This window comes from Clostridium sp. CM038 (genome assembly GCF_055081105.1).
Window position 1 is genome coordinate 293358 of sequence record NZ_CM143651.1, and the last position, 57671, is coordinate 351028.

The 57671-nt window shown below is 32.1% G+C and carries 47 protein-coding genes, 1 other RNA gene and 2 riboswitches (1 of these 50 only partly in view); of the genes, 42 read left to right on the forward strand and 6 right to left on the reverse strand.

The window, feature by feature from the left end:
* The 14 genes from ACWJKS_RS01315 to kamE form a co-directional block, all read left to right on the forward strand.
* Positions 1 to 1718, forward strand: partial view of an efflux RND transporter permease subunit gene (locus ACWJKS_RS01315; RefSeq protein ID WP_216302317.1) — the 3' portion only. It extends 394 nt beyond the left edge of the window; only the last 1718 of its 2112 coding nucleotides appear in the window; its start codon lies beyond the left edge, outside the window; the stop codon is at positions 1716 to 1718.
* Between the two features lie 42 nt (positions 1719 to 1760).
* Complete coding sequence (locus tag ACWJKS_RS01320) at positions 1761 to 4088, forward strand: methyl-accepting chemotaxis protein (RefSeq protein WP_462960277.1); 2328 nt, start codon at positions 1761 to 1763, stop codon at positions 4086 to 4088.
* Positions 4089 to 4435: 347 nt separating this feature from the next.
* Complete coding sequence (locus ACWJKS_RS01325) at positions 4436 to 5530, forward strand: hypothetical protein (RefSeq protein WP_220287271.1); 1095 nt, start codon at positions 4436 to 4438, stop codon at positions 5528 to 5530.
* A 38-nt stretch (positions 5531 to 5568) separates the two neighbouring features.
* Positions 5569 to 5826: a cysteine-rich small domain-containing protein gene (locus ACWJKS_RS01330; RefSeq protein ID WP_216302314.1), complete on the forward strand. Its 258-nt coding sequence runs from the start codon at positions 5569 to 5571 to the stop codon at positions 5824 to 5826.
* A 105-nt stretch (positions 5827 to 5931) separates the two neighbouring features.
* A riboswitch (Lysine riboswitch) is annotated at positions 5932 to 6112 on the forward strand.
* A gap of 201 nt (positions 6113 to 6313) precedes the next feature.
* A complete protein-coding gene (gene kal / locus ACWJKS_RS01335) occupies positions 6314 to 6694 on the forward strand; it encodes a 3-aminobutyryl-CoA ammonia lyase (protein ID WP_216302313.1) in 381 nt (126 codons plus the stop codon).
* Positions 6695 to 6852: 158 nt separating this feature from the next.
* Positions 6853 to 7677, forward strand: coding sequence for a 3-keto-5-aminohexanoate cleavage enzyme (kce, locus tag ACWJKS_RS01340; protein WP_216302312.1), 825 nt, complete (start codon positions 6853 to 6855; stop codon positions 7675 to 7677).
* A gap of 48 nt (positions 7678 to 7725) precedes the next feature.
* A complete protein-coding gene (gene atoD, locus ACWJKS_RS01345; RefSeq protein ID WP_220287272.1) occupies positions 7726 to 8379 on the forward strand; it encodes an acetate CoA-transferase subunit alpha in 654 nt (217 codons plus the stop codon).
* A gap of 1 nt (position 8380) precedes the next feature.
* The gene (locus ACWJKS_RS01350; protein WP_165412589.1) at positions 8381 to 9046 is read left to right on the forward strand and encodes a 3-oxoacid CoA-transferase subunit B; all 666 of its coding nucleotides are present in this window, start codon (positions 8381 to 8383) and stop codon (positions 9044 to 9046) included.
* A gap of 12 nt (positions 9047 to 9058) precedes the next feature.
* Positions 9059 to 10096, forward strand: coding sequence for an L-erythro-3,5-diaminohexanoate dehydrogenase (gene kdd, locus ACWJKS_RS01355; protein WP_216302310.1), 1038 nt, complete (start codon positions 9059 to 9061; stop codon positions 10094 to 10096).
* Positions 10097 to 10238: 142 nt separating this feature from the next.
* Entirely contained in the window at positions 10239 to 11492 is a 1254-nt protein-coding gene (gene kamA, locus ACWJKS_RS01360; RefSeq protein ID WP_220287273.1) for a lysine 2,3-aminomutase, read from the forward strand.
* A 37-nt stretch (positions 11493 to 11529) separates the two neighbouring features.
* Entirely contained in the window at positions 11530 to 12537 is a 1008-nt protein-coding gene (gene kamB / locus ACWJKS_RS01365; RefSeq protein ID WP_216302308.1) for a lysine 5,6-aminomutase reactivase subunit KamB, read from the forward strand.
* A 1-nt stretch (position 12538) separates the two neighbouring features.
* Positions 12539 to 13999: a lysine 5,6-aminomutase reactivase ATPase KamC gene (gene kamC / locus ACWJKS_RS01370; RefSeq protein ID WP_216302307.1), complete on the forward strand. Its 1461-nt coding sequence runs from the start codon at positions 12539 to 12541 to the stop codon at positions 13997 to 13999.
* A 10-nt stretch (positions 14000 to 14009) separates the two neighbouring features.
* A complete protein-coding gene (kamD, locus tag ACWJKS_RS01375) occupies positions 14010 to 15566 on the forward strand; it encodes a lysine 5,6-aminomutase subunit alpha (RefSeq protein ID WP_216302306.1) in 1557 nt (518 codons plus the stop codon).
* On the forward strand, positions 15566 to 16354 hold the full coding sequence (gene kamE, locus ACWJKS_RS01380; protein WP_220287274.1) for a lysine 5,6-aminomutase subunit beta: 789 nt from the start codon (positions 15566 to 15568) through the stop codon (positions 16352 to 16354). The genes kamD and kamE overlap by 1 nt, the downstream gene beginning before the upstream one ends.
* Positions 16355 to 16447: 93 nt before the next feature.
* Here the strand turns inward: kamE and ACWJKS_RS01385 are convergent, their stop codons facing one another.
* Both ACWJKS_RS01385 and ACWJKS_RS01390 read right to left on the reverse strand, forming a co-directional pair.
* Positions 16448 to 17794 carry a short-chain fatty acid transporter gene (locus ACWJKS_RS01385; RefSeq protein WP_220287276.1) on the reverse strand — a complete coding sequence of 449 codons (1347 nt, stop codon included), beginning with the start codon at positions 17792 to 17794 and terminating at the stop codon, positions 16448 to 16450.
* A 172-nt stretch (positions 17795 to 17966) separates the two neighbouring features.
* Entirely contained in the window at positions 17967 to 19316 is a 1350-nt protein-coding gene (locus ACWJKS_RS01390; protein ID WP_216302303.1) for a TIGR00366 family protein, read from the reverse strand.
* Positions 19317 to 19585: 269 nt separating this feature from the next.
* Between ACWJKS_RS01390 and ACWJKS_RS01395 the strand changes: the two genes are divergently transcribed.
* On the forward strand, positions 19586 to 20857 hold the full coding sequence (locus tag ACWJKS_RS01395) for a M14 family metallopeptidase (protein ID WP_216302302.1): 1272 nt from the start codon (positions 19586 to 19588) through the stop codon (positions 20855 to 20857).
* A 62-nt stretch (positions 20858 to 20919) separates the two neighbouring features.
* Here ACWJKS_RS01395 and abc-f read toward each other — a convergent pair whose 3' ends face one another.
* Positions 20920 to 22845, reverse strand: a complete 1926-nt coding sequence (gene abc-f / locus ACWJKS_RS01400) for a ribosomal protection-like ABC-F family protein (protein WP_216302301.1) — start codon at positions 22843 to 22845, stop codon at positions 20920 to 20922.
* Positions 22846 to 23126: 281 nt separating this feature from the next.
* Here abc-f and ACWJKS_RS01405 point away from each other — a divergent pair, with 281 nt between their 5' ends.
* The 12 genes from ACWJKS_RS01405 to ACWJKS_RS01460 all read left to right on the forward strand — a co-directional run bounded on the left by ACWJKS_RS01405 (position 23127) and on the right by ACWJKS_RS01460 (position 35003).
* On the forward strand, positions 23127 to 23765 hold the full coding sequence (locus ACWJKS_RS01405) for a redox-sensing transcriptional repressor Rex (protein ID WP_165412578.1): 639 nt from the start codon (positions 23127 to 23129) through the stop codon (positions 23763 to 23765).
* 193 nt (positions 23766 to 23958) lie between these two features.
* The gene (locus ACWJKS_RS01410) at positions 23959 to 24738 is read left to right on the forward strand and encodes a short-chain-enoyl-CoA hydratase (protein ID WP_165412577.1); all 780 of its coding nucleotides are present in this window, start codon (positions 23959 to 23961) and stop codon (positions 24736 to 24738) included.
* A gap of 82 nt (positions 24739 to 24820) precedes the next feature.
* Positions 24821 to 25960 carry an acyl-CoA dehydrogenase gene (locus ACWJKS_RS01415; protein WP_165412576.1) on the forward strand — a complete coding sequence of 380 codons (1140 nt, stop codon included), beginning with the start codon at positions 24821 to 24823 and terminating at the stop codon, positions 25958 to 25960.
* 14 nt (positions 25961 to 25974) lie between these two features.
* Positions 25975 to 26757: an electron transfer flavoprotein subunit beta/FixA family protein gene (locus ACWJKS_RS01420; protein ID WP_216302299.1), complete on the forward strand. Its 783-nt coding sequence runs from the start codon at positions 25975 to 25977 to the stop codon at positions 26755 to 26757.
* A gap of 20 nt (positions 26758 to 26777) precedes the next feature.
* Positions 26778 to 27785 (forward strand): electron transfer flavoprotein subunit alpha/FixB family protein, encoded by a 1008-nt coding sequence (locus tag ACWJKS_RS01425; RefSeq protein WP_216302298.1) that lies wholly within the window; start codon positions 26778 to 26780, stop codon positions 27783 to 27785.
* Positions 27786 to 27903: 118 nt separating this feature from the next.
* Positions 27904 to 28752 (forward strand): 3-hydroxybutyryl-CoA dehydrogenase, encoded by an 849-nt coding sequence (locus tag ACWJKS_RS01430; protein ID WP_165412573.1) that lies wholly within the window; start codon positions 27904 to 27906, stop codon positions 28750 to 28752.
* A 201-nt stretch (positions 28753 to 28953) separates the two neighbouring features.
* Positions 28954 to 30120, forward strand: a complete 1167-nt coding sequence (locus ACWJKS_RS01435) for an iron-containing alcohol dehydrogenase (RefSeq protein ID WP_216302297.1) — start codon at positions 28954 to 28956, stop codon at positions 30118 to 30120.
* Between the two features lie 410 nt (positions 30121 to 30530).
* The gene (locus ACWJKS_RS01440) at positions 30531 to 31400 is read left to right on the forward strand and encodes a sulfide/dihydroorotate dehydrogenase-like FAD/NAD-binding protein (protein WP_462958822.1); all 870 of its coding nucleotides are present in this window, start codon (positions 30531 to 30533) and stop codon (positions 31398 to 31400) included.
* Entirely contained in the window at positions 31400 to 32782 is a 1383-nt protein-coding gene (gene gltA / locus ACWJKS_RS01445; RefSeq protein ID WP_216302295.1) for an NADPH-dependent glutamate synthase, read from the forward strand. Before ACWJKS_RS01440 ends, gltA begins: the two co-directional genes overlap by 1 nt.
* A gap of 112 nt (positions 32783 to 32894) precedes the next feature.
* On the forward strand, positions 32895 to 33317 hold the full coding sequence (locus ACWJKS_RS01450; protein WP_220287509.1) for a C-GCAxxG-C-C family (seleno)protein: 423 nt from the start codon (positions 32895 to 32897) through the stop codon (positions 33315 to 33317).
* An 11-nt stretch (positions 33318 to 33328) separates the two neighbouring features.
* Positions 33329 to 34210: a DNA-3-methyladenine glycosylase family protein gene (locus ACWJKS_RS01455; RefSeq protein WP_216302344.1), complete on the forward strand. Its 882-nt coding sequence runs from the start codon at positions 33329 to 33331 to the stop codon at positions 34208 to 34210.
* Between the two features lie 79 nt (positions 34211 to 34289).
* Positions 34290 to 35003, forward strand: coding sequence for a TVP38/TMEM64 family protein (locus ACWJKS_RS01460; protein WP_216302293.1), 714 nt, complete (start codon positions 34290 to 34292; stop codon positions 35001 to 35003).
* A 31-nt stretch (positions 35004 to 35034) separates the two neighbouring features.
* On the opposite strand, the gene ACWJKS_RS01465 is transcribed toward ACWJKS_RS01460, so the two are convergent.
* The gene (locus ACWJKS_RS01465) at positions 35035 to 35745 is read right to left on the reverse strand and encodes a TIGR01906 family membrane protein (RefSeq protein WP_462960278.1); all 711 of its coding nucleotides are present in this window, start codon (positions 35743 to 35745) and stop codon (positions 35035 to 35037) included.
* A gap of 292 nt (positions 35746 to 36037) precedes the next feature.
* On the opposite strand from ACWJKS_RS01465, the gene ACWJKS_RS01470 reads away from it, so the two are divergent.
* The 7 genes from ACWJKS_RS01470 to ACWJKS_RS01500 all read left to right on the forward strand — a co-directional run bounded on the left by ACWJKS_RS01470 (position 36038) and on the right by ACWJKS_RS01500 (position 44922).
* Positions 36038 to 36325: a co-chaperone GroES gene (locus ACWJKS_RS01470; RefSeq protein ID WP_165412565.1), complete on the forward strand. Its 288-nt coding sequence runs from the start codon at positions 36038 to 36040 to the stop codon at positions 36323 to 36325.
* A 78-nt stretch (positions 36326 to 36403) separates the two neighbouring features.
* On the forward strand, positions 36404 to 38032 hold the full coding sequence (groL, locus tag ACWJKS_RS01475) for a chaperonin GroEL (protein ID WP_165412564.1): 1629 nt from the start codon (positions 36404 to 36406) through the stop codon (positions 38030 to 38032).
* A gap of 200 nt (positions 38033 to 38232) precedes the next feature.
* Positions 38233 to 38330: riboswitch (purine riboswitch) on the forward strand.
* Positions 38331 to 38483: 153 nt separating this feature from the next.
* A complete protein-coding gene (gene guaB, locus ACWJKS_RS01480) occupies positions 38484 to 39938 on the forward strand; it encodes an IMP dehydrogenase (protein ID WP_165412563.1) in 1455 nt (484 codons plus the stop codon).
* A gap of 73 nt (positions 39939 to 40011) precedes the next feature.
* Positions 40012 to 41541 (forward strand): glutamine-hydrolyzing GMP synthase, encoded by a 1530-nt coding sequence (gene guaA, locus ACWJKS_RS01485; protein ID WP_216302343.1) that lies wholly within the window; start codon positions 40012 to 40014, stop codon positions 41539 to 41541.
* A 336-nt stretch (positions 41542 to 41877) separates the two neighbouring features.
* On the forward strand, positions 41878 to 42318 hold the full coding sequence (locus ACWJKS_RS01490; RefSeq protein ID WP_462958821.1) for a hypothetical protein: 441 nt from the start codon (positions 41878 to 41880) through the stop codon (positions 42316 to 42318).
* 290 nt (positions 42319 to 42608) lie between these two features.
* Positions 42609 to 43319 carry an ABC transporter ATP-binding protein gene (locus ACWJKS_RS01495; protein ID WP_165412561.1) on the forward strand — a complete coding sequence of 237 codons (711 nt, stop codon included), beginning with the start codon at positions 42609 to 42611 and terminating at the stop codon, positions 43317 to 43319.
* A complete protein-coding gene (locus ACWJKS_RS01500) occupies positions 43312 to 44922 on the forward strand; it encodes a hypothetical protein (RefSeq protein ID WP_462960279.1) in 1611 nt (536 codons plus the stop codon). Before ACWJKS_RS01495 ends, ACWJKS_RS01500 begins: the two co-directional genes overlap by 8 nt.
* A gap of 172 nt (positions 44923 to 45094) precedes the next feature.
* On the opposite strand, the gene ACWJKS_RS01505 is transcribed toward ACWJKS_RS01500, so the two are convergent.
* Together ACWJKS_RS01505 and ACWJKS_RS01510 are read right to left on the reverse strand one after the other, a co-directional pair.
* The gene (locus ACWJKS_RS01505) at positions 45095 to 45286 is read right to left on the reverse strand and encodes a hypothetical protein (RefSeq protein WP_165412559.1); all 192 of its coding nucleotides are present in this window, start codon (positions 45284 to 45286) and stop codon (positions 45095 to 45097) included.
* A gap of 298 nt (positions 45287 to 45584) precedes the next feature.
* Positions 45585 to 46865 carry a glycoside hydrolase family 18 protein gene (locus ACWJKS_RS01510; protein WP_216302289.1) on the reverse strand — a complete coding sequence of 427 codons (1281 nt, stop codon included), beginning with the start codon at positions 46863 to 46865 and terminating at the stop codon, positions 45585 to 45587.
* Between the two features lie 386 nt (positions 46866 to 47251).
* On the opposite strand from ACWJKS_RS01510, the gene ACWJKS_RS01515 reads away from it, so the two are divergent.
* The 8 genes from ACWJKS_RS01515 to ACWJKS_RS01550 all read left to right on the forward strand — a co-directional run bounded on the left by ACWJKS_RS01515 (position 47252) and on the right by ACWJKS_RS01550 (position 57629).
* Positions 47252 to 48601, forward strand: coding sequence for a glucose-6-phosphate isomerase (locus tag ACWJKS_RS01515; RefSeq protein WP_216302288.1), 1350 nt, complete (start codon positions 47252 to 47254; stop codon positions 48599 to 48601).
* 17 nt (positions 48602 to 48618) lie between these two features.
* Positions 48619 to 49056, forward strand: coding sequence for a YaiI/YqxD family protein (locus ACWJKS_RS01520; protein WP_216302287.1), 438 nt, complete (start codon positions 48619 to 48621; stop codon positions 49054 to 49056).
* A 333-nt stretch (positions 49057 to 49389) separates the two neighbouring features.
* Positions 49390 to 51396 (forward strand): triple tyrosine motif-containing protein, encoded by a 2007-nt coding sequence (locus ACWJKS_RS01525; protein WP_220287495.1) that lies wholly within the window; start codon positions 49390 to 49392, stop codon positions 51394 to 51396.
* A gap of 131 nt (positions 51397 to 51527) precedes the next feature.
* Positions 51528 to 52244, forward strand: a complete 717-nt coding sequence (locus tag ACWJKS_RS01530; protein WP_462953268.1) for a pseudouridine synthase — start codon at positions 51528 to 51530, stop codon at positions 52242 to 52244.
* A 486-nt stretch (positions 52245 to 52730) separates the two neighbouring features.
* Positions 52731 to 54917 carry a ribonuclease R gene (gene rnr, locus ACWJKS_RS01535; protein ID WP_462958816.1) on the forward strand — a complete coding sequence of 729 codons (2187 nt, stop codon included), beginning with the start codon at positions 52731 to 52733 and terminating at the stop codon, positions 54915 to 54917.
* A 178-nt stretch (positions 54918 to 55095) separates the two neighbouring features.
* The gene (gene smpB, locus ACWJKS_RS01540) at positions 55096 to 55596 is read left to right on the forward strand and encodes an SsrA-binding protein SmpB (protein ID WP_216302283.1); all 501 of its coding nucleotides are present in this window, start codon (positions 55096 to 55098) and stop codon (positions 55594 to 55596) included.
* Positions 55597 to 55821: 225 nt separating this feature from the next.
* Positions 55822 to 56175, forward strand: a transfer-messenger RNA (tmRNA) gene (gene ssrA, locus ACWJKS_RS01545).
* 185 nt (positions 56176 to 56360) lie between these two features.
* Positions 56361 to 57629: a hypothetical protein gene (locus tag ACWJKS_RS01550; RefSeq protein ID WP_462960280.1), complete on the forward strand. Its 1269-nt coding sequence runs from the start codon at positions 56361 to 56363 to the stop codon at positions 57627 to 57629.
* The last annotated feature ends 42 nt before the right edge of the window (positions 57630 to 57671 follow it).

Here is a 57671-nt window from a genome sequence, read left to right on the forward strand (position 1 = left end):
AATCAGCATCTTCAGAAGCCACACAAAATGGTATAACCAATATAAGGAAGGTAACAAATAAACAATGTTATTTAAGTGGTATATCGGCAATTGTAAAGGATACTAAAGATTTATCGGATAAAGAAACACCATTTTATGTAATGATTGCAGTAATACTATCAGTCGTAGTTTTATCTTTAACAATGCAATCAGTTATAATTCCATTTATTTTCTTGTTAGGGATAGGGTATGCCATATTATATAATATGGGAACAAATATATTCTTAGGGCAAATTTCTTATGTAACAAAGGCATTAGCAGCAGTACTTCAACTTGGTGTAACTATGGATTATTCAATATTTTTACTTCATAGATACGATGAGGAAAGAGAACTTATGCCAAATGATCGTATAGGGGCAATGGGTGATGCTATAGCAAATACCATGGTCGCTATATCCGGAAGCTCACTCACAACTATAGCAGGTTTCTTAGCATTATGTACCATGCAACTTGCATTAGGTAAGGATATCGGGCTAGTAATGGCAAAGGGCGTTTTGCTTGGGGTTATAACTACGGTAACAGTATTGCCTGCATTGATTTTAGTGTTTGATAAACCTATTCATAGATTTAGTCACAAAACCATATTACCTGAATTTGATAAAACATCAAAACTGGCTACCAAACACTATAAAGTAATAACTATAGTATTTTTACTTGCATTTATACCAGCTATTTACGGAAATAACCACACTAAGGTTTATTATAACTTAGATGAATCGCTACCAAAGAATTTGGATTCTATTGTGGCAACAAATAAACTAAAGAAAGATTACAATATGACTTCGACACACTTTATTGTAATAAATGATAAGCTTGAAACTGATAAAGTTAAGGAAATGGTAAAGAAAATAGAAAAGGTAGATGGAATTGACAAGGTACTTGCTTCAGATAAGTACTTAGGACCACTTATTCCAGAAAGCTTTATCCCAGAAGATATTAAAGCCATTGTTCAAAAGGGCGGATATAAACTAATAATGGCAAATTCTAAATATAAGGCAGCTACAAAAGAAGAAAATGATCAGATAGATGAAGTAATTAAAGTTACAAAACAATATGACCCGAAATCAATGGTTTCAGGAGAAGGACCTCTTACTAAAGATTTGACAGAAATAGCGGATGTTGACTTTAAACATGTTAGCATAGCATCTATTGGCGCAATATTCGCTATAATACTTATAGTGTTTGCATCTGTATCTTTGCCAGTAATTCTGGTCTTAGCTATACAGCTCGCAATATTCATAAATATGGCAATTTCATGTTATATGGGAAATGTGATTCCATTTGTAGCATCTATAGTTATTGGAACTATACAGTTGGGGGCTACAGTTGACTATGCAATATTACTGACAACAAGATTTAGAGAAGAAATGAGAAATGGATACGAGAAAAACAAGGCTATGGAAATCGCAGTTAAGGGCTCTGCTAAATCTATTGTAACCAGTGCATTAACCTTTTTCGCAGCTACTGCAGGGGTAGCGATCATTTCTGACATGGAAATGATAAGTTCACTATGCACAATGATGGCAAGGGGAGCAGTAATAAGTATGGGAATTATCCTTTTTGTTCTTCCATCTATACTATTAGTAAGTGAAAAATTAATAATAATTACGAGTAGAAATTTTAAATCTAAAACACAAGCAAGTAGTGAACTAAAATCAGAATCACAATCAGAAAATTAAGAAGAACTTTTGAAAGCAAAACTATAGGGGAGATGTATTAACGTGAAAAATAAATGTATGTCAAAAAGATTATTAAGTATCGTGTTAATAGGTGCATTAGTTATTCCAAATATGACTTATGCTACTGAGTTAATTCAAAAGGATGAGACTGTTTATGTTACGTTAAATCAGCAAGGGGAGGTTAAAGAAAAAATAGTAAGTGATTGGCTTCACTCTAACGAGAAAAATATTGAAATTCATGATAAATCTATATTAAAGGATATAAAAAATGTAAAGGGTGAAGAAAAACCAAATGGTATTGGTGAGAGTTTAAATTGGAAGATAAGTGGTAATGATGTCTATTATAGAGGTACTACTGATAAAAAACTACCTATTGATGTAAATGTTAAATACTTGCTTGATGGAAAAGAAATTAAACCAGAGGATTTGGCAGGTAAAAGTGGAGAAGTGAAAATAAAAATTGATTATAAGAATAATGAAAGCCGTATGGTTAATATTAAAGGGAAAAACAGAAAAATATATACTCCATTTAGCACTGTAACTGTACTAGATTTGCCAATAGATAATTTTAGAAATGTTAAGATTAGCGGTGGGAAAATGATTAATGATGGGAATAATCAAATAGTCACTTTCATTTCTCTTCCAGGTATGAAGGAAAGCTTGGATTTAGAAAAGACTACTTTAGACTTAAAAGAGAATTTAGAAATTACTGCACAGGTAGAAAACTTTGAAATGGGTCCTATAATGATAACAGGGACGCCAGAACTTCCTGATATGGAAGAGTTTAAAAGTGCCTCATCTTTAGGGGATTTAACTAAAGGCATTAATAACATACAAGATGCTAGTACCAAGCTAGCTGAGGGAACAGGCAAATTAGACCTTGGTCAAAAGGCTTTAGCTGATAATATGACATTATTTAATGGTGGAGTAACTAAGCTAGGCGTTGGGGTTTCAGGATTTAATACTGGTATGATAAAGATTGGCGACGGTACAAGTGCAGCACAAAGTGGTGCTCAGAAGGTGGCAGGTGGATTAAAAGCATTTGAGGCAGGAACTAGAAAACTCGGTAGTGGAGCACAGCAGTTTGGATCAGGTACAGTAGAATTTGCTGCAAATTCAAAGGCATTTGCAGATGGAGCAGGTAAGGTAGCATATGGAACAGATAAATTAGTTGCAGGTTCTAAAGGGCTATCAGATGGAGCTAATAAGTTAGCTGAAGGGACTAATACAGTGTCGGCTAAAATGGAATCACTAAGTGAGGGACTAGATACAATGGTGAATTCTACAGGGGATCTACAGCAAGGTCAAAAAAAAGTAACAGATGGTGCAGAGCAAAGCTTAGAAGGTATAGATAAACTAAAAAAAGGTAAAGAGTCAGAGATAAAAGCTACTGATTCTTTAATATCAGGAATTGAAAAATTACAGGGACTTATTGGGTTCCTTGGGGAAATTCCTGGTACAGGTGAAATAGCAGGAAATTTAAATGGTGGATTAGAAAATGAAAAAGGGGGCCTTGTAGCTTTAAAGGATGGCGGCAATGAATTGTTACAAGGATTAAATGAACTTGAAGAAGGCATAGAAAAAATCAAAACTTGTTCACAGCAGGTAGATACAGGTATGGGCCAGCTTCAAGAAGGACAAAAAAATGCAGTGTCAGGGTCAAAAGAATTAGCTAAGGCCACAAAACAAATATCAGATAAAACTGGTGAATTAGCTAATGGAGCAGGAGGACTTGCGCAAGGCACAGAACAATTAGGAACAGCTGCAGGAAAGCTTAAAACTGGTAGTCGGGGACTCATAGGTGGAGCAAATAAGTTAAATAATGCAGCTGAAGACTTAAGCGCAGGAACAAAAGTTATGGGAGAAAACACTAATAAATTAGTGGTAGGATCTCAAAGCGTGGCAGATGGTTTAACAAAATTAAATAATGATGGGATAAAACCATTAACACAAGGATCAAGTAAACTAAATTCAGCGGTGGGTGAACTTTCTGTAGGGTCAGGAAAATTAAAAGAAGGTGCCAATAAATTAGCAAATGGAAATAAAGAATTAGATAAAAATATGAAAAAATTTGATAAAGAGGGTATTCAAAAGATAAGTGGCGAAATTGACAGCAAAATGGGAGATGTGCGAGATATTATTGATGTGAAAGATGAACTTGTAAAAATATCTAATAATTATGGTACATTTTCAGGTGTAGGTGATAAGATGGATGGTAAAGTTAAATTTGTTATGAAAACTGATGGGATAAAAGTAAAGACTGTGGCAACTAAAGAAGATAAAAAAGTTGTAGAGATAAAAGAAGAAAAGAAGGGCTTTTTAACATGGGTAAAGAACATATTTAGCAGTAATGATCAAATGAAAAAATAATAAATCTAAAAATGAAGGTAGATACCGATTTAAATCGGAATGTAGAATTTATGGAAAGTATCTATAACAAATGCGAAAATAATTTCAAAAGTAATAAAGGGCGTTAGTTTAAATTTAAACTAATGCCCTTTATTACTTTTGAACGGATAAACCAATGTTAATATTTACAAAAAATTCATAATTAAAAGATAAAATAAACATTGTATATTTTTAAATTGTAAACATATAAATAACAGTGTAAAACACAAAAGAATCCAGTTGATACACTAATATAAGTGGAGTATAATAATCTAAGTTTCAATGATTTAAAATAATAATTATTATGAATTTAAATGAGGAGCAAAATTATGACTGGCCATAAAAAAATAACGAAAAAAAAATTAAAGTTACTCATTGTAGCGATGTGTTTATCGCTAAGCATATTGACACTGAGGGCTTATTTAAATAAAATCAATAGAAATTCGAGTAAAAATATAGAGACTATATCTAGTAAAGATGCTGAAATTAAAAGTAAGGATCAAAATGCAAAGCTAACAAAGATAGCATTCGAGAAGAATAATAATGTTTATCTTTATGATGAAATAAATGAACAGATTAAATCTTTAGGGGATAATTCAAATTCAAAAGATCTATTACAACTTTCTCCAGATAAAACAAAAATAGTATTTAGATCTTTTAATGAAGAAAAAGAAATAAATCCCCCACATATAATTGTTTATGATATTAAAACTGAAAAATCAACAGAGATTGATATAAATAATAAAGACGTTCAACAAATTATTGAACTCAAGTGGATAGATAATGAAAACATTTTGATTACGGGTCATATTAATCCGTCAGCTTCAGGTTATGCAATATATAACATAAAAAACAAATTGGAGTTAATATCATGCGTTGGTACCATAAGAGATATTATTATAAATAAAAAAAGCATCCTTTATAGCGTTACACCTCATATATTTCCAAAACCTAGGGCCAATTTATATATTAATGGTAATAAAATTTTTGAAAGTATAGAGGATAAGGAAGAAATATATGATGGAGTGATATCTAAAGATGGTAAAATGCTTGCCTTTAGAAGTTGGCTTTCAGATTCAAAGAATTCGAATGGTGAAGTAAGTGCTTATATTAATGTAGCTAAAATTAATAATGATGGAAAATCAATAAGTGATTTAAAGAAGACAAGCATAAATAGTGACATAACTGGAGATTTAAAATTTGATGATAAAAATAATATAAATATTATAGGGGACAAATTTATATATAAATTAGAAGCAGGCAATATTATTAAGGAAAAAAATAATTTGCCAAAGCAAGCAGAACTTTCTGCTGCGCAACTTAAAAAATTTAAACAAATTTTGAACAAGCAATTCCCCGAAGAATCTATTTTAGAGCAAACAATATTAGAAGATATAGATATATATAATGTGGTAACTTTTTAGAATTCGGAACTAACCTAGAAATTAAAGGAGGGTTAAAAATGAATAATAACTATAAATTTTTTAAAAATAAAGATTGCGAATATTTCCCATGCCATCAAGTTAAAGATGATGAAAAATTTAATTGTCTATTTTGCTATTGTCCACTATATTTTCTAGAGGAGTGTGGTGGAAATGGGAAATTCGTAAGTGGTGTTAAAGATTGCTCAATTTGCATGATTCCACATTCTGAAAATGGATATGAGTATATAGTAAGCAAGATAGTGGAAGTAAACAAAGCAAAAAGAAATAATAACTAAGAAAAAGTATTTTTTACTAAAAAAGTATAATTTTAAAAAAACATTGCATTTGAAACGTTTACGTATTATAATTAAGTAAGAGTTAAAAATAAAATTTAATAGTTTCACATAAATAGAGGTGCAGATAAAGAGGTAATTTTTGAATGATAAGGATATGAACATCCAATATCAAAAATGAAGTATTTGTTTGCCGAAAGAATATTTTGGTTCTTCAATTTATTCTTGGGGATAGAAAGTAGTATTTCTATCACTGCCATAAGAGTTCTTATGGAGAGCTATTTATGTAATGAAAAGATGTTTTTTCATTGCATTAATAGACCTAGTACTTTGGTTAATTAAGGCGCTGAAAAATCAGTGCCTTTTTTTATTTCAAAATAAATTAACATAAGGCATTTTCTAAAAGATACACAACACAGATTTGTTGTTTTTTACAAAATTCCTAAAAATTACAAAATGAATAACTACAATAAACGAGGAGGAAAATAAAATGAAGTCTTTAATAAGGTTAAGAATGAGTGCACATGATGCACATTACGGTGGAAATTTAGTAGATGGAGCAAGAATGCTTCAATTATTTGGGGATGTAGCTACAGAACTTTTAATTATGAACGATGGTGATGAAGGATTATTCAAAGCATACGATGCTGTAGAATTTTTAGCACCAGTTTATGCAGGTGACTATATAGAAGCTGTTGGAGAAATAGTGAAGGTAGGGAATTCATCAAGAAAAATGATTTTCGAAGCAAGAAAAGTTATAGTACCAAGACCAGATATAAATGATTCAGCTTGTGATGTATTAGAAGAACCAATAATAGTTTGTAAGGCAAGCGGAACTTGCGTAGTTCTAAAAGAAAACCAAAGAAAATAATATGCAAGAGAATTAATGTAAACTTTTTCACCTAGTGGTTAATATTTTAGTTGCTAAATAAGTTTGTGCAAAATTATCATAATATACATAACTTATCATAAATATTATGGTAGATAGTAATTATTTTTGCACCACGAAGCACTATAAGGAGGTAGCACATGGAAAAATTAATAATTACTGCAGCTATATCTGGAGCGGAAGTTACAAAAGAACATAATCCAAATGTACCCTATACTGTTGAGGAAGTGGCAATAGAAGCGGAAAAAGCTTATAAAGCAGGAGCTAGCATCATTCATTTACACGTAAGGAAAGATGATGGAACACCTACTCAAGACAGGGAAAGATTTAGAGCTTGTATTGAAGCTATTAAAGAAAGATGTCCGGATGCAATTGTTCAACCATCAACAGGCGGAGCTGTCGGAATGAGTAATGCAGAAAGATTACAACCAGTTGATTTAGGACCAGAAATGGCAACCTTAGATGCAGGTACTTGTAATTTTGGTGGAGATGATGTATTCGTAAATACTGAAAACACTATTAAAGAATTTGGTAAAAAGATGATTGAAATGGGTGTAAAACCAGAAATTGAAGTTTTTGATAAGGGCATGGTAGACATGGCAATAAGACTTCAAAAGAAAGGTTTTATAAAAACACCAATGCATTTTAACTTTGTTATGGGTGTAAATGGTGGGATAACTGCTTCGCCAAGAGATTTAGTATTTATGGCAGGAAGCGTGCCAGAGGGAAGTACTTACACTGTATCAGGTATTGGTAGATTTGAATTTCAAATGGCAGCTGTGACTATTGTAATGGGTGGTCATGTAAGAGTTGGATTTGAAGATAATGTGTATATTGAAAAAGGTATACCAGCTAAATCAAATGCAGAATTAGTAGAAAAAGTAGTTAGACTTGCGAAAGAACTTAACAGAGAAATTGCCACTCCACAAGAAGCAAGAGAGATATTGGGTTTAAACAAAATATAAAACTGATAATTGTTATATCTTCAAGATAAATAAGAGGAGGTAAAATAAATGAATAAGGTTGTATCTTTAGAACAAGTTAGGCCATTACTCAAAGATGGAATGTCAATAATGATAGGTGGATTTTTAGCCTGTGGAACACCTGAAAAGATGATAGATCTATTAATAGAAACAAATGTAAAAAACTTAACTATAATAGCAAATGATACAAGCTATGTAGATAGGGGCATAGGAAGACTTGTAGTAAACGGTCAAGTTAAAAAAGTTGTGGCTTCTCATATAGGAACAAATGCTGAAACGGGAAGACTTATGACAGAAGGAAAAATGGAAGTAGAACTTGTGCCACAAGGAACACTAATTGAAAGAATAAGAGCAGCGGGAGCTGGGCTTGGTGGAGTGCTTACCCCTACAGGAGTTGGTACTATGATAGAAGAAGGAAAACAAAAACTTACAATAGAAGGAAAAGAATATCTATTAGAGCTTCCAATTAAAGCAGATTTAGCACTTGTTTATGCAAGCGTCGTAGATGAAATTGGAAATGCAGTTTATTATGGAACAACAAAAAACTTTAATCCAATTATAGCTACTGCTGCAGAAACTGTAATAGTAGAAGCTGAAAAAATTGTTAAAATTGGAGATTTAGATCCAAATAATATTGTGACTCCATGTGTATTGGTTGATTATATTATAGGGGAGGCTAACTAATATGATTACAGATAGCAAGATTGCAAAACAAATTATTGCAAAAAGAATTGGTAAAGAATTAAAAGATGGACAACTTGTTAATTTGGGCATAGGGCTTCCAACATTAGTTACGAATTATATTCCAGAAGGCGTCCATGTTACTCTCCAATCAGAAAATGGAATGGTTGGAATGGGAGCTTCTCCAGCAAAAGGAGAAGAAAACAAGGATGTAACTAATGCAGGTGGTCAATTTACTACAATACTTCCTGGCGGAGCATACTTTGATACCGCAATGTCTTTCACTTTAATAAGAGGAGGACACGTTGATATGACTGTTCTTGGAGCATTGGAAGTAGATCAGGAAGGAAACTTAGCTAATTGGATTGTGCCAGGCAAAATGGTTCCTGGTATGGGTGGAGCAATGGATTTAGTAGTAGGAGCCAAAAAGGTTATTATTGCAATGCAACATACAGCTAAAGGGACTCCTAAAATATTAAAAAAATGTACGCTGCCATTAACAGCAAAGGCACAAGTTAACCTTATAGTTACAGAACTTGGAGTAATGGAATTTACTGAAAAGGGACTTGTACTTACTGAAATTCATAAAGATACAACAGTTGAAGAAGTTAAATCACTTACTGAAGCTGAATTAATAATATCAGAAAATCTAAAAATAATGGATGTATAGGAGGAAGTTATTATGAACAAAGGATGTAAATACGGAACTCACAGGTCACTTGAACCAAAAGGTGCATTGCCACAACCAGCAACTAAAATATCAAATGATATGAATATATTTGATAATGAAATTTTAATTGATGTTCAGGCTTTAAACATAGACTCAGCTAGCTTTACTCAAATAGAGGAAGAAGCAGGACATGACATTGAAAAAATAAAATCTAAAATCATGGAAATTGTAGCTGAAAAAGGAAAAATGCAAAATCCTGTAACAGGTTCAGGTGGAATGCTTATTGGAACAGTTGAAAAAATAGGCGAAGCTTTAAAAGGAACAACAGATCTTAAAGTGGGAGACAAAATCTCTACATTAGTTTCACTATCATTAACTCCTTTAAAAATAGAAAAAATTGTTGATATCAAACCAGATATCGATAGAGTTGAAATAAAAGGAAAAGCTATTTTATTTGAAAGTGGATTATATGCAAAACTTCCAAAAGACATGAATGAAAATCTAGCATTAGCAGCATTAGACGTTGCAGGAGCGCCAGCTCAAGTTGCTAAACTTGTTAAACCAGGTCAATCAGTTCTTTTACTAGGCGCAGCAGGAAAATCAGGAATGATTTGCTCTTATGAAGCAGTTAAAAGAGTAGGACCAACAGGAAACGTTATAGGCATTGTAAGAAATGAAGAAGAGAAAGCGAGATTAAAAAGATTAGGTCTAAAAATGCAAATAGTTATTGGAGATGCTAGAAACGCTATTGATGTAATGAACACTACTCTAGAGCACAACAATGGATGTGAAGTAGATGTAGCAATAAATATGGTTAATGTTCCAAATACTGAAATGTCATCAATTTTACCAGTAAAAGATGACGGAATAGTATACTTCTTCTCAATGGCTACAAGCTTTACAAAAGCAGCTCTTGGAGCTGAAGGTGTAGGTAAAGACGTTACTATGATCGTAGGAAACGGATACACTAAAGGACATGCTGAAATAACCCTTGAAGAGTTAAGAGAAAATGAAACATTAAGAAAAGTATTTGAAGAATTATACGTTTAATGACATTTCAGCTTCGAAGAAGATGATTTAATTGTGATTTAGAGAATACAATATAAAGTTATATTGTATTCTCTCTAAACCATATTGATATATCAACTACATATTATAAAATTAAAAATTATTATACGATGGAGGTACTAATATGAAAGTTAATAGAAGATTTGAATTATTTAAAGATGTAACTGATGAGCAATGGAATGATTGGAAATGGCAGGTTAAAAATAGAATTGAAAATGTGGATCAACTAAAAAAATATATACCATTAACGCAGGAGGAAGAAGAAGGAGCTAGGAAATGCGTTCAAACATTAAGAATGGCTATAACTCCTTATTACTTAGCATTAATAGACCCTAATGATCCAAACGATCCAATAAGAAAACAAGCTATACCAACAGGGCTTGAATTACATCAGGCACATGCTGATTTATTGGACCCATTACATGAAGATTCAGATTCTCCAGTACCAGGGTTAACTCATAGATACCCAGATAGAGTATTACTATTAATAACTGATCAATGCTCAATGTACTGCAGACACTGTACAAGAAGAAGATTCGCAGGTCAAAGCGATAGTGCTATGCCAATGGAAAGAATAGATAAAGCAATCGAGTACATTAAAAATACTCCACAAATTAGAGATGTATTATTATCAGGCGGAGATGCTCTACTTGTTTCAGATGATAAATTAGAATATATAATTAAAAAATTAAGAGCAATTCCACACGTTGAAATAATAAGAATGGGTTCGAGAGTACCAGTGGTTCTTCCACAAAGAATTACAAAAGAATTAGTTGATATGCTAAAGAAATATCATCCAATTTGGCTAAACACTCACTTTAATCATCCAAATGAAATTACAGAAGAAGCAAAACTTGCATGCGCGCGGCTTTCAAATGCAGGAGTACCTCTAGGAAATCAATCAGTTCTTTTAAGAGGGGTTAATGACTGTGCACATATAATGATGGACCTTGTACATGAGCTTGTTAAAATTAGAGTAAGACCATACTACATCTATCAATGTGATCTTTCAATGGGACTTGAGCACTTTAGAACACCAGTATCTAAAGGGATAGAAATTATTGAAGCTTTAAGAGGCCATACTTCAGGATTCTGTGTTCCAACATTTGTTGTTGACGCTCCAGGTGGCGGTGGTAAAATACCAGTAATGCCAACTTATATTATTTCTCAAAGTCCTGAAAAAGTGGTACTTAGAAACTTTGAAGGCGTTATAACTACTTATGAACAACCAACTAGTTATACTTCAGGTTGTCGCTGTGAAGTTTGCGAAGGAAAGAAAAAGGTTCATAAAGTAGGAGTGGCAGGGCTATTAAACGGTCAGCAAATGTCTATGGAACCAGCTGGACTTGAGAGAAATCTAAGAGGACATCACGAGTAAAATTAAGGACAGCATAAACAACCCAAGCATTTTCAATATGATTCAAAAATATGACAGTATTTCTATCATAGGAATGAATAAAAATGTAGGAAAAACAACCACCTTAAATCATATATTGAGGGAAGCCAGAGGGGAAATATCCCTTGGGCTTACCTCTATAGGAAGAGACGGAGAAGAGTTGGACCAAGTAACTGCTACTGAAAAACCTAAAATTTACATTGAAGAAGGAACTATAATTGCTACTGCAAAACAATGCTTATTGAATAGTGATATTACCAGGGAGATTTTAAAAACTACTGGTTTCAACACTCCTATGGGTGAAATAATTATATGCAGAGCATTAAGTGACGGATATGTAGATTTAGGCGGTCCATCTGTAAATTCCTATATGACTTTAATATGTGATGATCTTAAAAGGTTTGGAAGTGAGCTTGTAATTGTGGATGGTGCCCTTAATAGAAAAACCTTCGCCTCTCCATCAATTACAAATGCTACAATTTTATCAACTGGAGCGGCGCTGTCAAAAAGTATGGATAAGGTTATAGAAGAAACTAGTCATACTGTTAAATTACTTTCATTGGAAAATGAAAAGAATAATGAAGTATTAAATCTCGCTAATGAAGTTTTACGCATCGGCAGAATAGGTATTATTTGCAAAGATAATACTATAAAAATGCTAGATGCAATTACAGCATTGGGATCTTCTAAGGAAATTGTTGGGTCTTTAGATGAAAATGCCTCCTATGTAGTTATTAAAGGTGTAGTTTCAGATAACCTACTAGAAGATATTATGACATCTACAAATAAGTATAAAGGTGTAATTTTCCTAGTTGAAGATGGAACAAAGCTCTTTTTAACTAGGGAAACCCTTTATAAATTTAAAAAGCAAGGTGGAATTATAAAAACAATAAATCCCATTAATATAGTATGTGTTACATCCAATCCAAAATCACCTTATGGGTATGAATTTGATAAGCAGAAGTTTTTAGATGGGCTTAGGGATAAATTAAATATACCTGTATTTGATGTTATTGGAGGGGAGTAAAATGAAATTTTTAGATAAGCAGCAGAGGGATCAAATTGGTTTTTCTTTTGTTATGGATAAATTGGGGATAACTACTTCTTATGGGCTTGAGGAGAAAAAAAATATTAGACCATTTAAAGATTCAGAAATAAATGAATTAACTCATGAATTAAATAGTCTAGAAAATATGATTAAATCAATGAGAGCTCATAGTCAAGAGTATAATGGAATAGGACGAATATTTTGTAAACTAAAAGATATTAGAAATTCTATTAAAAGATGTAATGAATCAGAAACATTAGATGAAGTTGAATTATATGAAATTAAATATTTTTCAATATTAGTAACAGATTTAAAAAATATTTTGGATAAATTACAGCTTGATATAGAGGAGGTTCATCTAAACTCTTTAGATGAGATTATCTCCCTCCTAGACCCACAGAAGAAGGGAATGTCTACTTTTTATGTTTATGATGAGTATTCTAAAACTTTGAAAAGCATTCGTGAAAAGAAAAAACAAAAGGAAAAAGAAATTTTTACTGTGAAAACCGAGGAAGAAGTAAATGAACTAAAGAAGCAAAGGTTAGATTTAGTTATAGAAGAAGAAGAGGAAGAACTAAGGATTAGAAAAGAGTTAACACTCCAGATTTCTAAGGAAACTGAGATCATAAACCAAAATATAAAAGCGATAGGTAGATTAGACTTTTTGATTGCCAAAGCGAATTTATCCATAGATTATAATGGTTCCCGTCCGAAAATTTGTGAAGAAATGAAGATTAATCTTGATGAAGCCTTTAATCCTGAAATTAAAGAAATATTAGAAAAAGGTAAAAAGGTATTTACCCCAGTTAGTATAGAGCTATTTGGTGGTACAACTATTATAACTGGTGCTAATATGGGTGGGAAAAGCGTTACCCTTAAGACTATTGTTCTGAATTTACTGCTTGGGCAAATGGGCTTTTTTGTATTTGCAAAAAAAGCACAATTTCCAATCCTTAATTTTATTCATTTTGTTTCAGATGATATGCAGTCCATATCCAAAGGCTTAAGTACATTTGGTGCAGAAATAATAAAGTTAAAAGAAGTGGTAGAGTCTGCAAAAATAGGAAATGGATTTATAGCTCTAGATGAGTTTGCAAGAGGTACTAATCCAAAAGAAGGGTACTATCTTATGAAATCTCTTTCTAAATACTTGACTAAATTTCAATCAATAAGCTTAATTTCAACTCATTACGATGGAGTAGTTGAGGAGAATATGGAACATTATCAAGTAATGGGACTTAAAAATGTAGATTTTAATGCGCTAAAGTACAAGATAGATTTAAATAAAACTCATTCTGTTGAAATAATACAACAACATATGAATTACAAGCTAGAGAAGGTTTCAAAAGAAAATGAAGTGCCAAAAGATGCACTTAATATAGCATTATTACTAGGACTTGAAAAGGAAATAGTGGATATAGCAAAAAGTTTCTACAATTAGGAGGAATAAAATGGAAAGCAAATTAAATATGAATTGGGATGTTGTGAGTAAAGCTAGACAATCAGCTAAAAACATAGCAAAAGATACTCAAGAATTTATTGACATACATACTACAGTAACAGTAGAAAGAACGGTGTGTAGACTTTTAGGTATTGATGGGGTAGATGAAGTTGGAGTACCAATTCCAAATGTAGTAGTGGATAACATTAAAAATGGTAATGGATTAGCACTTGGTGCGTCAATGTTTATAGGAAATGCTATGGTTGAAACTGGTCTTTCACCACAAGAAATTGCTGAGAAAGTAGCAAAAGGTGAAATGGATTTAACTAAAACTCCTATGCATGAAGAATTCGAAATAAAAATGGCTGTAGATAAAGTAGCTAAAGAAATGGTTGCTAAAATTAAAGAAAATAGAGGCAAAAGAGAATCATACCTTGAAAAATTTGGCGATAAGAGTAGCCCATATCTTTATGTAATAGTTGCTACAGGTAACATTTATGAAGATATAACCCAAGCAAGAGCAGCTGCTAAGCAAGGCGCAGATGTAATAGCCGTAATAAGAAGTACAGGACAAAGCTTACTTGACTTCGTTCCATACGGAGCTACAACGGAAGGTACTGGAGGAACACTTGCAACACAAGAAAACTTCAGACTTATGAGAGCGGCCCTTGATGAGGTTGGAGAAGAATTGGGGAAATATATAAGACTTTGTAATTATTGTTCTGGATTATGTATGCCTGAAATAGCTGCTATGGGAGCTATAGAAAGATTAGATGTAATGCTCAATGATGCTTTATACGGAATTCTTTTCCGCGATATCAACATGCAAAGAACTATAGTTGACCAATATTTCTCAAGAGTAATAAATGGATTTGCGGGAGTTATTATAAACACTGGAGAAGATAATTATTTAACTACTGCAGATGCAGTAGAAGAAGCTCATACAGTGCTTGCTTCACAATTTATAAATGAACAATTTGCATTAGTTGCTGGAATTCCAGAAGAACAAATGGGACTTGGGCATGCGTTTGAAATAAGTCCAGATGTTGAAAATGGATTTATATATGAATTAGCACAAGCGCAAATGGCAAGAGAAATCTTTCCGAGAGCACCACTAAAATATATGCCTCCAACTAAGTTTAAGACTGGAGATATATTTAAAGGACAAGTACAAGATACATTATTCAATATGGTTACTATTATGACAGGACAAAAGTTACATCTTCTTGGAATGCTTACAGAAGCAATACACACTCCATTTATGTCAGATAGAGCGTTATCAATAGACAATGCTCAATATATATTTAGAACTATGAAGGATTTAGGATCAGAAATCACCTTCAAAAAAGGTGGCATGATGGAAACAAGGGTTGATGAAGTATTAAATAAAGCAGCAGATTTAATTGGAGAAATTGAAAAAGAAGGCTTATTCAGTACGATACAGCAAGGGAAATTTGCAGGAATTAAGAGACCTTATACTGGTGGAAAAGGACTTGCAGGAGTTGTAGAAAAAGAAAAAGCTTACTTTAACCCATTTATAGATTTAATGTTAGGGGGAAATAAATAATGAGCGAAGGACAATATTCATTAGAAGTTAAAGAGTATGATCAAAATTTGGATTTAACAAAGATTAAACCCTATGGAGATACTATGAATGATGGTAAGGTACAAGTGAGCTTTACACTTCCAGTAGAAGATAATGAAAGAGGAGTAGAAGCAGCACTTCAACTTGCTAAAGCTATGGGACTTAAAAATCCAAACTGTGCTCATCATGCATCTTTAGATAAAGAATTTTCTTTTTATGTTATTTATGGTTCATTATCGCATTCTGTAAACTATGAAGAAATTCATGTTCAAACTGTAGAAGTAGAAACAATGGATATGAAACAAATTGGAGAATATATAAAAGAAAACATTAAACGTGACGTTGTAATAATTGGAGCTAGTACAGGAACAGATGCTCATACAGTTGGGATAGACGCTGTAATGAACATGAAGGGATTTGCAGGACACTATGGTCTTGAGAGATACCCTATGATAGAAGCTTTGAACTTGGGAAGCCAAGTTGAGAATGAAGAATTTATCAAAAAAGCTATAGAGCTTAAAGCAGATGTTCTTTTAGTTTCTCAAACAGTTACTCAAAAGGATGTACACATCCAAAACCTTACTAATCTAGTAGAATTATTAGAAGCAGAAGGAATCAGAGATAAAGTTGTCTTAATTTGTGGAGGTCCAAGAATAACTCATGAACTTGCTAAAGAGCTTGGATATGATGCAGGTTTCGGACCAGGAAAATTTGCTGATGATGTAGCAAGTTTTGCTGTTACGGAGATAGTTGAGAGAGGTTTAATTTAATAAATTTATAATAAAAAAATAGGGGGTACATCTTTAATTGATTTATTTAATCATTTAAAGATGTACCCCTTTTGTTGTTATAATAAAAACTTCCTAGAAAAGGAATAATCCTAACCCAATAATAATACCTGAGTATAATAAGTCAATTACACAAAAACCCATTACGTCCTTAGCACTGAGTCCAGCAATTCCAAGAGCGGGTAATGCCCAAAAGGGTTGAATCATATTAGTCCATGCATCTCCCCAAGCAATAGCCATAGCAGTTTTCGCAGCAGGTACGCCTAAAGCTGCACCGGCAGGCATCATAATAGGAGCTTGAACAGCCCATTGACCACCGCCAGATGGTATAAAGAAGTTAACAAGTCCTGCACTTAGAAAAGTGAATAGTGGAAAGGTATGTTGATTAGATATACTAACGAAAGAAGTAGACATAACACCTGCAAGAGAAATTCCAGCAGCGCTTGTACCTACCATCATTCCCATAATACCTGCGTAGAATGGGAATTGAAGTATAATTCCAGCAGCGCCTTTGGCGGCGTCTGTAATTGCATTAACAAATCTTCTAGGAGTTCCATGAAGAGCAACTCCTAGGAACAAGAAAATAGCATTAACAATGTTTAGATCGAGGCTACCACCTTTAACAAAATAGTAAACAATATAACTAAAGCCCATAATTGCTAATAACATTGAGATAAGGGTGCTGTTTTCAAGTTTATCAGCAGGAGTCATTGCTTCTTTAGCTATTATAACTACTGGGTTCTCAACCAAAAGTTTTGTATCTATAGTGACAGTATGATCAATGTCAGGATGCATAGCTTTGTTTATAAGAGGCAATGTAATTAATAGTACAGCTAATATAATTAAATTGTAACCTGAAAACAATGTTGCACTAGTTGGTATAGGAGAAGTAACAACGCCTGCAGTAGCTTTTACAACTTCAGGACCACCAGAAGCAACTACTAGTGGGATAGAACCAGAAAGACCAGCGTGCCATACTAAAAAGCCTGAATAAGCAGAAGCTATTAAAAGCCTATAATCTACTCCTTTAACTTCTTTAGCTAATTCCTTAGCGAAAATAGCCCCAATAACTAAACCAAAGCCCCAGTTGATCCAACAAGCTATAGTAGAAATAAGTGTAACCAAAATAATTGCTTGACTCGGTGATTTAGGTATTTTTGCAAGGGTCTTAAGACCTTTTTTAAAAGATGGTGCATTGGCGAGAGCATGGCCTGTAACTAATACCAATGCCATTTGCATTGAAAAAGCAAGTAATGTCCACAAACCTTTGCTCCAGTGAATAGTCATAGCCAAAGGACTTTGTCCAGTAAGAACTATGCCTAAAATTAATACAAAGAATGTTAAAAGTACAGCAAATATGAATGGGTCTGGTAAATATTTTTGGACAAGATTAACACAACCATTTGTAAATTTTTTGAACATTTTGATTCCCCCTTATTAGCTATATAAATTTAAAATGCTCCTATGTAACAATATTCTATATTATGCAAAAAAAGTACCTGTAGATCAGACACTTTTACCAAAGTGTCCGATCTACAGGTATCGATATAAACTTAAAATAACTTTTAATCAGTTTGAGACAGTCCCTTAGCTATTATGATATAAACATTAGCCCTAGTCCAATAATAACACCTGAGTATAATAAGTCGATTATACAAAAGCCCATTACGTCCTTAGCACCGAGACCGGCAATTCCAAGAGCGGGTAATGCCCAGAAAGGTTGAATCATGTTAGTCCATGCATCTCCCCATGAAATAGCCATAGCAGTTTTTGAAGCAGGCACACCTAAAGCTGCACCAGCGGGCATCATAATGGGAGCTTGAACAGCCCATTGTCCACCACCAGATGGTACAAAGAAGTTAACAAGTCCTGCGCTTAGGAAAGTGAATAGAGGGAAGGTATGTTGATTAGATATACTAACAAAAGAAGTAGACATAACTCCTGCGAGAGAAATTCCACTAGCACTTGTACCAACCATCATACCCATAATACCCGCGTAGAATGGGAATTGAAGTATAATTCCAGCAGTTCCTTTAGCAGCGGATGTAATTGCGTTAACAAACCTTATAGGAGTTCCATGAAGAGCAATTCCTAGGAACAAGAAGATAGCATTAACAATATTTAAATCAAGACTACCACCTTTAACAAAATAATAAATAATATAACTAAAGCCCATAATTACTAATAACATTGAGATAATAGAGCTATTCTCAAGTTTATCAGCGGGAGTCATTTTTTCTTTAGCTATTATAATCATTGGTTCCTCCACCAAAAGTTTTGGATCTATAGTAATAGTATGTTCAGTGTCAGGATGCATAGCTTTGTTTATAAGAGGCAAGGTTACTAAAAGTATAGCTAATATAATTAGATTATAACCTGAAAACAATGTAGCGCTGGTTGGTATAGGTGAAGTAACAACACCTGCAGTAGCTTTTACTACCTCAGGACCACCTGTAGCAACTACTAGTGGTATAGAACCAGAAAGACCGGCATGCCATACTAAAAAGCCTGAATAAGCAGAAGCTATTAAAAGTCTATAATCTACGCCTTTAACTTCTTTAGCTAATTCCTTAGCAAAAATAGCTCCGATAACTAGACCAAAGCCCCAGTTAATCCAGCAAGCTATAGTAGAAATAATTGTAACAAGAATAATTGCTTGACTTGGTGATTTAGGGATTTTTGCAAGAATTTTAAGACCCTTTTTAAAAGATGGTGCATTGGCAAGCGCATGACCTGTAACTAATACTAGCGCCATTTGCATTGAAAAAGCGAGGAGCGTCCACAAACCCTTACTCCAGTGAATAGTCATAGCTAATGGTCCTTGACCAGTAAGCACCATCCCTAAAATTAATACTAGAAAGGTAAGGATTACAGCAAATATGAATGGGTCTGGTAAATACTTTTGGACAAGATTAACACAACCATTTGTAAATTTTTTAAACATTATTATTCCTCCTATTTTATTATGTGAAATTAATCTATACAAGAAAACATATTTATGATTTTTTGTGAAAAAATATTAATATGTATGACAAAATTATACATGACATCATATAATAAGTCAAAAAAGGAGAAATATATTTTTATGAGTGAAAATTTATATACAAAGGAGGAGGCAAAAAAAATAGGTGTGGTATTTTATTCGTTAAAACCTGCAACATTTTTATTAAAATTCATATAATAGTATTATAGAAAAATTTAGGAGGGTAAAAGTTGCAAACCCTAAAAATAGGCTCAAGAGGAACATCGGTAATGGAAATACAAGCACTACTTAATAAATTAGGCTATGATGTAGGAGGAATAGACGGAATTTACGGAACTAAAACGGCACAGGCAGTATTGATGTTTCAAAGATATTTTGGCTTATCACCTACAGGCACAGTAAATGATGATACTTATAAACTTATGAATAGATTTTTAATGGGTTATGATACTTATAGAATTAGACCGGGTGATACAATATACCTTATAGCAAGTAAGTACTTTGTGACCGTAGAAAGTATAATTACTGCAAATCCTCAAATAAATCCTAACAACTTGCAGGTTGGAGAGGTGATCATAGTTCCATATTCATTAGATGTAGTTTATACAAATATTGATTACACTTATGATATTATGAAAAAAGATTTAGAAGGGCTAAAGGCTAGATACCCATTTATTGAAGTGGCTAGTGGCGGCAAGAGTGAGCTTGGAAAAGAACTTTATTATGTGAAACTCGGTAATGGACCCAATAAAGTTTTTTATAATGGATCTCATCATGCTATTGAATGGATAACTACTGTGCTTTTGATGAAGTTTATTGAAAACTTTTCTAAAGCCTATGCAACAGGTGAAAATATAGAAGGGTATAGTGCCTTAGATATCTGGAATAAAAGTACTATATACATTATGCCTATGGTAAATCCAGATGGGATTGACTTAGTGCTTAATGGCCTAGAGAGGAGTAACCCATACTACAATGATTTAATTAAGTGGAATAATGGGAGTTCTGATTTTTCTAAAACATGGAGTGCTAATATTCGCGGTGTAGACCTTAATCATAACTATGATGCTATGTGGCAAAAATCAAAGGACGCGGAAAAAAGTTATGGCGTATATGGACCGGGCCCTACAAGATATTCAGGTACTGCGCCAGAATCAGAATCAGAGTCTAAAGCGGTAGCAGATTTTACAAGAAAACATGGGTTTAGATTAGTAATAGCGTATCACACCCAAGGGGAAGTAATATACTGGGATTTTCAAAATTTGGCAAGTGCTGAGGCTAGAAAAATAGGAGAGATATTTTCCTCTTTAAGTGGTTATGAATTAGCAGAAACCTATGGAATCACAAGCTATGCAGGATATAAGGATTGGTTTATAGAAAAATATAGAAGGCCGGGTTATACCATTGAGGTCGGAATTGGAAAAAATCCTCTGCCAATAAGTCAGTTTAATAAAATTTATAAGGACAATATTAAAGTTTTATTAGAAGGGGCATTAATTTAGGTATCTAAAAGAAAAAGCTCTTAGACCACAAATGTTTGATTGTGTGCTAAGAGCCTTAATTTTTAGTCCACTTCCGATATAAAGTCTTCCCAGTTTGCATAAAGAGTTTCAAGTTCGGTTTTAATACTAGAAATTTGATTGTTTGTCTCAACACTCCGACTAGGACTTGAATAAATCTCTTCAAGGCAAAGATCACTATTTAATTTTTCTAATCGCTGTTCCGATGAGGTAATTTTATCTTCTAGGTCTTTTAAATCGATTTTCTTTTGTTTTTCTAGTTTTTGTTCATCTCTCTTCTTTCTTTTATCAAGATTAATTTGAGTTTTTGACATGCCGTCGTAGGCTTCTTCTACTTGGAACCTTAGAGGGTTTTTCTTTTTTTCTATATAATAAGTATAATTACCTAAATACTCTTTAAGACCATCTTGTTTTAATTCAAGTATTTTAGTAATTACCTTGTTTAAGAAATACCTATCATGAGATATTACAAGAACAGTACCGTCATATCCAAGTATCGAATCTTCTAAAGCTTCACGAGACATAATATCTAAGTGATTTGTTGGCTCATCTAATAGTAAAAAGTTGGATTTTGATAGCATTATTTTTAGAAGATTAATTCTACATCTTTCACCACCACTCAATGTGGATATACTTTTAAATACATCTTCTCCTATGAATAAAAATGCAGCTAATGCAGTACGTACTTCTGTGGTAGTAAGTTTAGGAAATTCATCCCAAACCTCATCTATTATAGTTTTTTCTGGATTCAAATTTGATTGTTCTTGGTCATAATATCCTACAAAAATATTTTTGCCCAATATTTTTATACCTGTATCACTTGAAATTTTATCCATTATAATATTTAAAAGAGTGGTTTTGCCACGACCATTTTCACCAATAAGAGCGAACTTTTCGGATCTTTTTATATCTAGATTTAAATTCTCAAACAAAAGATTGTCTCCAAATCGTTTTGATAAATTTTCTGCATGGAGAACGTCATTTCCGCTTTTAATTTCTGTTTCAAATTTGATTTTAGTTTCCCTAGGAGCTGTGTCGGGGGAATCAACCCGGTCGAGTTTATCTAAGGATTTTTGTCTGCTCTCTGCAGCTCTTACACTTTTTTCTCTATTAAAGGATCTATATCTAGTTATGATGTCCTCTTGCCTTTTTATTTCTGAGCGTTGCAAATTGTATGCTTTTAATTGAACTTCATAATTTTTTTTCTTTAAATCAATAAAATTTGTATAATTTCCATTATAAGAATCTACATGACCGTTAGTAAGTTCAAAAGTTTTATTGGTAATAGCATCTAAAAAGAATCTATCGTGGGATATTATAAAAATAGTTCCTTTATAAGATTTCAAATAATCTTCTAACCATTCTATAGCATCTAAGTCTAGGTGGTTAGTAGGTTCATCTAATAAAAGAATATCGGGATTTTTAAGTAATAATTTGCATAGTGCAACTCTAGTCTTTTGACCTCCACTTAGTATGTTTATTGGCTTATTATAATCTTCTTCCATAAAGCCAAGACCTTTGAGAACCTTATTAATTTCAGCTTTATATGTGTAGCCGCCCCTGTTATTGTAAAGTTCACAGATTAATGTATATTCTTTTATTATTCTATTATTATATTCTTCTTTGGAAGTATCATAAGGTTCATTCATTTTTGATTCTAAATTGTTAAGTCTTTTTTCGAGGCCTAATAGATCGTGGAATACTAAAAGAGTTTCTTCATATATAGTATTACTTAAAGTTAATTCAAGATTTTGAGATAGATAACCAACTTTTTTATTTTTATCTATAAATAGCTCACCATTATCATAATCCAATTGTGATGTGAGTATTTTAAAAAGCGTAGATTTACCTGCCCCATTAGCACCAATAAATCCAATCTTTTCACCTTCATTTATACTTAAAGTTATTTTGTCTAAAATAACATCTATGCCGTAACTTTTGTGAATATCCTTGCAACTTAAAACTATCATTGTTTTCACCTTCCCTGTTATGTAGTATTAAAAAAATTCAACTTAATTAGTTATAAATATTAATTAAAGTTGCTTCATATATTATTGTACTATTTATATTTAATTTTTTGTAGTAAAAAAGAAATATATATAGATTAATTTTTAATAATAGTATATATATATATATAATGGTAATAATTTCACAATAACTACTAAATTTATAGCAAAAGTAGTTTTAATTTATAATAGTGTGTTAGTATAGATAGTATGTAATTTATGATATTCGTAGAGGAGTGTATATTGTGGAAAGAAAAAAGAATATATCAATGGCAGTTATTAAAAGATTGCCTAAATACCATAGATATTTAAAAGAACTTTTAAGAAATGATGTAGATAGGATATCCTCGAAAGAATTGGGCGAAAAGATTGGGTTTACAGCATCTCAAATTAGACAAGACTTAAATTGTTTTGGAGATTTTGGACAACAGGGATACGGATATAATGTTAAAGAATTGTTGAATGAAATTAGTGGAATACTAGGACTCTCAAAAGAATATAAGATGGTAATAGTAGGCGCGGGGAATATCGGGCAAGCTATTGCCAATTATACTAATTTTGAAAAGCTATCATTTAACTTGGCGGGTATTTTTGATGTTAACCCAAAGCTTATAGGATTAAAAATTAGAGATGTTGAAGTAATAGACTTAGATGAATTAGCGCGTTTCCTTAAAGCGACACCAATAGATATTGGCGTAATATGTGTTCCACATATTAGTGCTCAAAAAGTTAGTGACATAATGGTAGCAAATGGGGTTAAAGGTATATGGAATTTTGCACCTGTGGATTTAGAGGTGCCTGTAGAAACAATTGTGGAGAATGTCCATTTAAGTGAGAGCTTGCTAACACTTAGTTGTTTAATGAATGACAAATCATATTCATAAAATTTACAAAGTTTATAAAGTTTATGAAATCAACAAGATTAATTTAAAAGATTATGAATATTTCTTGTTGAAATAATTACTATAAAGAGATATAATGTAATTGAGGCGAAGGGCTTCAATTACATTTAGGTTTATTTGTTATATTATTAACAAATATTTAATGAATGGATTAATTCGTAAGGAGTTGATTGTTATGGAATACAAGAATATTGTTCTTCAAAAAGAAGACAAAGTCGCAATACTTACAATTAGTAGACCAAAGGCTCTAAATGCATTAAATACAGAAACATTAAAAGAGCTAGATTTAGCAATAGATGAAATTGCTGAAGATGATAAAATCTACGCAGTGATCTTAACAGGAGAAGGAAAAGCTTTCGTAGCAGGGGCTGACATCACCGAAATGAAAGATCTTAATGTTATGGGTGGAAGGAAATTTGGAAATCTAGGGAATAAAGTTTTCAGAAAACTAGAAACTTTAGAAAAACCTATAATAGCTGCAGTAAACGGTTTTGCGCTAGGTGGAGGATGTGAACTTTCTATGGCTTGTGATATTAGAATCGCTTCTTCAAAAGCAAAATTTGGACAACCTGAGGTAGGTCTTGGAATAACTCCTGGCTTTGGAGGTACGCAAAGACTTCCTAGACTTGTAGGACTTGGAATGGCTAAAGAACTAATTTATACAGCAAAGATTATTAATGCGGAAGAGGCATTAAGAATTGGACTTGTAAATAAAGTAGTTGATCCAGAAAATTTATTATCAGAAGCTAAAGCACTAGCAAATACAATTGCAGGACAAGCACCTATTGCTGTAAGCTTTTGTAAGGCAGCAATCAATAAGGGAATACAAATAGATATAGATTCAGCGCTTTCATACGAATCAGAGATATTCGGAGAATGTTATGCGACTGAAGATCAAAAAAATGGAATGACAGCATTTATTGAAAAAACAGAAAAATGCTTTAAAAATAAGTAATAAAAAGTATTCTGTAAAAAGAATAGGCAGATAACAATTAAAGATTATTATTTGTCTCAGAGAATAGTGAGGAGGAAAGTTCATGAATTTTGCATTGACAAAAGAACAAGAATTTGTAAAACAGATGGTAAGTGAGTTCGCATTAAACGAAGTTAAACCTTTAGCTGCGGAAATAGACGTGACAGAAAGATTTCCTAGCGAAACTGTAGAGAAAATGGCTAGATACCATATGATGGGTATCCCAATTGCTACTAAATACGGTGGAGCAGGCGGAAATAATGTATCATACATTATGGCTGTTGAAGAACTATCAAAAGCATGTGCAACTACAGGAGTTATACTATCAGCTCATACTTCATTATGTGCTGGCCCAATAGATGCTTTCGGTACAGAAGAACAAAAAATGAAATATTTAGTTCCACTTGCAAAAGGTGAAAAACTAGGAGCTTTTGGACTAACTGAACCTAATGCAGGAACAGATGCGTCAGGTCAACAAACTACAGCAACTTTAGATGGTGATAACTATATATTAAATGGTTCAAAAATATTTATCACAAACGGTGGAGTAGCAGATACATTTGTAGTTTTTGCAATGACTGATAAAACTAAGGGAACAAAAGGAATCACTGCTTTCATAGTTGAAAAAGAGTTTCCAGGATTCTCAATTGGTAAACACGAAGATAAATTAGGAATAAGAGCATCATCAACTACAGAACTTGTATTTGAAAACTGCATAGTTCCTAAAGAAAACATGCTTGGAAAAGAAGGAAGAGGGTTCGGTATCGCAATGAAAACCCTTGATGGAGGAAGAATCGGAGTAGCGGCTCAAGCCCTAGGAATTGCAGAAGGCGCACTCAATGAAGCTACTAAATACATGAAAGAAAGAAAACAATTTGGAAAACCACTTTCAGCATTCCAAGGTTTACAATGGATGGTTGCAGAACTTGATGTTAAAATTGAGGCTTCTAAACTTTTAATATATAAAGCAGCATGGAATAAAGATAATGGTTTACCATATACAGTAGAAGCTGCTAGAGCAAAATTATTTGCGTCAGAAACAGCTATGGAAGTTACAACTAAAGCTGTTCAAATCTTCGGAGGATATGGATATACTAAAGAATATCCATTAGAAAGAATGATGAGAGATGCTAAGATAACTGAGATATATGAAGGAACTTCAGAAGTTCAAAGAATGGTTATAGCTGGAAATTTATTAAAGTAGGAGGAGATTAAGGAATGAATATAGTTGTATGTTTAAAACAAGTTCCAGATACAAACGAAGTTAAAATAGATCCTAAAACAGGAACACTTATAAGAGAAGGCGTTCCATCAATAATAAATCCAGATGATAAAAATGCACTGGAAGAATCTTTAAGATTAAAAGATGAACATGGTGCACATGTAACAGTAATAAGCATGGGACCCCCACAAGCAGAAAAAGCTTTGAGAGAAGCTTTAGCTATGGGAGCTGATGAAGCAATATTAGTATCTGACAGAGCATTCGCAGGAGCAGATACATTAGCTACATCTCATGCACTTGCAGCGACTTTAAAGAAATTAGATTATGACGTAGTGTTTGCAGGCAGACAAGCTATAGACGGAGATACAGCGCAAGTTGGACCTGAAATAGCAGAACATTTAAATCTTGCTCAAATAACATATGTTGAAAAAGTTGATGTAATTAAGGGTGGATTAAAAGTTAGAAGAGCTTGGGAAGACGGATATGAAGATATAGAAGTTAAGACTCCTGTTCTTTTAACAGCAATAAAAGAGTTGAATGAGCCAAGATATATGAACATAAAAAGCATTTTTGAAATGTTCCAAAATAAAGAAGTAAAAGTTTGGAATGCAGCAGATATCGGAGCAGACATAGCTGTTCTCGGTCTTAAAGGTTCACCAACAAAGGTTAAAAAGTCTATGACCAAAGAAGCTAAGGGAAAAGGCGAATTAATACAATTACCAGCTAATGAAGCTGCTTTATATGTAGTTTCAAAATTAAAAGAAAATCACTTTATCTAAGAAGCAGGGAGGATTAAGTTATGAATATAGAAGAGTACAAGGGCGTATGGGTCTTTGCTGAGCAAAGAGACGGAGAACTTCAAAAGATTTCATTTGAACTTTTAGGTAAGGGACGTGAAATAGCAGATAAATTAGGAGAAGAATTAACAGCTGTATTACTTGGAGATAAAACGGATGATATGGTTAAAGAATTAGTAGCATATGGCGCTGACAAAGTAATAGTTGCTAGTCATCCATTATTGGGCCACTTTACAACTGATGCATATACAAAAGTAATATGTGATCTTGCAAATGAAAGAAAACCAGAAATTATATTTGTAGGAGCAAGTTATTTAGGAAGAGATTTAGGACCAAGAGTATCCGCAAGACTTTCAACAGGACTTACTGCTGATTGCACTTCATTAGATATAGATACAGAAAACAACAATCTAATGATGACAAGACCAGCATTTGGAGGAAACTTAATGGCTACAATAGTTTGTGGAGAACATAGACCACAAATGGCTACTATTAGACCAGGAGTTTTTGAAAAATTAGCTAGAGATGAAAAAAGAAGCTGCCCAGTTGAAAAAATAACTGTAAACTTAGAAGAATCAGATATCAGAACTAAAACAGTAGACGTTGTAAAAGTTGCTTCAGTTTTAGCGGATATCGGAGAAGCTAACATTATAGTATCTGGTGGTCGTGGAGTTGGAAGTAAAGAAAACTTCGCGTTACTTGAAAAACTTGCAGTTACCATAGGTGGAGTTGTTGGAGCATCAAGAGCTGCAGTTGAGAATGGTTGGATAGATAAAGCAGTTCAAGTAGGTCAAACAGGAAAAACTGTAAGACCAACTGTATACATAGCTTGCGGTATTTCAGGAGCAATTCAGCATTTAGCTGGTATGCAAGATTCTGATTTCATAATAGCTATAAACAAAGATGCAACAGCGCCAATCATGAAAGCTGCTGATGTAGCAATCGCTGGAGATTTCATAAAAGTTATTCCAGAAATGATAGCTCAGATTAATACATTAAGAAACAAATAATTAGATTTTAAAGTAGTATTTAAATGAACTTGCTCTAATGCTGAAATTTAGCATTAGAGTAAGTTTTAAAAATATTTATTACTTTTAGTTTTTAAAAAAATAAAAGGAGTGTGTTATTATGAAAAAGATTTTTGTACTTGGAGCTGGAACTATGGGAGCGGGTATTGTTCAAACATTCGCAGTAAGTGGTTGCGAAGTAATAATGAGAGATATTAAAGATGAATTTGTTGATAGAGGACTTGTTACAATTAAAAAGAATTTAGAAAGATTAGTTAAAAAAGAAAAAATTACTGAAGCACAAATGGAAGAAATACTTTCAAGAATTACAGGAACTACTGATATGGAATTAGCAGCAGACTGTGATTTAGTAGTTGAAGCAGCTGTAGAAATTATGAAAATAAAGAAAGAAATTTTTGCAGAACTTGACAGAATATGTAAGCCGGAAACTATATTATCATCAAATACATCATCACTGTCTATAACTGAAGTAGGAGCTGCTACAAATAGACCTGACAAAGTTATAGGAATGCATTTCTTTAATCCAGCTCCAATGATGAAGCTTGTAGAAATAATTAAAGGAATGGGTACGTCCACTGAAACTTTCGATGCAGTTAAAGAAATTGCAATTGCTATCGGTAAGGATCCAGTAGAAGTTGCTGAAGCTCCTGGATTTGTTGTAAACAGAATATTAATACCAATGATTAACGAAGCTGTAGGAATACTTGCAGAAGGTGTTGCATCTGCAGAAGATATCGATAAAGCAATGAAACTTGGCGCTAATCATCCAATGGGACCTCTAGCACTAGGAGACCTTATAGGTCTTGATGTATGTCTTGCTATCATGGATGTTTTATATACTGAAACAGGAGACAATAAGTACAGAGCTCATAGTCTTTTAAGAAAATATGTTAGAGGCGGATTGCTAGGAAGAAAAACTAAAAAGGGAATATTTGATTATTCGAAATAAGATATTATTTTAATATGAACAATGAATTTAGAGAGCATTACAACTTGTAGAGGGTTGTAATGCTCTTGTTTTAATGTTGACTTTGCATTGTTAATGATATATCATTAACAATGCAACAGAAAAATGACAAAAGTTGGTATAAACAACTAAGTATAAACGTATAAAAGAATATAATATTTTTTAAAAATGGGGGGAAATATAATGAATAGATTTACGTTACCAAGAGATATTTATTTTGGAGAAAATTCATTAGAGGTGTTAAAAACCTTAAAAGGCAGAAAAGCAGTAATAGTTACTGGCGGAAGCTCTATGAAAAGATTCGGATTCTTAGATACGGTTGAAGCTTATTTAAAAGAAGCTGGAATTGAAGTTAAGCATATTACTGGAGTAGAACCAGATCCATCGGTAGAAACAGTTATGAACGGTGCAGCAGTAATGAGAGAATTCCAGCCGGACTTAATAGTATCAATCGGGGGTGGTTCACCAATTGACGCAGCAAAAGCTATGTGGATTTTTTATGAGTATCCAGAATTTACTTTTGAACAAGCGGTTATACCATTTGGTATTCCTGACTTAAGACAAAAAGCTAAATTTATAGCTATACCATCAACTAGTGGAACAGCAACCGAAGTTACAGCATTTTCAGTAATTACTGACTATAAAGCAAAAATAAAATATCCTTTAGCGGATTTCAACTTAACACCAGATATAGCAATAGTAGACCCAGCACTAGCTCAAACAATGCCACCTAAATTAGTAGCACATACAGGTATGGATGCATTAACACATGCATTTGAGGCTTATGTAGCAGGGCTTAGGTCAAGCTTTTCAGATCCTCTTGCAATACAAGCTATAACTATGATTAGAGAAAATATATTAAAATCATTTGAAGGTGATGTGGAAGCGAGAAATGAAATGCACATTGCACAATGTCTTGCGGGAATGGCATTTTCCAACGCACTACTAGGAATATCTCATAGTATGGCACACAAAATAGGTGGCGTATTTCATGTTGCACATGGCTTAGCTAATGCAATATTACTTCCATATGTTATAGATTTTAACAAAAAATCTTGTGGAGATAGATATGCTACAATTGCTAGAAGTCTTAATTTAGCTGGAAATACAGAAGATGAATTAATTGATTCATTAACTGATATGATAAGAGATTTAAATAAAGCTATGAATATACCAACTTCTTTAAAGGAAAACGGAATGACAAAAGAAGAGTTTGATGCAAATGTAGATTTTATATCTGAAAATGCTATAAAAGATGCATGCACAGGATCTAACCCAAGACCAATAAATACTTGCGAAATGAAAAAGATATTAACTTGTACCTTTACAGGAGAAAAAGTTAAATTTTAACGACATTTCAGAAGGAAAGTCTCCCAATTCTATAAGTGGGAGTACCTACTTTAAGTAGGAGTATAAATCTCCTTCTGAAGTCGTTAATATGCAGCTCCGCAGGAGATGATTTAATATTAGGCACATTATGAAATTGTACCAATAGACAATAATTAAATGATTAATAAGAGGACAGGTAGTAAAGAGCATTAGTATTTAATACTCTTTACTACCTGTCTATTTTGACTTAGTATTTTCACTCTAATAAAAATTTCAAGTGAAATTTATTTTGACAAAATAGAGATAATGTAAAATGTATTTTAACAAATATATAATTTAGATTTTTGTGGTAAAATGAATATATAATAACGAAGGTTTTAGTGTAGGAACATAGGCAGACCAAAATCATATATGAATATGGAGGATTAAAAATGTATAAAATAGTCGAAAAGAGAGCATTAGCACCTCAGATATTCTTAATGGATATTGAGGCTCCGAGAGTAGCTAAATCAGCAAAACCAGGTCAATTTATAATTATAAAGATGGATGAAAAAGGCGAAAGAATACCTTTAACAATTAGTGATTATGATGCGTTAAGAGGTACAGTAACTATAGTAGTTCAAACAATAGGTTGTTCAACAAAAAAAATGGAAAAGTATGAAATTGGTGACTCATTTTCAGATTTTGTAGGACCACTTGGACAAGCATCTGAATTAATGAGTGAGAGCATTGAAGATTTAAAGAAAAAGAAAATTGTGTTTGTAGCTGGCGGGCTAGGAACTGCACCAGTTTACCCTCAAGTTAAATGGCTCAGCGATCAAGGTATTAAGGCAGACGTAATAATAGGCGCAAAGGCTAAAGATTATGTAATTATGGAAGAAGAAATGAAGAAAGTAGCAGGGAATGTATATCCATGTACTGATGATGGTTCATATGGATATAAGGGACTTGTCACAAATAAATTAAAAGAATTAGTTCAAAATGATGGCATAAAATACGATTTAGTTGTTGCAATTGGACCAATGATAATGATGAAATTTGTTTGCAAATTGACTGAAGAACTTGGAATATCAACTATTGTAAGCATGAATCCTATTATGGTTGATGGAACAGGAATGTGTGGAGCTTGCAGACTTACTGTAGATGGTGAGACTAAATTTGCTTGCGTTGATGGTCCAGAATTTGATGGTCATAAAGTTAATTTTGATGAGGCAATGAGAAGACAAACAATGTACAAAACTCAAGAGAGTTCTAAAGGTGAAGGCATTAAAGCAGGCTGCGGTTTAGGAGGTGCTAAATAATGGGTAAAATGAACAGAGTTGCAATAGGGGAACAAGATCCAAAAGTAAGAGCAACTAATTTTGAAGAGGTATGTTTAGGATATACAGAGGACGAAGCAGTTGAGGAAGCTACAAGGTGTTTAAATTGTAAAAAGCCAATGTGTGTTGGAAAATGTCCAGTAGCAATAGATATTCCTGGGTTCATAGCTCACATAAAAAATAGAGAATTTACAGAGGCAGTTAAGGTAATTGCAAAATATAGTGCGTTACCAGCAGTCTGTGGAAGAGTTTGTCCACAAGAAACTCAATGCGAAAGCAAATGTATATTAGGAATAAAGGGAGATGCCATAGCTATTGGTAAACTTGAAAGATTTGTAGGTGACTATTCAAGAGAGCATAATGTTGACCTTTCAGAAACAAAACCTAAAAATGGCATTAAGGTTGCGGTAATCGGAAGTGGTCCTTCAGGACTTACCTGCGCAGGAGATTTAGCTAAAGCTGGGTACGATGTAACTATTTTTGAAGCACTTCATGAAGCTGGTGGAGTTTTGGTATATGGAATTCCAGAGTTTAGGTTGCCAAAAGATACAGTTGTTAAACATGAAGTTGAAAATGTTAAGAAATTAGGAGTTAAATTAGAAACGAATGTGATAGTAGGACGAACTGTAACAATAAATCAGCTGATGGAAGAAGAAGATTTTAAAGCTGTATTTATCGGTTCAGGTGCTGGACTTCCAATGTTCATGGGAATACCAGGAGAAAATTTAAATGGAGTATTTTCTGCTAATGAATATTTAACTAGAAGCAATTTGATGAAAGCATTTAAAGAGGGGTATCAGACTCCTATAAGAACAGGTGAAAAGGTTGCTGTTGTAGGTGGAGGAAATGTTGCTATGGACTCTGTGCGTACAGCAGTGAGACTTGGAGCAGAAGGGCACATAGTGTACAGGAGATCAGAATCAGAACTTCCTGCAAGAGCCGAAGAAGTGCATCACGCAAAAGAAGAGGGAGTTATAATGGATTTACTTGTGAATCCAATTGAAATCCTAGGAGATGAAAAAGGGAATGTTATAGGCATGAAGTGTATAAGAATGGAGCTAGGAGAACCCGATGCATCAGGAAGAAGAAGACCTATAGCGATTGAAGGGTCGGAATTCATAATGGATGTAAATACGGTTATAATGTCTCTAGGTACATCACCAAATCCATTAATTCCTTTAACAACAGAAGGGTTAGAAATCAATAAATGGAAGTGCATAGTTGCAGAAGATGAAACAGGATTAACATCTAAAAAGAATGTATATGCTGGTGGAGATGCTGTTTCAGGAGCTGCTACAGTTATATTAGCTATGGAAGCAGGTAAAAAAGCTGCTAAAGCTATAGATGGAATGTTAACAAAATAATAATTTTTAAATTACAAACTCCATAAACAAAGGTTTATGGAGTTTGTTTTAAAAAAGTGAGGACAGGTAACAACTATTTGGTATAATAATATTGCATAGGAGGAGGTATATTATGTTAATAGATAAAATAAATAAATATTACACTAAGGAATATGATTTAAGTTGTGCTGAGGTGATGATTTACGCTGCTAGTGATGAATATAATATGAAATTAAAAAGCGAAACGTTTAAAACTATGTCATCCTTTGGTGGAGGAATGGGTATTGAGAGCGTATGCGGAGCAATAACAGGTTCTTTGGCAGTTATAGGTATATTATTTACTAAAGAAAAAGCGCATGAAGGTGATAGAGTTAAAAGACTATGTCAGGAATTCTTCCAAAAATTTGAATCAAAGTTAAGCACGAATAATTGCGCGGCTCTTAAAGCAAAATATAAAAAAGAGGATGGTAGTTGCAAGGTAATGATTGAAACTGCTACTGAAATATTAGATGAAATTGTGATACGCGAATTAAAAGTTAATAATTTAACTCAATGAAAGGAAAAATTATGGATTACAAAAATATTGAATCATTTAATGAAGGCATTATAATAAAAGATGTAGAGAACTTTGAACTAGACCATATATTCGAATGTGGGCAATGCTTTAGATGGGACAAGGAGCCTAATGGCAATTACATAGGGGTAGCATATGGGAAGGTAATAGAAGTAGAAAAAAAGGGGACGCAAGTAAAGATATATAATATAAATGAGGAAGAATTTAATGAGATTTGGTGTGATTATTTTGACCTTAAAAGAAATTACACAGTTATCAAAGAGAAATTTAAGATGGATCCTCTTCTTAAAAGATCTGTTGATTTCGGGTATGGCATTAGATTATTGCAGCAGGAGCCTTTTGAACTTACCATATCATTTATAATTTCTTCAAATAATAGAATCCCAATGATAAAAAGAGCTATAAACAATTTGAGCAAAAAATGGGGAAAACCAATAGAATATAAGGGGAAAACGTACTACACATTTCCAACGCCTGCAGATTTAGAAGAAGCTACTATAGAAGAAATTCAGAGTTGTAGTCTGGGGTTTAGATCTAAATATGTAAAAAACACAGTACATCAGGTATATACTGGTGAAGTGAATTTGGAGCTTATTAAAGCCGCGGAAGATGATATTTGCCATGAAGAACTAAAAAAACTTAGTGGAATAGGCCCAAAAGTGGCGGATTGTATTATGTTATTTTCTATGCAAAAATATTCTGCTTTCCCAGTGGATGTGTGGGTTAAGAGGGCGATGCAATTTTTTTATTTAGCACCAGATGTCTCTCTACCTAAAATAAGGACCTTCGCTAGAGACAAATTTGAAAACTTAGCAGGTTTTGCACAACAGTATTTGTTTTATTATGCAAGAGAAAATAATATTAAAATAGAATAAATTAAGCAAAGCAAGTAATACTATATAAAACTATGAGTTACTATTGAAATAAATACAAGAGTGAAGAGGATGAAAAACAATGAAAAGAATGTGGAATAGTATTAGAATGAAGGTATCAGGATATAAACAATATATATTACTATCAGCAGTTTTGCTAGCTTTCGCATACATAGGATATGAATATTATTTCAAGTATTCATATATATTGAGAAATCCGAATATATTAAAAGAAGTTATTCTTTCTTATGGAAATTTCAGTGTTTTAATTTTCATTCTTATGCAGGTTTTACAAGTAGTAGTTTTTTTTATTCCAGGAGAATTTATACAAATTGCTGGAGGATATATTTTCGGTGCATTTTTAGGCGGTATAATATCTTTAATGGGTATTACTTTAGGAGGTATAATAGTATATCTTATTGCTAATAGTTATGGTAGGCCTTTTGTGGAGAAGTTGTTATTAAAAAAGAAAGTGAAATTTTTTAGAAAAATATTAAAAATAGGAAGCAAAAAAAATGTTATATTCATATTTTTTTTAATCCCAGGAATACCTAAAGATGCTCTAATATACATATGTGGAGTATCTGATGTTTCTTTTAAAGATTTCTTTATATATTCAACACTCGGTAGAATTCCAGGGATTTTTATTTCTTCTTATTTTGGTCAAAAAATAGATGCATGGGATGTTACAAGTTTAATAACTATAGGCATAACAATGAGTATTATATCAATAGTAGGGATTTTTAAAGGAAATACTATAATAAAAAATGTAATTAAAAAGAAAAAATCTTATTAAAAAGTTACGATAACACATGTTTTATAAAATATTATAAAGAGTGTAGCTTTTTATATTGTGATTTATATATACACCTTAATATTATGCTACTTATAGTAATCAAAATAATTATTAATATTGCACAATGGAAGAAAAAATCCTGTGGAAGGATCGTTATTATTGGATCGTATTCAATATCAAATAACCAGTAATCATTTTTAAAGAAAATATGATGAAAAGCAGTGAAGCTTTTATCGAAATTAATTAAAAAGGGTATAAGTAATATTATAGGTACGATAATAAGAAAAATGGAACTAGTTAACAAGTATCTTATTGTTTTGTGTCTCTTATTTATAATTATACCTATAATACTTATTAATATGGAGAAAAATAGCATTACCTTAAGATTATCAAATATTATTTTAACTTCCTTAAAATGAATTTTACCATTATTGGATGAAGGTAGCGTTGGAAGAGTGAATTCTTCAATTTTATTTTGAGTTAAATATGTGATTACATAGTCATAATTAGTCTTTAGTTCCTTTTTATTTAAATTAGAAGATTCTTCAATTTTTAAAACATCAATATCCATATAGTATAATGGTTTAAAAAGCAAAGTAAGATTTATGCTTAAAATTATAAAAGAAAAAGTAAAACTTAAGATAAAAAACGTTTTGAATGAAAATTTAATAAGCGTTTTTACATTTCTGAAAATGGAGTCTCTAAAAAAATAGTTATTAAACCATTTATATAGACTATTCATAAAATCACCTCTATTAGTGATTTTAACAATAAATCAAAATATATTCAATGATAATAAAAATGTGCTAAAATTATAATTTCATTAAAAAGTAAGTAAACAAGAGAAAAACTATATAATGCAGTGATAACTAAACATAATATAGTTTAGTTGCGTATAAATGGTATAATATATGGAATAGGTGAAGTTGATATTATAATGATTATTAATTAAAATATTAGGTATAGAACTCATTAGCACTCAGATGTGATGAGTGCTAACAAAAACAACAAAAATATATAAGGAGGGGTTTAAAATGAATATTAGACCACTTAGTGATAGAGTGTTAATTAAAAGATTAGAGGCGGAAGAAACTACAAAAAGTGGAATACTTCTTGCAGGAGCTTCAAAGGAAAAACCACAAGAGGCTGAAGTAGTTTCAGTAGGACCAGGAAAAGTTGAAGATGGGAAAGTAATTAAAATGGAAGTTAAGGCAGGGGATATAATATTATTCTCTAAATATTCAGGAAGTGAAATAAAATATGATGGTATTGAGTATATCATATTAAAGCAAGATGAACTATTAGCTGTAATTGAAAAATAACATTAACGTAATAATAATTAAATAATAATTGATAGTAAATGATTATTTAATCATTAGCGTCGTATAGGAGGGTTTAAAATGGCTAAAGATATATTGTTTGGAGAAGAAGCAAGAAGAGCTATGCAAAGAGGTGTAGATAAACTTGCAAACACTGTTAAAATAACACTCGGACCTAAAGGAAGAAATGTTATTTTAGATAAAAAGTTTGGATCACCATTAATAACAAATGATGGTGTTACTATAGCTAGGGAAATAGAGCTAGAAGATGCATTTGAAAATATGGGAGCACAACTTGTTAAAGAAGTTGCTACAAAGACAAATGATGTAGCAGGAGATGGTACAACTACAGCTACATTGCTTGCCCAAGCTATAATAAGAGAAGGTTTAAAAAATGTTACAGCTGGTGCCAATCCAATGTTAATAAGAACTGGTATAAAAATGGCTGTAGATAAAGCTGTTGAAGAAATTAAAAAATCTTCTAAACCAGTTAATGGTAAGGAAGATATATCGAGAGTTGCTGCTATATCAGCTAGTGATGAAGTAACGGGAGCTCTAATTGCTGATGCTATGGAAAGAGTAGGCAACGAAGGTGTTATAACTGTAGAAGAATCAAAATCTATGGGAACAGAACTTGATGTTGTTGAAGGAATGCAATTTGATAGAGGATATTTAAGTGCATATATGGTTACAGATGCAGAAAAAATGGAAGCAAATCTTGATGAGCCATATATTTTAATAACTGATAAGAAAATTACTAATATACAAGACATACTTCCAATACTTGAGCAAATCGTTCAACAAGGCAAAAAGTTATTAATAATTGCTGAAGATATTGAGGGTGAAGCTTTAAGCACATTAGTTGTTAATAAATTAAGAGGAACTTTTACTTGTGTAGCTGTTAAAGCACCAGGTTTTGGTGACAGAAGAAAAGAAATGCTTCAAGATATAGCAATCCTAACTGGAGGAGAAGTTATATGCGAAGAATTAGGAAGAGAACTAAAAGATGTTACTGTTGACATGCTTGGAAAAGCAGAAAGTGTTAAAATATCTAAAGAAAACACTACTATAGTAAATGGCAAGGGTGAAAAAGATACAATACATGATAGAGTTTCCCAAATTAAAAAGCAAATTGAAGAAACTACATCAGATTTTGATAGAGAAAAATTACAAGAAAGACTTGCTAAACTTGCAGGCGGAGTAGCTGTAATAAAAGTTGGAGCTGCTACTGAAACTGAATTAAAAGAAAAGAAACTCCGAATAGAAGATGCTCTTGCAGCTACAAAAGCAGCAGTTGAAGAGGGAATAGTTCCTGGTGGTGGAACAGTTTATATTAATGCTATTTCTGAGATTGCAAAATTATCATCAGATACACCAGATGTTCAAGTGGGTATTAACATAATTAAAAGAGCATTAGAAGAACCATTAAGACAAATAGCTACAAATGCTGGCGCTGAAGCTTCAGTTATAATAGAAAAAGTAAGAGAAAGCGCTGGAGAAAATGGATATGATGCTTTACGTGGAGAAATGGTAAACATGATAAAAGCTGGGATTGTTGATCCAACAAAAGTTGTAAGATCAGCACTTCAAAACGCAGCATCTGTTGCAGCAACATTCTTAACAACTGAAGTTGCAGTTGCAGATATTCCAGAAAAGAATTCAGCACCAATGGGTGGCGCACCAGGAATGGGAATGGATGGAATGTACTAAAAATAATTTGAACAATAATTATTATAAATAAAGTATATTCAAATAAAAAATTAACTAGGGTTTTGCCTTAGTTAATTTTTTTTATTTTGTTAAGCCTTATAATTATGTTTCTAGTATGTTCGCGAACTAGTTCATGAACATACTAGAAATATTCATTGACAAATGCTTAAACATTAACTATCATTATTGTAATAACAAATTCAAAGAACAATTACGCTACTCATATATACCTTGAATATGGCAAGGAGTATCTACCGGAAGCCGTAAATTTCCGACTATGAGTAATCTTAGTATGAGCTTATTTTTGGCATGCTAATTTTACTTTAGTTAAGGTAGGATTAGTATGCCTTTTTATACTTTATACCTTATTTTAAAATATCGTATATATAAATATTCTTATGCTAATTATAAAGACGAATGTAAAATAAAATTGTGAAAGGGTGTTAATTAAATGGCAAAAATATTAAAACAAGCATATACTTTCGACGATGTATTGCTAGTTCCCAATAAGTCTAAAGTATTACCTAAGGATGTTAGTTTAGTTACTTACCTTACGAAAAAAATAAAACTTAACATACCTTTAATGAGTGCTGGTATGGACACTGTTACTGAGTCTAGAATGGCTATTGCTATGGCTAGAGAGGGTGGAATAGGAACTATACATAAGAACATGAGTATTGAAAACCAAGCTATTGAAGTGGATAGAGTTAAAAGACAAGAAAATGGTGTAATTACAGATCCATTCTTCTTATCTCCAGATAATATTTTAGAAGATGCATTAGCACTAATGAGTAAATATAGAATATCAGGAGTTCCAATTACAACAAATGGTAAATTAGTTGGAATAATCACTAATAGGGATATTGTTTTCGAAACTGATTATAGTAAGAAAATTAAAGATATAATGACAAGTGAAAATCTAATTACTGCATCAGAAGGAACAAGTATGCAGGAAGCTAAAGAACTTCTTAAAAAACATAAAATAGAAAAGTTACCTTTAGTAGATAGCGAAAATTATTTAAGAGGACTTATTACTATAAAAGATATAGAGAAAACCATAAAATTTCCGAATGCTGCAAAGGATTCTAGAGGAAGATTATTATGTGGTGCAGCTGTTGGTGTAACTGTAGACATAGCGGAGCGAGTAGCAGCCTTAGTGAAAGCTGGAGTAGATGTAATAACTATAGATACAGCTCATGGACATTCTTTTGGAGTAATGGATGCAGTACGAAAAATAAAAGCTGTATACCCAGAACTTCAAATAATAGCAGGGAACGTTGCTACGAGTGAGGCAACCAGAGATTTAATTGAGGCAGGAGCGGATTGTGTAAAAGTAGGGATAGGTCCTGGATCAATTTGTACTACAAGGATTGTAGCAGGAGTAGGAGTTCCACAACTTACAGCAGTTATGGATTGCGTTGAAGAGGGGAATAAATATGGAGTTCCTGTTATTGCAGACGGCGGCATAAAATACTCAGGAGATATAGTTAAGGCATTAGCAGCAGGTGCTAAAGTGGTAATGATGGGTTCTATGTTTGCAGGCTGTGAGGAAGCTCCAGGTGAAATGGAAATCTATCAGGGAAGAAGCTATAAGGTATATAGAGGCATGGGTTCTCTAAGTGCTATGGCTTGCGGAAGTAAGGATAGGTATTTCCAAGAAGGAAATAAAAAGTTAGTTCCAGAAGGGGTAGAAGGAAGAATACCTTTCAAAGGAAGTGTTATAGAAACTATATATCAGATGATAGGCGGTATACGTTCAGGAATGGGATATTTAGGTTCTGAAACGCTAGAGCAATTATTTGAGACTTCAACCTTTGTTGTCCAAACATCAGCAGGGCTAAGAGAAAGTCATCCACATGATGTGTCAATTACAAAAGAAGCGCCAAATTATAGCGTGAACAACTAGTATAGATGAGAATAGATAAAATATATATAAATAGCTAAGTATAAAGCTTAAGTGTACAGGAGGAAAAACATTGATTAATAGAGAATTAATTTTAGTTGTTGACTTTGGTGGTCAATATAATCAACTTATTGCAAGAAGAGTTAGAGAGAATAATGTTTATTGCGAAATAATACCATATACATCTTCTGCCGAAAAAATAAAAAACATGAATCCAAAAGGAATAATATTCACCGGCGGACCCAATAGTGTATATGCAAAAGGTGCTCCAAAGGTTGAAAAAGAAATATTCGAACTAGGTATTCCTATTTTGGGAATATGTTATGGTGCTCAACTAATGGCTCGAGTATTTGGTGGAGAAGTTATAACACCTGATGTTCGAGAATACGGAAAAGTAGAAGTTGACCTATGCAAAGATGCTACTATTTTTGCAGGAATAGAAAAGAATCAATGCTGGATGAGTCATACAGACCATATTTCTAAAGTACCAGAAGGATTTGATATAATTGCAACTACTAAAGATTGTCCAGTAGCTGCTATGGCGAGTGTTTCTAAAAAACTCTATGGAGTTCAATTTCACCCAGAAGTAAAACATACTCTTTTTGGTGAAGAAATGATTAGAAAGTTCCTATATGATGTTTGCGAGGTTAAAGGCGATTGGTCAATGTCATCTTTTGCGCAGGAAAAAATCAAGGCTATAAAAGAACTAGTTGGAGATAAAAAAGTACTTTGTGCTCTTTCAGGAGGCGTAGATTCTTCAGTTGCAGCAGTGCTTGTACATAAAGCAATAGGAGATCAGTTAACTTGTGTATTTGTAGATCACGGCCTTTTAAGAAAAGATGAAGGCGATCAAGTTGAAACAATATTCAAAGGCGAATTTAAAATGAACATAATAAGGGTTAATGCTCAAGAGAGATTCTTAGGTAAGCTTAAAGGTGTAAGTGATCCAGAGAAAAAGAGAAAGATAATTGGAGAAGAATTTATAAGAGTTTTTGAAGAGGAGTCTAATAAACTCGGACAATTAGATTTCCTTGTTCAAGGAACAATATATCCAGATGTAGTTGAAAGTGGTACTGCTACTTCAGCTACTATAAAAAGTCATCATAATGTTGGCGGACTTCCAGAAGATATGCACTTTAAACTAATAGAGCCTTTAAGAGAATTATTTAAAGATGAAGTTAGAGCAGTGGGAGAAGAGATTGGAATTCCTCATTACTTAGTGTGGAGACAACCATTCCCAGGACCAGGTCTCGCTATAAGAGTACTTGGAGAAATAACACCTGAAAAATTATTTATAACTAGCGAAGCAGACGCAATATTCAGAGATGAAGTGGCTAAAGCTGGACTTGAAAGTGAAATATGGCAATACTTTGCATGTCTACCAAACATCCAATCTGTTGGAGTTATGGGAGACGAACGAACATACTGCCATACGGTTGCCCTAAGAGCTGTAACTAGTTCAGATGGAATGACTTCAGATTGGGCTAGAATACCATATGAAGTGTTAGATATAGTTTCTAGAAGAATTGTTAATGAAGTTAAAGGAGTAAACAGAATTGTTTATGATGTAACTTCTAAGCCACCTTCAACTATTGAGTGGGAATAGGTATGAACGTTGTTATACCTATATATATTAATGAAATAAGTTAATTAAAGGTGTTTATGAAACATACTATTAAATTAGTATTTCATAAACACCTTTTTTTATGTTTTTCAATAGAAGTATGGGATATAAGTTTACAACAAGAAAAATATTGTAGCTCCGTAGGAAATGATTTAATTGATATATAGTAAGGTAATTATAAAACATAATATATATCAAATTGTGGCATAATAATTTTATAAATATTAGAGAGCAATAGCAAAATGTAATATATCACCAAAATGAGTTAATAAGAAATTATTCGAAAAGTAAATAGATAAGAAAAGGGTGTGAAAAAAAATGAATAAATTAGAAACATTAATAGATGCAGGATATAAAATAGAAATTCAATCAAATGCTAAGTTTTGTTTGATTTTGCAGGATACAATCCCTTGTGTGAGTTTTAATGCGGATAATGTAGAGGAAGCTATTGATTCAGCTTATTACTTTGTAAAAGAGCTGAAAACAGGGGCAGATAAAACTGAAATCGAAACAGAAACACAAACACAAACATCAAAGCAAACAAAGGATCATAAAACTATAATTGATATACCGCAACCACAAGAATTAAAAATTGATGAAGATATACTTAATGGAGAATTTAAGATGACGACTACTATTAGATTATATTCAGAAGTTTGGGGGGAGTTTAAAGATTTTGCAGAGACATATAAAGAGTATAAAAGTATGGATTTAGTTAGCATGGCACTTCTAGAATATATTGAGAAATACAAAGAATAATTATCCTATAATTAGTAATTAGTAATTAGCATATAAAGTGGTTTGGCTTAGGCTGAACCTTTTTTTATTTTAAATTAGGGAATTAGAGAAAGGGAGAATTATTATGGTTAATAAGACAATTATTACTATATTTATTGGCATAACTGGTGTAACATAAGAGATAAAGATAAAGTGTTTTTACCATTTTATCAGTGTGATGACTCTAGAAGTAAAAAGGCAAGTACTGGTGTTGGCCTAGGGCTGAGCATTGTTAATTTGGTAATAGAGAAAAATGAGGGTGGTAGAATAAAATGAAATTAGTACTTAAAGATATAGAAAAGAGTTATGGAGAAAAACAGGTGTTAAAAAAAGCATCATTTACATTTGAAAAAGGAAGAATATATGGACTTTTAGGAAGAAATGGAGCAGGTAAAACAACCCTTTTTAATTGCATAAGTGGGGAAACTAAATATGAGGATGGTAGCGTGAGTATAGTAGAAGATGGACAAGCATCAGTGGAAATAGATTATAGTAAGGTAGGATATGTTTTTTCAGATCCAGTGATACCAGAGTTTTTAACTGGATATGAGTTCTTAAAATTTTATATTGATATTAATAAGGAGAAAATTGAAAATTTGCTTACAATAGATGAGTATTTTGATATTATAAAAATTAAGGATGAAGACAGATATAGGTTGATGAAGGGATATTCCCATGGAATGAAAAACAAAATGCAAATGGTTTGTCTTTTAATAACTAGACCTGCTGTAATTTTGCTAGATGAGCCCTTAACCTCTTTTGATGTAGTGGTGGCTCTAGAAATTAAAAATTTGTTAAAGAAAATGAAAAGTGAGCACATTATTATTTTTTCTACTCATATTCTTCAGCTGGCTACAGATTTATGTGATGAAATATTGGTTTTAAATAATTGTATTTTAGAAGAAGTGGATAGTGAGGTTCTAAAGAGTCCTGAATTTGAAGAGAAAATCATGGAGATTTTAAAGGAGGGAGGAAATGATTAGTACATTTATAAATAGTTTTAAGGTATCTTTTGCAGAGCAGGCTAATACTTTTATATATTTTCTTAAAAGGATACCAATTTTGGGTAAAAAAATTCCTGAAAATTTGTATAAAAGAACCCATGCTAAACTGGTTATAGGGGTTATACGTGAAATTTTAGGAGTGCTAGGTGGGTTTATAGGAAAAACTATATATTTAGGTGTAATGATTATTTTGCCATCCTATTTAATGACTAAGGATATAGCAAAGTTACAACCTTATTTTTTACATATTCTTTTCTTTTTAAGCTTTATTTTGGGACCAGTTATGAAAAATGTAATTTTTGATAAAACCAACAAAGCGGCCTTTAATATGATAACACTAATGAGAGCTGACGCAAGAGAATACTATCTTGGAGAAATAGTATATAAAAATATAACAGACTTTATATACTTTGTTCTTCCAGTAATAATTATAGGTTTAATAATAGGATTTTCACCATTAAAAGCTATGGTGCTTGTAGCGGAAATAATAGCATTTAGATTGATAGAAGAAGGGCTACAGCTTTTTATATATGATAAGACAGAAATAATACAAAAACATAAAGATTTATTTATGTCACTAGTAATCATAGGAGGACTTGTCCTTGCCTATGCACTACCTTTATTAAGAGTTACTATTGATTTTAATTTAATATTATTAAATGCTTTAGTGGCGATTATTGTATTAATTCTAGGCGTGGCAGCTTTTATATACTTATGGAAATTTAAGAAATATACTTTAATAGCAAAAGATTTATTAAATAAGGATAGTTTATTTGATGTAGAGGCTATTAGAAATCAAGCGACTTTTTCAACTGTGAAATTGGATGAAAAGAGAATGAGTAAGGAAGAATTAAATACAAAAAAATATGACCAAAAGAAGGGCTATGAATATTTAAACTCATTATTTTTTCTTCGTTTTAGAAGAATAATGGTAAAACCTGTAAAGGAAAGAGTCGTCTTTATAGGTTTTATATTTTTAATTACCATGTACTTTGTGATTTTTATGCCGAGTAAAAGGGTGGATATAGTGAACATAATTAAAAAAAGCATTCCCCCATTGGTATTTATAATGTACAGCATGTCAACGGGAGAAAGAATTTGCAAGGCTATGTTTTTTAATTGTGATGCAAGCCTATTAAGACAAGGCTATTACCGAGAGGCAAGTGTGATTTTATCCAACTTCACTTCAAGACTTAAGAGGGTAGTTATTCTTAACCTGATACCGGCTTTAACTTTATGTTCTGCTATAATTTGTATTATATTAGCTAGTGGTTATAGCTCCCAGCTTATTGGAATGATACCACTATTTTTGTGTATTATTTGTTTAGCTTGTTTCTTCTCAATACATCATTTGTTCATGTACTATGTATTGCAGCCTTATACAGCAGGGTTAACAGTGAAAAGTCCCTTATTTAAATTCGTAAACATGGTTATGTATATCGGTAGCTATACGTGTCTTCAAATTAAGACGACTTCATATTATTTCACAGCAGGGATTATTATAACAACTATTGTATATATGGTAGTTGCGTTGATTTTAACATATAGAGTAGCGCCAAGAACTTTTAAGTTAAAATGGTGATAATATAAGCAAAATCGCTGGGCGAATAAATATATTACTGAATTCTTAAAAACATGCACACTTTATGGATAAATTGCATATAATACAATTAGTTTATTTAATAAAATAGGGATACCAGAGGACACAACAGATTAAGAATTAGTAGTAAAAAATAGATAGTACGCATAACTATCTATTTTGTTTTTTTATCATCCTTATGAACTTCGATACCAAATTCTGTTTCGGACTGATCAGGTAGTTTGGTACGCGCTTTTATATTAAAACTTATTCTATCTTTTGAAAAAAATACTACTGCGGAAGTTATACCAAGAACAGCTATTGAGGTAATACAAAACAGCTTGAACATTTGGGTAATCTCCGACATTTAATTCTCACCTCCCTTAATTTTTATTCCTTAGGTATCCCATAAAATAGGGAGGTGATAAATCTGTTGTGAAAATACCAATTACATAAAATTGATGTAAATATATGGTATAGTTATAATATATACCTTTAATAATTTTAATTCAATATTTACTATAATACAATAAAATACAAAAAATGCACTCTTAAGTAAACAAAAAGGATATGTTGCGCAGAAAGCATCTTAGCAACATATCCTTTTGGTTATAGCATAATCAAAGAAAAACTCTTAATTCTTATTTGAAATAACAATCGCTTAACTAAATTACCTTTTTTACATCGAATAATGAATTTTGAACTAGAAAGGCTTGAGGGAAGTATTTCCCAATAGTCCAATAACTAACCCCGCCTAAATTATATGCATTAGCAGTCCTAAGTTTGACGTTCATACTCCTAGCATCTTCAAACCAAACTACATGTCTTTTGCCATTAGAATCGTAATAGTTAAAAAACGGTGCTTGAGCGGTATAGTCATATTGAATAGATGCAAATACCTTTCTCGCAAGATCAACTGCTTCTACATTACCGAGTACAGTTGCTTTAGTTCCTTTTACATAAGGTAAAGTCCAAACGTACCCATAATTAGGTATGCCCATAAAGATGTTTTTACTTGGAATTACGGTTACAGCATAATCAAGGATTTTTTTTACTTCATTAATTGGAGCCACCGCCATTGGTGGACCTGCAGTATAACCCCACTCATAAGTCATCAGTATAACATGGGAAGCTATGGCACCGTGAAATGGGTAATCATGCGCTTCATAAAGTAATCCTTTTATATCACCATTTGGCTTAGGGGCTAAAGCTGTAGTAACAATATAGCCTAAAGCCTTTAGTTTGATTACTGTTTTGCGTAAAAAATCATTATAGCTTTGTTTATCTTTTGGGAAAATATATTCTAGATCTATAGCTAAACCGTAATAATTTTTATTTTCCAAGATGCTGACTATGTTATCTAATAAAGTGTTTTGTATATTTTCATCTGTAAGTATAATATGGGCTAGGTCACTATCAAAACCACCACCCTCTTCTAAATTCGTAATTACCATCATAGGAGCTACTTTAGCTTTTCTAGCAGCAACTATTAAGGGGACATCATTTATTCCTTTTAGAGTTCCATTAGGCAGCACCTGATAACTGAATATACTAAGGTATGTGAGACTTGGAAGAGTCTTTGCGAGAACATCCATATCCGTAGTAGGAAGTGCATAGCCATTAACTTCAAGTGAGCCTAATTTTTGCGTTGATGGTGGTATAATAATAATTTCACTAGGATAAATTAGTATAGAATTTTTAAGGTTAGGATTTGCAGCATATAAATCTGAAATAGTTACACCATACATTCTAGCTATCATGTAAAGTGATTGACCAGGAAGAATTTTGTGTTTTCTTGTGACTTGAAGTATTACAAGCGTTTGGCCTACCACAAGTTCATCTGGGTTTGCAAGTTCATTATCAGAAGCAATTTTATTAGATGGAACTCCATATAATTTAGAAATTATATATAAGGTTTCACCACTTTTTACAACATGAATAATCAAAAAAAATCACACCTCTTATAGTAATATAATTTAATATATGCTATACAATACAAGGGAGTACTTACTATATTTTTATGGTGAATAAAGTCACGGTCAATTATTTGGAAAAGTCACTAGAATAAATGAAGCATTCACAGATAATACTATAGCTATCATGTATAGGCGACTCCAATTTTAGGGACTTTTATATTTAAGTTTAATTTTTAAAGTTTTAATAAATAAAAATAACAAAATTTGTTATAAATACAAAATTTTATTAAAAAACTTGATTTATTTAAATGAATAAACTAAAATTATAGTATATTGTTTTAGCGAGGCAATGCAATGCGATGAGCAAAATAATCAATGATTGTTTTGCTTCAAGATATAAGCAAGGAGGAATATTAATGGCAAAAATTTTATCATTAGATTTAAGCAAAACAATTCCATATTTAGGTGAACATGAAGTTTCTTATTTACAGCCAATGGTATCTGCTGCACACAAAATGCTTGCAGATAAAACAGGTGCGGGGAATGAATTTTTAGGATGGATGGACCTTCCTTTAAATTATGATAAATCAGAATTTAAAAGAATTAAACAGGCAGCAGAAAAGATAAAAAATAATTCTGAAGTCTTAATAGTAATTGGAATAGGTGGTTCTTACCTAGGAGCTAGAGCGGCTATAGAAACGTTGAGTCATAGTTTTTATAACAGTCTTTCAAGCGATAAGAGAAAGGCGCCAGCAATATTCTTTGCAGGTAATAATATAAGTTCTACATATATGGCAGATTTAATTGATGCTGTAGAAGGAAAAGATATTTCTATAAATGTAATATCAAAATCAGGAACTACTACAGAACCAGCTATTGCTTTTAGAATATTAAAAGGATTATTAGAAAAGAAGTACGGAAAAGAAGGAGCTAAAGAAAGAATTTTTGCTACTACAGATATTTCTAAAGGAGCTCTAAAAAAATCAGCAGATGCAGAAGGCTATGAAACTTTTGTGATTCCGGATGATATAGGAGGAAGATTCTCAGTGTTAACAGCTGTAGGTTTACTTCCAATAGCAGTAGCGGGCATTGACATTGATGAAATGATGAAGGGTGCAGCGGATGCAAGAGAAGCATACAGTGTAGAGGATTTAAACAATAACGATTGTTATAAATATGCAGCAGCTAGAAATGCACTATATAGAAAAGGCAAGGTTACAGAAATTTTAGTTAACTATGAGCCATCACTTCAATATTTTGGTGAGTGGTGGAAACAACTTTGTGGGGAAAGTGAAGGAAAAGACCAAAAGGGAATATTCCCAGCATCAGTTAATTTCTCTACAGATTTGCATTCTATGGGACAGTATATTCAAGAGGGTGTAAGAAATATATTTGAAACAGTTATTAATGTAGAAAAGCCAAGGAAAGAAGTTGTAGTAGAAAAGGAAAGTGAAGATCTAGATGGATTGAACTTTTTAGCAGGTAAAACTATGGATTTTGTTAATAGAAAAGCTTTCCAAGGAACAGTACTTGCTCATAATGATGGGGGTGTACCTAACATTATTTTAAATGTGCCAGCATTAACAGCGTATAATTTTGGACATATGGTTTATTTCTTTGAAAAGGCTTTAGCAATAAGCGGATATTTATTAGGTGTGAATCCTTTTGATCAACCAGGAGTTGAAGCATATAAGAAAAATATGTTTGCTCTTCTTGGAAAATCAGGATATGAAGAAACCAAAGCAGCACTCGAAAAAAGGCTTTAAAAAATGAGAAAAATCATATGAGAATTATTGTAGATGCAGATGGTTGCCCTGGTAAACAGCTAATAGAAAAGGCAGCTAAGGAAAACTCTATAGAGCTTATTATGTATTGTGATATTAATCATATTTTGAGTAGCGATTATGCCTCGATAAGGTATGTTGATAGTGGATTTCAAAGTGTTGATATGAAAGTAGCTAATGAGGCGAAATCTAATGACATAGTAATCACTCAAGATTTTGGGGTTGCTGCTATGGTTTTAGCTAAAGGTGCATATGCAATAGGCCCTAAAGGACATATATATGATGATGATAATATTGATAAATTATTATTTGAGAGGCATTTATCCGGCAAACTAAGACGGAGCGGAGGTAAAACCTTTGGTCCTAAAAAACGAACAAATGAAGATGATGAAAAGCTTTATAACAATTTAATTAAATTGATTCTAAAAACGCAATAATGCACTTAGAATATACGAAATAGTTAGTAATAAAAATTACTAGCTATTTTTATATTTTTGAAAAGAATAATCGCGAATTCAGTCATGAGATGAATTTTTGGGTGTAACGTTCAATTATAATGACGAATTTAATACATAAATAGCTATGAAATTTTAAATTTTATTATTTTATAATAAAACATTGAAAGTTTATGTCTATATATAAAAGAAAAAATATGGAATATACACTGTTACAAATAATGGAATTATAGTATAATATATTCAGTATAGAGATTGGTTTTTTAATAATATTTTTGTATTGTATAGCTTATTTATAAAGGTAGGTGAATTTAAATGAATGAAATGAATATATCGTTTAGCTTAGAAAACCCTGAAGAAAAATATAAAGAAATCGGAATAAGTGTTGAAAATATATTAGAGGATAATTTGAACTATAAATTTCTTGTAGGGATTGATGGAACATGGACTACTTTGAAGAAATTAAGTGGAGCCAGGGATGCTATATGGAAGCCACAGGCAGATGGTAAGTACTCCATAATGGTACAAGCTAAAAGAAAAGAAAGTAAGAAGCCCTTTGATTATATGTCAAAAACAGATTACCTGGTAGGCGAGGCTTACGAAAAGTTAATAAATGATATATACATAGATAAAATAGAAATAATGGCAGGTGAAAAAGTCACCTTAACAGTAGATGCCACAAAGATTCCTATTATGTATAGATATTGGGTACATGAAAGGGGGAATTGGCTACTTATAAAAGACTATTCATCAGAAAATATACTGACTTGGACTTCAAAATATTGTGGAGAGCAAGAGTTTTTGGTAGAATGCAGGAATTTAGATTCAAAAAATACATTTGATGACTCTATGAAAATACGATTTAATGTACAAGCCATACAATCAGTAGAAATTGTAAGTTTTAAATGTTTGACGGATGGTATGGTAGAAGGTGCGGAACTAGTTTTTGAGGTGGAGGCAAACTATGGGGATAACAGGATGGTTTTGTACAAATTTGTAAAAATTAATCCTAAGGGGAATACCAAATGCATACAAGATTATTCAACTAAGAAATTAGTTAGTTATGTTGAAGAAAACAAGGGTGATTATAAGCTACTATGTATGGCAAAGGATATGTATTCAATTCATGAATTTGATGATAGAGCATTGATTCATTATAGCGTTAAACCTTATGAAGAAATAAACATACATAGTTTCACTAGTGATTTAAGCTCACCGCAAGTATGTGGCACTCCTATAATTTTTAAGTGTATTGCTAGAGGTGGGAAAGAGTTATTATATAAATTCAAAATTGATGGAAAATGCATAGAGGATTCTGGTTACATTAGAGAAAATAATTTTTTTTGGATACCAAAAGAAGCGGGAGAATATAAAGCTTACTTATGGGTGAAGGATGCATCTTTTAAAGGAGAATATGAGAAGAAAGGTTCTTTAGATTTTCTAATTGACGATATAGGTAATGAAAATGTGGTTATTGATGATATAATTTTGGATAATAAAGAGACAGTACTAATAGGCCAAATAGTTCATGTAAAAGTCAAAGCAACAGGAGGAAATTCTTTAAGATATAGTTTTATAATTTCTAAAGATGATAAAGAGATAGAAAAAATACAATTTGGAACACGTGATTTTCTAGAGTTTACGCCAGAGGAGAGTGGAAAGTTCAAACTGGAGGTAAGAGTAAAAGATAAATATTCCAAAAGGAAATTTGATTGTCACGAAGTTCTATGTATTCAAGCTTTAGAATGCATTCCAGCTAAAATAGACTATGTATTAATGCCAACAAGAGAATACTTTATGGTTGGAGATACTATTTCTCTCCAAGTTATATCTGAAAATACAAAAAATACTCTTGTGAATTACGTTTTGAAAATAGATGGTCATTTAGTAGAACAAACAAATTTTGTGGAACATAAAAATTATGAGATTAAACCTAAATGTAGTGGAAACTATTTAATAGAACTTCTAGCAAAGAATAAATTGAGCACAAATGCATATGATAGTAAGAAGGAAATAAGAATAGAAATACATGAGACGCTACCTGTAAGAGATACAAAGATTCTATGTGATAAGGCAAATTTTATGGCTAATGAAACAATAACATTTGTAGCACAAAGTAAGGGTGGCAAGAATGTTGAATATGAGGTCTATCTCATGGAAAAAGGAGACTGGAGTTTGGTACAAAAATTTAGCAGGAAAAATGATTACATCTTTATGCCTTTTACTAAAGGGATTTACAGAATACTAGTATTATCAAAAAGTTCTTATAAGAGTATTTCATATGAAGATTATGATATAATGGAGATTGAAGTAAAAGAATAACTTTAAAACAGCTTTTAAAGGCTGTTTTTTTTATGAGTAAAAGATTTAATGTTAAGCTTCGAAGAAGATGAATAGTACCGTAGGTGATAATTTACCTGAAGTTTTAGAAATAGTTAAGGAGATGAATAGATATGGAAAGAATAGACAAAATATTATCAAATTTAGGCCATGGAACAAGAAAAGAAGTGAAGGCGTTGTTAAAAAAAGGGAAAATAGAGGTCGATGGAGTAATAGTTTCTGATAATACAATGAAAATTGATCCGGATAAGGCTGTAATAAAGGTAGCTGGTGAAGAAATAACATATAGAAAATACATATATATAGTCATGAATAAGCCAGCTGGGGTAGTTTCTGCTACAGTAGATAAGTATGATGAAACTGTTATTGATTTAATAGATCAAGAATACCATGCTTTTAATCCATTTCCTATAGGAAGATTGGATAAAGACACAGTAGGGTTATTGCTAATCACTAATGATGGTGAATTAAATCATAAATTGATAGCACCTAAGAATCATGTAGATAAGGCGTATTATGCCGAGATTAATAAATTTGTAGATCAAAAGGATATAGACACCTTTAAGAAAGGTGTTGTATTAGATGATGGTTATAAATGCATGCCGGCCATATTAAAAGTATTAAATGCGAATGAAAATGGATCTGAGGTAATGATTACTATTCAAGAAGGCAAATTTCATCAGGTAAAAAGAATGTTCGAAAGTGTTGATAAAAATGTTGCATTTTTAAGAAGAATTAGTTTTGGACCATTAAAATTAGATGAAAATTTATCTGAAGGACAATATCGAGAATTGTCGGAAGAAGAGTTGGATTTATTAAAACAGATTTAATTTAGTTAATAATATTATTTTTTATGAAAAAAATAAGTGAAATGTCTTTATTTTAAAATATTATTAGAATTAAATTTGTAAAAAACGCTTGCAAACATTAGTTAAATTTAATATAATTAAGTAGTAAAGTTAAATAGAGAAATAAATAGCCCCCTTTTTATTTGTTTAAAGCAGCCCAACCCCAAGGGCTGTTTTATTTTGTATAAAAAAGTCGATTTTTGTGAAGAATTCTTGATATAACATATTTCGATAAAATGCTCACATTAAATAGCATTATTTAATGTGAGCATTTTTTATTTGATAATAGGGAAGTATATAAGCACATAGTATATACTAGATGTATTTTTTGGATTATAATAAAAGCGAGTAAATATAGAAACACATGAATAATTTAACACAACATTTAGTGAGAAACTAAAGCAATACTAAATATTTTTTAAAATTTGAAAAATATATCAATATGAAAATTAGATAGGAGGAAATCTTATGGAGATAAAAGAAAATTTAATAAATTTTATGACAGAGCAGGCATATAAGCCTATGAATATAGCAGAACTTTCTAGAGTATTCGATATTAAAAAAAAGGATATGAAAGGGTTTTCTAATTTATTAGCTGAAATGGAAACAAATGGGGATGTGGTTAGAACACATGCTGAATATTATGGTATTCCAGAGAAGATGGGTCTTGTAATTGGTAAATTCCAAGGTCATCAAAGAGGCTTTGGATTCGTAATAGCAGAAGTAGAAAGACCAGATGTATTTATTCCTGCGGATAATTTAAATGGAGCAATGAATGGTGATAAAGTTCTTGCAAAAGTTTTAAAGGAAGAAAATAGCGGGAAAAAATGTGAAGGTGAAATTGTAAGAGTAATAGAAAGGTCTAATAAAACAATAATAGGAACTTATGAGGACAGTAGTAATTTTGGGTTTGTAGTAGCTGATGACAAGAGGATTGCTCAGGATATATTTGTTCCTAAATCAGAAAGAAATGGTGCAAAAACAGGGCAAATAGTAATAGCTGAAATAACTCAGTGGCCAGGACAAAAAAGAAATCCCGAGGGGAGAATTATAGAAATTCTCGGAAGCAAAGGTGACGCGGGCATCGATATATTAACTATAATTAAAAAACATAAGCTACCAGAGGAGTTCCCACAAAATGTTGAAGCATATGCCGATAATATAGCCGAAGTGATTCCACAAGAAGAATATACGCGCAGAACAGATTTAAGGGATTTACGTATGGTAACCATAGATGGCGAGGATGCTAAAGATTTAGATGATGCTGTGTCTATTGAAATTTTAGATAATGGAAACTATCGTTTAGGAGTTCATATAGCAGATGTTTCTCACTATGTAAAAGATAAAAATCCTTTGGACAAAGAGGCTTTTAAAAGAGCAACTTCAGTATACTTAATTGATAGGGTTATACCAATGCTTCCTAAAAAATTATCTAATGGGGTTTGCAGTTTAAATCCTAAAGTAGATAGACTAGCTCTTAGTTGTATTATGGAAATGGATAAAGAGGGTAAATGTGTAGATCATGAAATAATGGAAAGTGTTATAAAAACTAATGAGAGAATGACTTATACAGATGTTACTAAAATACTAAGGGATAAAGACGCCGAAACTATTAAAAAATATGATTATTTATATGAAGATTTTAAACATATGGAAGAGTTATGTGGAATTCTTAATAAGAAGAGAATGAATAGGGGCGCTATAGATTTTGATTTCGCTGAGTGTAAAATAATATTAAATGAATTAGGAAAACCTGTAGACATTGTACCTTATGAGAGAGCTATTGCAAATAGATTAGTTGAGGAATTTATGTTAACGGCTAATGAAACTGTAGCTGAGCATATGTTCTGGCTAAATGTGCCATTTGTATATAGAATTCATGAGGATCCAGATGAGGAAAAATTAATGCGATTTAGTGAATTTGCTCATAATTTAGGATATTCTATGAAGTGGGGAAAGGATATACATCCTAGAATGCTTCAGGAAGTAATAGGAAAAGTAAAAGGCCAAAAAGAAGAGATGGTACTAAGCACTTTATTATTACGTTCTATGATGAAAGCAAAATATTCTCCAGAATGTGTTGGGCATTTTGGGTTAGCAGCCAAGTATTATTGTCATTTTACATCACCAATTAGAAGATATCCTGACTTAATGATCCATAGGATAATTAAAGAAGTTATAAATGGAGGATTAAGTCAAGCGAGAACAGATAGATTAGGTAGAGAAGTAGAGATAGCGTCAAAACAATCATCAGATATGGAAAGAGTAGCTATGGAAGCTGAGAGAGAAGTAGATGACTTAAAGAAAGCTGAGTATATGAGTGAGCGAATTGGTCAAGAATATGATGGTATTATATCCTCAGTAACTAATTTCGGATTGTTTGTTGAACTTCCTAATACTGTAGAAGGGTTAGTTCATATGACTAGCTTGGATGATGATTATTATGTCTTCGATGAAAGACATTTAACCCTTATTGGTGAGCGAACTAAGAAAATGTATAAACTAGGAGAAGAAGTAAGAATTGTAGTTAGTAAAGTTGATTTAACTTCACATGAAGTTTATTTTGATATAATTGAAGCTGATGAAGAGAAAGAAGAAGACCAAGAAGTTGAATACTCTGTTAGTGATTTAAATGAGCTTATAAAGGAAGAGTAGTCAAAAAAAGAAGACTATAATATAGAATAATTTTAAAATACACAGAAGAGGTTAATAGCTTCTTCTGTGTATTATATTTAAAAGATATATTGTAAAAATAATCCATGCATTTCTTGAAAAAGAATACATAGTATAGTATAATAATATGTATTATACATAATATATATAATGTGTTCTTATGTATATTAATAAGAATAAAGCAGGTGAAATTGTGGCAAAGAAATCGGAAAACAAAACACTAGCAGAAAACAGGAAAGCAAGACATGATTATTTTATAGAAGAAGCAATGGAAGCTGGTATAGCGCTTGTTGGTACAGAAGTAAAGTCTATTAGATCTGGAAAAGCGAACTTAAAAGATGCTTATGCAGATGTTATAAATGGTGAAGTATTTATAAAAAATATGCATGTTAGTCATTACGAAAATGGGAATCAATTTAACACTGATCCTTTAAGAGTAAGAAAATTATTGCTTCATAAAGAGCAAATAAATAAACTAGCATCATTTACGGCTCAAAAGGGTTTTACACTAGTTCCATTATCCCTATATCTTAAGGATACTAAGGTAAAAGTTAATCTTGGTATTGTTCGCGGTAAGAAAGACTATGATAAGAGAGATGCGATGCTAGAAAAAGATGCTAAGAGAGACATGGATAGGCAGATAAAAGAGAGAATGAGATAACTAGCAATAATGCACATACATTCCATGATATTAGCACTTGATAAAGGATATAATATAGTGTATCATTAGGTTTATAGTAAGTAACAAGAAATTAGATTAGCAGTTGATATCTAATTAATTTATGGGTCATAAAAATTTAATAATTTAAATTTGCGTAATTACATGCAATAATAGTTATATATTATTGTAGTACAAAAGATTTTAGTTTAATCTTTTGACATATTAGGGGGCGTACTTGGTTTCGACGGGGGTACGTTGCATCGAGGAAGCGAGCCGAGGGAACCTATGGACCCGCGTTAAAAAACTATTGGAACAATTTAAACGCAAACGATAATTTAGCACTAGCAGCTTAGTTCTGCTACGTCTTACCTTTGAATACCGCGACTTAGGATAGGGCGCCGACAGCGGTGAACCGAGCTTGGGAAAGCTTTGACCCAGGAACGGAAAATATGAAGCTACCGGAACCTAAACCCCGTCAGTAGGGGTTAGGAGACGGGAATTTTAAAGTACTGACTACGCTCGTAGATGCCTAGGTGTTATGGCTTTCGGACAGGGGTTCGACACCCCTCGCCTCCACCAGTGAAACCCTCGACTAATTAATTTTAGTTGAGGGTTTTCTTATGCGTTGATTTAGGTGGGTCAGAGTGATGAAGGGTGAAAAGCAATAGAAGTATGAGGTAAAGGATATCATGAGGAAAGTTCAAACGATTACTAATACAGTCTATTAATATATCAAATAATAATATAAATGGGGGGTTAGATAATTGTTAAATCCTTTTGATTTTATTCTTGAAAGAAATAAATTATTAAATCGTTTTGAAGGTATTGGTTTTAAAATAATTACTGAAATAATGAATAGCTTTAAAAATCTCGAAAATAGAATATTATTTGCACAAGTACTGCAAGAAATAAATGTTAAAATAAAAGTTGTGGATGCAATATTTGTTGATGTTTTGGTGGGGAATGATATTAAAAAAGATTATCAACTAATGCTAGAGGATAAATTTATTGATTACCTTTATAAAAGGATGAGTTTCATATTGTATGTTAATTATGATTTTACAAAGTGTTATGATGATTTATATTTTGAAAAGACATTTAATTTTGTAAAAGAATTATGGGACTCTATGCCTGAGGAAACGGCAGTAAAAGGAGCAGGTAAAGGTTTTAAAACATTATTTGATGAATTCCATAATCAGGTATTACTAAAATACCCTAGTATTTTTATAAAGAAATTAAGTGATATCAATTTTATGTATCGTAGTAGGTCCTGGAGTGTTAATGATGGTTATGAATTAATGATACCGGATGAAAACTATGCTAAAGATAATCGTTGGAATCGTGATGGCATAGCCTATTTGTATTTGGCTTGTGGAGATACAAATGAAATGTATGGAGATACAATAAATATGATTCAGAAAACATGTTTTGAGGAGATAAGACTACGGGATAGACAAGAAGCTGTTATATGCAGTTTTATGCCAATAAAGAAGGATGCTAAAATAATTGATTTATGTAATGATGGAACGGATTTATCAAAGTTGACACGAGAAATTGAGGTTCTACCAATGAAATTGGCACAAACTATTTTAGATGAGATTAATTCAAATGATCAATTAACTAACAAAATAAAAACAATAGCTATAAAGAACACTAAGGATGAATTTAATAAGAAATTAAAACCATATTTAAATAAGATTATAAAGGACAAATCAATAAATAAGAAAATTGAAAAAACTGTAATTAATGGGATAGCTTCATTGTTTTTAGGTGTAATAGATGAATCTATTTTTAAACCCGTAGATATAGAAGATGATCCAGAGTTAAAAGCGTATATTCCATTCAGGGTATTAAGTCAATACTTGATAGGTAAAGGGTATGACGGGATTATTTATAGAAGCACTAGAATGAGTAAGGCAGGGTTAAAAGGTAAGAATCTAGTTCTATTTAATAAGAACCATGCTACATATATAGATGGTACAATGAAAAAATATAAGTGCGATAATAATAAGTACATTGAAATTAAAATTTAATAACGGAAAAAATACATATCTAGTAGGTAATAATAAAGATGG

Excerpts from the sequence above, each read along its gene's own strand:
- ACWJKS_RS01325 (WP_220287271.1), top strand. The coding sequence starts at position 4,436 with ATGACTGGCCATAAAAAAATAACGAAAAAAAAATTAAAGTTACTCATT.
- ACWJKS_RS01330 (WP_216302314.1), top strand. The coding sequence starts at position 5,569 with ATGAATAATAACTATAAATTTTTTAAAAATAAAGATTGCGAATATTTC.
- kal (WP_216302313.1), top strand. The coding sequence starts at position 6,314 with ATGAAGTCTTTAATAAGGTTAAGAATGAGTGCACATGATGCACATTAC.
- kce (WP_216302312.1), top strand. The coding sequence starts at position 6,853 with ATGGAAAAATTAATAATTACTGCAGCTATATCTGGAGCGGAAGTTACA.
- atoD (WP_220287272.1), top strand. The coding sequence starts at position 7,726 with ATGAATAAGGTTGTATCTTTAGAACAAGTTAGGCCATTACTCAAAGAT.
- ACWJKS_RS01350 (WP_165412589.1), top strand. The coding sequence starts at position 8,381 with ATGATTACAGATAGCAAGATTGCAAAACAAATTATTGCAAAAAGAATT.
- kdd (WP_216302310.1), top strand. The coding sequence starts at position 9,059 with ATGAACAAAGGATGTAAATACGGAACTCACAGGTCACTTGAACCAAAA.
- kamA (WP_220287273.1), top strand. The coding sequence starts at position 10,239 with ATGAAAGTTAATAGAAGATTTGAATTATTTAAAGATGTAACTGATGAG.
- kamB (WP_216302308.1), top strand. The coding sequence starts at position 11,530 with ATGATTCAAAAATATGACAGTATTTCTATCATAGGAATGAATAAAAAT.
- kamC (WP_216302307.1), top strand. The coding sequence starts at position 12,539 with ATGAAATTTTTAGATAAGCAGCAGAGGGATCAAATTGGTTTTTCTTTT.
- kamD (WP_216302306.1), top strand. The coding sequence starts at position 14,010 with ATGGAAAGCAAATTAAATATGAATTGGGATGTTGTGAGTAAAGCTAGA.
- kamE (WP_220287274.1), top strand. The coding sequence starts at position 15,566 with ATGAGCGAAGGACAATATTCATTAGAAGTTAAAGAGTATGATCAAAAT.
- ACWJKS_RS01385 (WP_220287276.1), bottom strand. The coding sequence starts at position 17,794 with ATGTTCAAAAAATTTACAAATGGTTGTGTTAATCTTGTCCAAAAATAT.
- ACWJKS_RS01390 (WP_216302303.1), bottom strand. The coding sequence starts at position 19,316 with ATGTTTAAAAAATTTACAAATGGTTGTGTTAATCTTGTCCAAAAGTAT.
- abc-f (WP_216302301.1), bottom strand. The coding sequence starts at position 22,845 with ATGATAGTTTTAAGTTGCAAGGATATTCACAAAAGTTACGGCATAGAT.
- ACWJKS_RS01410 (WP_165412577.1), top strand. The coding sequence starts at position 23,959 with ATGGAATACAAGAATATTGTTCTTCAAAAAGAAGACAAAGTCGCAATA.
- ACWJKS_RS01415 (WP_165412576.1), top strand. The coding sequence starts at position 24,821 with ATGAATTTTGCATTGACAAAAGAACAAGAATTTGTAAAACAGATGGTA.
- ACWJKS_RS01420 (WP_216302299.1), top strand. The coding sequence starts at position 25,975 with ATGAATATAGTTGTATGTTTAAAACAAGTTCCAGATACAAACGAAGTT.
- ACWJKS_RS01425 (WP_216302298.1), top strand. The coding sequence starts at position 26,778 with ATGAATATAGAAGAGTACAAGGGCGTATGGGTCTTTGCTGAGCAAAGA.
- ACWJKS_RS01430 (WP_165412573.1), top strand. The coding sequence starts at position 27,904 with ATGAAAAAGATTTTTGTACTTGGAGCTGGAACTATGGGAGCGGGTATT.
- ACWJKS_RS01435 (WP_216302297.1), top strand. The coding sequence starts at position 28,954 with ATGAATAGATTTACGTTACCAAGAGATATTTATTTTGGAGAAAATTCA.
- ACWJKS_RS01440 (WP_462958822.1), top strand. The coding sequence starts at position 30,531 with ATGTATAAAATAGTCGAAAAGAGAGCATTAGCACCTCAGATATTCTTA.
- gltA (WP_216302295.1), top strand. The coding sequence starts at position 31,400 with ATGGGTAAAATGAACAGAGTTGCAATAGGGGAACAAGATCCAAAAGTA.
- ACWJKS_RS01450 (WP_220287509.1), top strand. The coding sequence starts at position 32,895 with ATGTTAATAGATAAAATAAATAAATATTACACTAAGGAATATGATTTA.
- ACWJKS_RS01455 (WP_216302344.1), top strand. The coding sequence starts at position 33,329 with ATGGATTACAAAAATATTGAATCATTTAATGAAGGCATTATAATAAAA.
- ACWJKS_RS01460 (WP_216302293.1), top strand. The coding sequence starts at position 34,290 with ATGAAAAGAATGTGGAATAGTATTAGAATGAAGGTATCAGGATATAAA.
- ACWJKS_RS01465 (WP_462960278.1), bottom strand. The coding sequence starts at position 35,745 with ATGAATAGTCTATATAAATGGTTTAATAACTATTTTTTTAGAGACTCC.
- ACWJKS_RS01470 (WP_165412565.1), top strand. The coding sequence starts at position 36,038 with ATGAATATTAGACCACTTAGTGATAGAGTGTTAATTAAAAGATTAGAG.
- groL (WP_165412564.1), top strand. The coding sequence starts at position 36,404 with ATGGCTAAAGATATATTGTTTGGAGAAGAAGCAAGAAGAGCTATGCAA.
- guaB (WP_165412563.1), top strand. The coding sequence starts at position 38,484 with ATGGCAAAAATATTAAAACAAGCATATACTTTCGACGATGTATTGCTA.
- ACWJKS_RS01490 (WP_462958821.1), top strand. The coding sequence starts at position 41,878 with ATGAATAAATTAGAAACATTAATAGATGCAGGATATAAAATAGAAATT.
- ACWJKS_RS01495 (WP_165412561.1), top strand. The coding sequence starts at position 42,609 with ATGAAATTAGTACTTAAAGATATAGAAAAGAGTTATGGAGAAAAACAG.
- ACWJKS_RS01500 (WP_462960279.1), top strand. The coding sequence starts at position 43,312 with ATGATTAGTACATTTATAAATAGTTTTAAGGTATCTTTTGCAGAGCAG.
- ACWJKS_RS01505 (WP_165412559.1), bottom strand. The coding sequence starts at position 45,286 with ATGTCGGAGATTACCCAAATGTTCAAGCTGTTTTGTATTACCTCAATA.
- ACWJKS_RS01515 (WP_216302288.1), top strand. The coding sequence starts at position 47,252 with ATGGCAAAAATTTTATCATTAGATTTAAGCAAAACAATTCCATATTTA.
- ACWJKS_RS01520 (WP_216302287.1), top strand. The coding sequence starts at position 48,619 with ATGAGAATTATTGTAGATGCAGATGGTTGCCCTGGTAAACAGCTAATA.
- ACWJKS_RS01525 (WP_220287495.1), top strand. The coding sequence starts at position 49,390 with ATGAATGAAATGAATATATCGTTTAGCTTAGAAAACCCTGAAGAAAAA.
- ACWJKS_RS01530 (WP_462953268.1), top strand. The coding sequence starts at position 51,528 with ATGGAAAGAATAGACAAAATATTATCAAATTTAGGCCATGGAACAAGA.
- rnr (WP_462958816.1), top strand. The coding sequence starts at position 52,731 with ATGGAGATAAAAGAAAATTTAATAAATTTTATGACAGAGCAGGCATAT.
- smpB (WP_216302283.1), top strand. The coding sequence starts at position 55,096 with ATGTATATTAATAAGAATAAAGCAGGTGAAATTGTGGCAAAGAAATCG.